The organism is Rathayibacter sp. RFBD1, assembly GCF_002932915.1.
GTDB lineage: Bacteria > Actinomycetota > Actinomycetes > Actinomycetales > Microbacteriaceae > Rathayibacter.
The window spans coordinates 1-56,234 of record NZ_PSWQ01000004.1 but is presented as its reverse complement, the minus strand read 5'-3'; the positions used below and the strand labels follow the sequence as shown (position 1 = coordinate 56,234).

Sequence of the window (56,234 nt, the reverse complement as noted above, 5' to 3'; positions counted from 1 at the left end):
AGTCGAGCAGCGTCATGTTCGTCGGCGCGAGGAGGAAGCCGCCGAGGCCGGGGCTGATCGCCTCGACGTTGGTCATCGAGCCGCCGATGGAGGCCTTGCCCGAGTCCTCCACGCCCCAGCCGGCGGGGGCGACGATCTTGATCTTGTTCCAGGAGTTGGCGTACGAGTACTCGTCGTCGACGCCCGAGACGAAGGTGGCGCGCTCGCGGAAGATGCCCGACTTGCCGGTCTTCTGGATCCACAGGTTGCGGAACTCGCAGTTGACCAGCGAGCGCAGCGACATCCCGTGGCCGCCGGAGGGCGTGCCCGTCATCTCGAAGTCGGCGAGGACGACGCCGGTGGCCTTGTTGTTGTTGGCGGGACCGGCCGCGTCGCCCGTCTGGCCGGAGACGGTGAAGATGTCGCGGGTCGAGCCCTCGATCTGGATGATCCTCGTCTGGCGCATGCCGGCGCCGACGATCTTCGGCCCGGCGTAGCCGTAGGGCGGCCCGTTCTCGGGCTGCACCGGGTAGCCGCGGTAGTCGACCGCGAGGCCCGTCACCCGGATCTCGCCGGCGGGGAGCGACACCTCGCCGCCCGGAGCGGTCATCGCCTTGTCGATGGCCGCCTGCACCGCGCGGGTGTTGTCGGCGCCGGCGCGGTCGTCCCAGCGGAACTCCTTGTCGAGCGGCGAGATCGGCCCCTCGGTGACGCTCAGGCGCTTCTTCTGCCCGGGAGCGTCGGCCGGGGGCGCGGCGGCGGCCGGAGTGGCGGCGCCGACGGCTCCTGCCGCGCCGGCGAGGGCGGCGGCGCCCCCGGCGAGGAAGAGGCGGCGCGAGTTGTCGGGCCCGCGCTGCGGATCGTGCTCGGGCTGCTGATCGGGCTTGTGCTGCCGATCGGGCCTCGGGGAGGCCGTGGTCTGGTTGTCTGGGTCTGCGGGATTCATCATCGTCGACGTTCCGCCCTCTCTCGCCCCGGATGGGCGTACGGCGATCCTTCGTCATCGGTAGCCTGAGGTCAAGACGTAATACCTATTACCAGGATGAAGCGGGGGTGTCCGGGTGCCGCGGATCACGCAGAAGGACATCGCGCGTCTCGCGGGAGTCAGCCAGACGACGGTGTCGTTCGTGCTCAACGACAAGGGCGAGCAGCTCGCCCGGGTCCCGGAGGCGACGCGGGCGCGGATCCTCAAGGCGATCCAGGAGACGGGGTACGTCGCCGACCCCATCGCGCGCCGCCTCAAGCAGGTCGGCACCGGCATGATCGGCGTCTACACCTACGAGAGCCTGTTCCCGCTCGACCGCGAGGACTTCTTCCATCCGTTCCTCGCCGGCATCGAGGAGGAGGCGCAGAACCGCGACATCGACCTCCTCCTGCTGACCAGCGGCCGCGTCGGCGGCCGCCGCGGCGGCCTGAGCGGCGGCACCACCCGGCTGCGCCTGGCCGACTCCTGCATCCTCCTCGGGCAGCACATGCCCCGTGAGGAGCTCGAGTTCCTCAACGCGAGCGGCTTCTCCTTCGTCAGCGTCGGCCGCCGCGACGACGCCGGCGGGCCCGTGCCCTACGTGGCCGCCGACTACGCGTCGATCGTCCGCGAGCTGATCTCCTGCGCGCGCGCCCTCGGCCACACCCGCTTCGCCTACGCCGGCCACGGCGAGGGCGTCGAGTCGTACACCGACCGCATGGCCGGCGCGCGGGCCGAGCTCGGCGACGGCTTCCTCCACCTCGTCCCGGGGCCGGAGGCGTCGCCGCGGGAGTGGATCCGCCGGATCGCCACCGAGGGCGTCACGGTCGTCCTCGCCGAGCAGGAGGAGCAGTTCGTCCTCCTGCAGGAGGCCGCCGAGGCCGAGGGGGTGGCGGTGCCGGGCGACCTGTCGCTGGTGTCGCTCTCCGGATCGGCCGACCGCACCGGCTGGCAGGCCGGCTTCGAGCTGCCCCGGCGCGACATGGGCCGCCGCGCGGTGCAGATCCTCATCGAGGGCGACCCTGCGCGACGGGAGCAGCAGCTCCTCCGCTGCACGCTCGTCGACGGCGCCTCCCTGGCCGCGGCCCCGGCCTGACCGGCCGGCCCTGAATGCTCAGCCCGAGTGGTGGCGCCCGATGGGCAGCACCAGCGGCGTCCGCGAGACCGGGTCCTCGATCACGCGCGACTCCATCCCGAACACCGCGCGCACCGTCTCCGGCGTCACCACCTCGGCGGGCGTGCCCGAGGCGTACAGGGCTCCGTCGCGCACGGCGACGAGGTGGTCGGCGTAGCGGGCGGCGAGGTTGAGGTCGTGCAGCACGATCACGATGGTCGTCCCGCGCGAGCGGTTGAGGTCGGTGAGCAGGTCGAGCACCTCGACCTGGTGCGACACGTCGAGGTAGGTCGTCGGCTCGTCCAGGAGGAGCACGTCGGTCCGCTGGGCGAGGGCCATCGCGATCCACACCCGCTGGCGCTGCCCGCCCGAGAGCTCGTCCACGGGGCGGTCGGCGAGCTCGAGCGTGCCGGTGTCGCGCAGCGCCTCCTCGACGATCGCGTCGTCGTCCGATCCGGAGCCGCGGCCGAACAGGCCCCGGTGCGGGTAGCGGCCCCGGGCGACCAGGTCCGAGACGGCGATCCCCTCCGGGGCGATCGGGGTCTGCGGCAGCAGCCCCACCTGCTGCGCGACCTGGCGCGTCGGGAGCCGGTGGATCGCGCGCCCGTCGAGCAGGACGCTCCCCGAGCGCGGGGTGATCAGCCGCGCCATCGCGCGCAGGAGCGTCGACTTGCCGCAGGCGTTCGCGCCGACGATCACCGTGATCCGGCCGGGCGGCACGGCGAGCGAGAGCCCGTCGACCACCACGCGCTCGTCGTAGGCGAGGGTGACCGCGTCGGCGGCGAGGGTGGGCGGGGCGTCGGTCACAGGGAGCCTCCGGAGCGGTTGCGGCGGGCGAGGAGCCAGAGCAGGAAGGGCGCGCCGAGGGCGCCGGTGACGACGCCGACCGGGAAGCGCGCGCCCGAGAACAGCGCGCCGACGACGTACTGGGCGAGCAGGTCGGCGGCGAGCACCACGACCGCGCCGACCAGGGCGGAGGGGATCAGCAGCGTGCGCGCGCTCGGCAGGATCCGCCGCGCGATCGGCCCCGAGACGAAGGCGACGAACGCGATCGGGCCGGTGGCGGCGGTCGCGACGGCCACGAGGCCGACTCCGACCGCGAGCAGGGCCAGCCGGCTGCGCCGCACGTCGAGCCCGAGCGCGGTCGCCGACTCGTCGCCGAGCTGCAGCACGCCGAGCCGGCCCGAGAGCAGCAGCGCCAGCGGCACCAGCACGAGCATCGTCAGCGCGAGCGGCGGGACGGAGGGCCAGGCGGCCGAGTTGAGGCTGCCGGTCAGCCAGCGCAGCGACTCCTGGACGTCCTCGAAGTCGGCGCGGGTCTGCACGTAGGCGATCACGCTCTGGAACATCGCCGCGACGCCGATGCCGATGAGGATCAGCCGCGCCCCGATCACTCCGCCGCCCTCGGCCAGTCCGGCGATGATCAGGGCGGTCGCGAGCCCGGCCGCGACCGCGATCACCGAGACCGCGCCGCCCGAGAGCCCGAAGAACGCGATCGCGACGACGGCCGCCGCGCTCGCCCCCGAGGTGATGCCGATGATGTCGGGGCTGGCGAGGGCGTTGCGCAGCATCGTCTGGAAGATCACGCCGCCCATCCCGAAGCCCACGCCCACCAGGACGGCCGTGATGGTGCGCGGCAGCCGCAGCGTGCCCACGGTGAAGGAGGCGCCCGGCACCGTCTCGCCGAGGATCACGCGGACGACCTGCGGCACCGAGTAGACCGTGCTGCCGACCGTGAGCGAGACGACGACGAGCGCCAGCACGAGCACCGCGAGGACCGCGCAGCCGATGACCGTGCGCCGACGGCGCAGCGTGCGGCCGGCCGCGATGCCGACCGCGGCGGGCGCCTCCGCGGTCCTCACAGCGCCCGCACCTTCGAGCGGCGCACGATCGCGATGAGCACCGGGGCGCCGATCAGCGCGGTCACGATGCCCACCTCGACGTCGCTCGGCCGGGCGACCACGCGTCCGACCACGTCGGCGACGAGCAGCAGCAGGGCGCCGAGCAGAGCGGAGGAGGGCAGCAGCCAGGCGTGCGCGGGGCCGGTGACGCGGCGGGCGAGGTGCGGGACGACCAGGCCGATGAATCCGATCGGTCCGGCGATCGCGGTCGCGGCGCCGCAGAGCAGCACGGCCGCGAGCCCCGCGACCAGGCGGATCCGCCCCACGCGCCGGCCGAGGCCGGTCGCCAGGTCGTCGCCGAGCGCCAGGGCGTCGAGCCCCCGCGCGCTGGACAGGGCCAGCACCGCGCCGACCGCGAGGAACGGGAGGACCTGCAGGATGCTCGCGGTCTCGGCGCCGCCGACTCCGCCGACCTGCCAGAAGCGGAAGCGGTTCAGCGTGGTCTCCTGCGTGAGCAGGACCGCGCTGATGAGGGAGGTGAGCGCGGCGGCGGTGGCGGCTCCGGCGAGGGCGAGCTTCAGCGGAGTGGCGCCCTCGCGGCCGAGCGACGCGACCGCGTAGACGAACGCCCCGGCGGCGGCGGCTCCGAGGAACGCGAGCCAGATGAACTGCGGCAGGCTCGTCGCGCCGACCCCGGCGATCCCGAGCACGACCGCGAGCGAGGCGCCGGAGTTGAGGCCGAGGATGCCCGGATCGGCGAGCGGGTTGCGGGTCAGGCCCTGCATCACGGCTCCGGCGAGCCCGAGCGCGGCGCCGACCAGGATCGCGAGGACCGTCCGCGGCACCCGCCCCTGCACCGCCGCGTCGACGATGGACGCCGGATCGGGCGAGGTCAGCGCCGGCCAGACCTCGCCGAGCGGGATCTCGCGGGAGCCGTACACGAGCGAGAGGACCGAGGCGACGGCCAGCGCGACGAGGGCGACCGCCAGCGCGGTCGCCCTCGTCTTCCGGGTGGGTGCGGTGCGGGTCACGACACCTTGTCGGCGGCCGCGGCGAGGCCTGCGGTGTACTCGTCGAGCACCCACGGGATGCTGAGCAGGTTCGGCGACGAGGTGGCCATGGCGGCGGACGAGCCGTCCTCCAGCACGTAGACGGAGCCGCGCTCGACGGCCGGGATCTTGGAGAGCAGCGGGTCGGCCTGCAGCGCGGCGAGGGTCGTGTCGTCGCCGTAGACGACGAGCACGTCGGCGTCGAGCTGGTCGGCGTTCTCGGAGCTGATGGTGCCGCTGAACGCCTCCGAGTCGCCGGAGAGCTCGGCGACGCTCGGGGCGACGTCGAGTCCGAGGTCCTCGACGAACTTCACGCGCGCGTCGTTCGGCGTGTAGTAGGTGAAGGTGCTCGCGTCGGTCGGGTCGTACCAGCCGTACATGAACGTGGTGCCCGCGAGCTGCGGGTAGGACGCGGTGGTCTGCGTGATGTCGCTCTCGATCTCGCCGACCTTCGCGACGGCCTCGTCCTCGAGGCCCAGCGCGGCGCCGTCGAGCTTCGCGGAGTCCTGCCAGGTCGTGCCCCAGGGCAGGCCCGGGTACGCGACGGTGGGGGCGATCTGGCTGAGGGTGTCGTAGTCCTGCCGGGTGATGCCGGAGTAGGCCGAGAGGATCACGGTCGGGCTGAGGTCCGAGATCGCCTCGAAGGGCACGCCGTCGGTCTCGTCGAACAGGGTCGGGGTCTCGGCGCCGGAGGCGTCGAGCGCCTCCTTCGTCCACACCAGCAGGCCGTCGCCGTCCTCGTCGCCGTAGGAGGCGCGGGTGAAGCCGACCGGGGTCACACCCAGCGCGAGCGCCACGTCCTGGTTGGTCCAGCTCGTCGCGACGACGCGGTCGGCCGACTCGACGGTGGTGCTGCCGAAGGCGTGGTCGACGGTGACGGGGAAGCCCTCGCCGCTCTCGGCGGCGCTGCTCTCGGACGTGCCCTCGGAGCCGGCGTCGGCTCCTCCCGAGCAGGCGGTGAGCAGCAGCGCGGCGAGGCCGAGCGAGGCGACGGCGGTCAGGCGGAGGGGGGTGCGAGTGGCGGGCACGGCGATCCTTCGAAGGGGGTGGTGTGGGTTGCGAAGGTTAACCTAACCTAACCGCCTGGACGGGGCCAGTGGCCGGTGGGATCAGCGGCGGTGGGACGCGACCAGGCGGCGCAGGTGCTCGCGGGGAGCGTCGACGATCCGGACGGGGTCGTCGAGCACGAGCGTCGTGCGCTCGGATCCGTACTCGGGCCAGCCGGCGTCGCCCGTCGCCGCGAAGGCGGCCCAGCGCGACGAGACCTCGTCGCTGAGGCGCTGCGGGGCGGGCCCGATCGTGCCACGGGCGTCGTCGAGGCTGCGGAAGAGGAAGGGCAGCTCGAGGGAGTGGGTCGCGCCGCGGGAGTCGTCGGCGCGCCAGGCGAACAGGGCGGCGCGCGTCGATCCGGTCGCTGCGGCCCGGGCGTCGAGCAGCCGCAGACTCGGCTGCCGGTAGATCTCGTCGGCGAGGCACGCCTCCAGGGCCTCGGCGTCCGAGGGGGTGCGGCCCAGGTCGGCCGCCAGAGCCTCTCGATAGGCCCCCGCGTCCCCTCCCGGAAGCAGGTCGGCGACGTGCCGGTCGAGCTGTGCGCGCAGCTCGACGGAGTCGGGAGCCCGGAGGTCGACGGAGCCCGAGCCCTCGTTGACGTTCGTCGTCACGACGAGATCCACTCCGCTCGAGGCTCCCGCCGCGACGGCGGACACCGGGTCGCGGGTCAGCAGGCGGCCGTCGAGGCCCGCCCGGAACACGGCGACGGTGTTCGGACCCGCGGCCGAGCGGCGGGCGAGCAGGCGGTCCTGCGCCTCGATCAGGCGAGGCCAGGGCAGGTCGAGGAGCCGCTCCGGCGGCGCGCCGAGCAGGTCGAGCAGCTCCGCCGTCGCCTCCTCGCCGTACTCGCGCGACCCGACGCGCTCGGGGTTCGCGCTCTGCAGCACCGCTCGCGCGAAGAGGCCCTCGGCGCGGGGCGCTGCGAGCAGCATCGCGGCCGACGTCGCGCCGGCGGACTGGCCGGCCAGCGTGATCCGACCGGGGTCTCCTCCGAACGCCGCGATCTCGTCGCGGACCCACTCGAGCGCGGCGACGGTGTCGTGCAGGCCCGCGTTCGCGGAGTCGCGGTACTCGTGGCCGAGGAGGTGGTCCACGGTGAGGAATCCGAGCGCGCCGAGCCGGTGGCCGAGCGCCACGACGACGGTGCCGGTCCGGGCGGCGAGCCGTGCTCCGTCGCAGAAGGGCTCGGAGGGGGAGCCGGCGACGTGCAGCCCTCCGTGGATCCAGACGATCACCGGGCAGGCCTCGGCTGCCTCCGGCGTCCAGACGTTCACGGTCAGGCAGCCGGTCTCGCTTCCACCCGACGTCTGCGGAGCGCGCGGTCCGGGCTCCAGCGCCTCGCGCCGTCCGCTCCAGGCCTCGAGCGGCGGAGCCGGGAGGAAGCGCCGGGGGTCGCCCGCGTAGGGCACCCCGAGGAACGCGTGCGCCGCTCCGTCCGGCGTCTCGACGGTCCGCCCGAGCAGCCGGCCGGCGGAGACGACGGCCTCAGCCATCGCGCCCTCCGGGCTGCAGGAGCACCGGCCCGTGCCCGGGCGAGAGGGTGCTCTGCAGCACGAGGGAGGACGCTCCGACGGCGGCCGCGTCGCGCGGGTTGCTCGAGAGCTCGACCTCGATCGGGTGGGCCCGGCGGGCGAAGCGGCGCTCGTCGAGGCGGGCGCGGATCGCGCGGGTGTGGATCGATCCGGCGATGGCGACTCCGGGGCCGGTGAGGACCAGCTCGTCGAGGTCGAACAGGTTGGCCAGGATCAGAGCGCCGTCGGCCAGGTACCCGGCCGCGCGCTCGATCAGGGCGAGGGCCGCCGGATGGCCGTTGATCGCCGCCAGGCTGAGCACGTCGAAGTCGCGGGCGTGCTCCTCGGCGCGGAAGGCGAGGTCGAGGTCGGCGAACGCGGCGCGGTCGGAGCGCGCCTCCTCCACGACCACCGTCGGCGAGGCGTACCGCTCGAGGCAGCCGACGTTGCCGCAGAAGCACTCGCGCCCGCCCGGCACGATCGTGACGTGGCCGATCTCGACCGCGTTCGAGCTCGCCCCGCGCAGCAGTGCGCCGTCGAGGACGACGCCGGCCCCGATGCCGGTGCCGACGTAGATGCTCCCGAAGGTGCGGTGCCGCGAGACGCCGCGGCTCCAGAACTCGCCGATCGCGGCGGCGGCGGCGTCGTTGTCGAGCAGGATCGGCGCGCCCAGACCGGCGCCGAGCTCCTGGCGGAGCGGGTGGTCGCGCCAGTGGTGCAGCGTCGGCGGGCCGAGGACGCGGCCCGCGGCCTGGTCGATCGGGCCGGGAGCGACGACCGCCACGCCCGCGATCGAGCCGCGGTCGATCCCGGTCCCGCGGATGAAGTCGTCGTAGGCCCGGACCAGGCGCGCGGTGACCTCCTCCGGGGAGGCGAACGCGGCGCCGTCGATCTGCTGGCGTGCGATCACGCCTCCGCCCGTGTCGGTCGCGACCAGGGTGATCGACTCGAAGCCGAGCTGCAGGCCGATGGCGATCCTCGCCCGCGCGTTGATCTCGAGCAGCTGCCGCGGCTTGCCCCCGGTCGAGGTCGAGCCGGTCTGGCGGACGATGCCGTCGGTGAGGAGCTTGCGCACGATCATCGAGATGGCGGGCTGGGTGAGGCCGGTCGCGGCGGTCAGCTCGACGCGGCTGATCGGCCCGGAGGAGCGGATCAGGTCCACGACGAGGGCGCGGCTCCCGGGGGCCGCGGGTGTCGATTCGCGCCGTGCCATGCCGTCACCTCCCGTTCCGCTCGTCAGCGTACGGGACGGCTCCGCCGCCGATCGGCCCCCTACTCTGGACGGGCGACGAAGGGCGGTGGCGATGACGCGGACGAGACCGATCGGCCTGGCCCTGGTGCGGGCGACCGAGATCATGGGCGCGGAGCCGTACTTCCACGAGTTCATCGCCGGTGTCGAGCGGGCGGTCCGCCCTTCGGGCTACTCGGTGCTCCTCAACGTCCTGCCCGACGCCGACGCCGAGCTCGCGACCTATCGGCGGTGGAGCGAGGACGGCGAGGTGAGCGGCGTGATCCTGGTCGACCTCGAGGACGGGGATCCGCGGCCGGAGTTCGTGCGCGGCCTCGGCCTCCCCGCCGTCGTGATCGGCCCGCCGAGCGCCGCCGTCGGCTTCCGCGCGGTGTGGACGGACGACGACAACGCGATGCGCGCGGCCGTCGACTTCCTCGCCGGTCAGGGCCACTCCCGGCTCGGCCGCGTCGCCGGACCCGCGGAGCTGCTGCACACGCGCATCCGCGAGGAGACGTTCGCGCAGGAGTGCGCGCGGCACGGAGTGTCCGGACCGACGGCCGGGGGCGACTACTCGCGGGCCTCCGGGGCCCGTGCTCTGGCGGCCCTGCTCGACGGCGACGAGCGGCCGACGGCGGTCGTCTTCGACAGCGACCTGATGGCGCTCGGCGGACTCGACGAGGCCCGCGATCGCGGTCTCGCCGTCCCGGGTGAGCTCTCGCTCCTCGCCTGGGACGACTCCGCGCAGTGCCAGCTCAGCGAGCCCCCGCTCTCGGCGGTCTCGCACGACGTGCAGGTCATCGGGATGCTCGCAGGTCGGGAGCTCCTGGCCGGCATCGCGGGTGGCGAGAGCCGTGCGATCAGCAGCCCCGCCGTCGTGATCGTCCCGCGCGGATCCACGGGCGCGCCGGCGGCCTGAGCATCTCCGACCGCCGGTCGACGGCCGTCGCCACGCCCCGCGTGCTCACACTGGCGTCTCGATTCGTTACATAAATTATTTACTTTTGATATTGACCTCGACGGGGAGGACAGGGGAGTCTGTCCGAGGACCGGCCGACGAGGGCGGGGCGACGAGCCCCGATCCCGAGAGCGGAACGACGCGAGCCGGTCCTCCACCCCGGTCGAAGGAGCCCTGGAACACATATGACCCGTGCCGCAGCACCGCCCGCCCCGAGGCGCTCCCGCCTCCGCTCGGCCCTCGCCGGCGGAGCGATCGCCGCCGTCGTCGCCTCGACCCTCGTCGCGACCGCGTCCTCCTCCCAGGCCGCCCAGGCCGCGCCGGCCGACTGGACCAGCGCCAACACCGCGTTCGTCCAGCGCGACGGCAGCGCCCTCACCCTCGACGGCGAGCGCTTCCGTGCCAGCGGGACGAACATCTACTGGCTCGGCCTCGACGAGAACGTCGGCGGGATCGACTACCCGACCTACTTCCGCATCAAGGACGCCCTCGACACGGCGGCCGGGCTCGGTGTCACCGTCGTGCGCTCGCACATGATGACGTCGACCAGCCAGGACGACGCCGACCCGCTCGCGCTGATGCCGCGGCTCGGCGAGTACAACGAGGAGGCGTTCCGCACCATCGACTTCGCGGTCGCCTACGCGGGCACCCTCGGCATCCGCCTGGTGCTGCCGCTCACCGACCAGTGGGAGTACTACCACGGCGGTCACCGCGACTTCACGACTCCGCTCGGCCTCGAGTCGGACGACTTCTACACCGATCCGGCCGCGATCGCGGCATACCAGGACTACGTCGACCACGTGCTCCACCACACGAACACGATCACCGGGACGCGCTTCGTCGACGACCCGACGATCATGGCGTGGGAGCTGGGCAACGAGCTCGAGGGCATGACCCGCGAGTGGATCGACGCCCAGGTCGCGCACCTGAAGGAGAAGGCCCCGGAGCAGCTCGTCGCCGCCGGCCGCCGCTTCGACATCGATCCCGACACCCTCGCGTCGCCGGACCTCGACATCGTCGACGTCCACTACTACCCGCCGACCGCCGAGCGGGTCTCGGCCGACGCGCGGACCGTCGCGGACGCGGGCAAGGTCTACATCGCGGGGGAGTACGCCTCGACGGCCGCCTCCGCCACGCTGCTCGACGCGGCCGCGGCCGACCGGAACGTCTCGGGCATGTTCTTCTGGTCGCTGTTCGGGAACAACGACCGCGGGGGCTTCGTCCCGCACGACGACGGATTCACCCTCCACTACCCGGGCGATTCGGCGCGGGAGCGGGAGAGCGTGGACGCGGTCGAGCGCTACAGCGCGGCCGTCGGCAGCACACCCGGCCGGCACGAGCTCGGCGCCCCGCTCGTCACGGCCCTCGACCAGGTGTACGGCATCACCACCGTCTCGTGGCGCGGGACCGCGGGAGCGCAGGGCTATCTCGTGCAGCGCTCGGTCGACGGCGGTGCCTGGAGCGACGTGACAGACGGCGCCGTCTCCGCCTCCGCCTCCCCGGTCACCGACTACGACTCGCCCGACGGAGCGCGCTACCGCGTGGTCGCGGTCGGCGAGGGCGATCGCCCCGGCCCCGCCTCCGACCCCGTGGCCGCGCCCGAGGCCGGCACGGTGCTCGTCGACCCGCTGCAGACCTGGACCCTCAGCTCGGCACACGAGAACGCGCGGCTCGAGCCGACGCCGGCCGGCGGAGTCGTCGCCGCGACGGGCGCTGCGAGCATCACCTGGCAGCGTGACGGCGTGACCGCCGCCGAGTTCCTCCTCTCGGACCCCTCGGCCGCGACCGTCTCGACGAGCACCGACGGGACGACCTGGACTCCGGCCGCGACCACGGTCGACGGCGGCGCCCTCCGGGCGGTCGGCCTCGACGGCGACGCCGTCCGCCTCTCCTGGAGCGGCAGCGCCACCCTCGAGCGCGCCACCGTCACGAGCGCGGCGGAGGCGGTGGCCCTCGCCGACCCGCTCGACGACTTCTCGAAGGTGTCGGCCCGCACGGGCAGCCTCGCGATCGACTCCGGCTCGCCCGCGCAGTTCGGCGGAGACGTCTCCCGCGTCAAACGCGAGAGCACCGATCCGGCGAGCCTCACCTGGAGCTTCGACGACATCAGCGGCGCCGACGTGACGGCCTGGTACTGGCCCGACCAGCCGGTCGCCCCGCTCACCGTGGAGGGCTCGGCCGACGGCGCGACGTGGGCGCCGATCGCGGTCGACACCCGCGGCGGCACCGGGAACTGGAAGCAGTACACGCTGTCGGTGCGCGGCCTCTCCGGCGTGAACCAGCTGCGCGTCTCGTGGCCGCAGGGCCCGGGCGAGGCGTGGACGCCGCAGATCGGCTCCGTGAACCTCTTCTCGCCGAACGCCGCTCCGCTCGGCGCCCCGGCCGCCCCCGCGCTCGTCGCGCCGGCCGCCGGCGCCGACGGGATCACCGCGACCCCCGCGTTCTCGTGGGAGCCCGCCGCCGACGCCGCGTTCTACCGCTTCACCCTCTCGGCATCGGAGGACCTCTCCGACCCGATCGTGGAGACGACCGGGCTCACCGCGACCACCGTCCGCCCGGACGTCGACCTCGCCCCCGAGACGCGCTACTCCTGGCGGGTGACCGCCGTGAACGGCGTCGGCTCCACCGTGTCCGAGGCCCGCTCGTTCGAGACCTCGGCCGTGCCGACGGAGCCCGTCGTGGTCGACGACTTCGAGGGCTACGCCGACGACGCGGCGGTCCGCGAGGCCTACGTCCGGAACAGCGGGGGCGGCACCATCGCGCCGACGCTGGTGCCCTCCGGCGCCGGCAGCGCCGCGCGCTTCGACTACGACACGGGCACGGCCGGCTACGCGGGCGTCGTGAAGACGTTCGATGCTCCGCAGAACTGGTGGGGCTACTCCGGGCTGACCCTCGACGTGGACGCCGCGGCCCCGTTCTCGGTGCAGTTCGTCGCGAACGGCGCCTACTGGGAGGCCTCCGTCACCCCGGCGACGGAGGGGCCGACCGTCGTCCCCTTCTCAGCCTTCGCTCCGCCGTCGTGGGCCCCGGAGGCCGATCTCGACCTGACCTCGGTGACCCAGTACGCCCTCTACGTGAACGGATCGGGGACCGGAGTCCTCACCGTCGACGACGTGGCGACGGTGGTCGCCGCCGGGCCCGCCCCGACGCCGACGCCGACCGCTCCGCCCACGACGACGCCGACCACCCCGCCGACGACGACGCCCACCGCACCGCCGACGACTCCCACCGCGCCGCCGACGGCCGGACCCTCGCCCCACCCCCACGTGCCGTCGTGGCTGGAGTCGCTGGTGCGCCAGTACCTCCCGACGATCCGGCACTGGTGGCAGGCCCGTCACTGACCTCCGTCCCGCACCCACTGCACTCACCGTCGCACCGCGACGCCCTACCGAGGAGAACACCCGTGCAACGACCCACCAGAAACCGCAGGACCACGCTGATCGGCATCGTCGCCGTCGCCGTCACGTCCTCCCTCGCGCTCGCCGGCTGCTCCGGCGGATCGGCGGGGAACGACTCCGGCGAGCCGGCCGGCGAGATCACTGTGCTGACCAACCGCACCGACCTGGTCGACACGACCTTCGCCGACTACGCGACGACGTTCGAGGGGAAGTACCCCGGGACGACCGTGAAGTTCGAGGCCCTGACCGACTACGAGGGCGACACCAAGATCCGCCTGAACTCGAAGGACTACGGCGACGTGCTGCTCATCCCGAGCTCCAACGTCACCAAGGACGACTACTCCGACTACTTCGAGCCGCTGGGCTCGACGGAGGAGCTGTCGAAGACCTACCGCTTCACCAACGAGGGCTCGTTCGACGGCACCGCCTACGGAGTCTCGACCTTCGGCTCGGCCATGGGCTACGTGTTCAACCGCGACGTCTGGACCGCGGCGGGCATCACCGACCCGCCCGCCACGGAGGAGGAGTACCTCGCCGACCTCGAGAAGATCAAGGCCGACGGCGTCGTTCCCTATTACACGAACTACAAGGACGGGTGGCCCCTCGCGACGATCGAGGGCAACCTCGGCACGGTGCAGGGGGCGGACGTCCGCACCGAGATGATCGCGGACGACGCGCCCTGGACCGAGGGCAACGACCAGTACAACATCGACGGCCTGCTCTACGACACGGTCGCGCAGGGCCTCAGCGAGGCGGACCCGACCACCACGAACTGGGAGGAGTCGAAGGACCTCCTCGCGAGCGGGGAGATCGGCTCGATGGTGCTCGGCTCCTGGGCCGTCTCGCAGATGCAGGACGCGGCCGAGAAGGCCGGGAAGTCCCGCGACGTCATCGGCTTCTGGCCGATGCCGTGGGCGCAGGACGGGACCTTCACCTCGGTGACCGCCTCGGACAAGTTCCTCGCGATCAACAAGAACTCGGACAACAAGGCCACCGCCCGCGCGTGGATCGACTGGTTCACGAACGAGTCCGGCTACGCCGAGAGCCAGGGCGCGATCAGCCCCGTGATCAGCGACCCCGCTCCCGACACCCTCGCGGACTTCGACGCGCTCGGCGTGCAGTACCTCGAGCTCGCCCCGGACCCGGTCGGCAAGGAGGCGGTCATCAACGACATCGCCAACGAGGCCGAGATCGACCTGTTCGGCAACGCCTACCGCCAGGAGCTGATCGACGCCGCGCGCGGTGCGGGCGCCGGCGACAAGGAGTCGCTGTTCGCCGACCTCAACTCGCGCTGGGCCGCGGCCCGCGCCGACGTCGCCGAGTAGTCCCCGCGGGCGGCCGCCTCCCGCGGCCGCCCGCCCCCTCCCTCCGGAGCTCCACGGCTCCCGCACCCCCGAACGACGGAAGGATCGACCATGGCGATCACCGACGCTCCGCCCATCGAGGTCGGAGCGAGCAAGCGGATCCGGCCCCGCCGCCGGCAGCGCCTCACCGGCAGGCGCATCACCCCCTGGCTCTTCCTGGCGGTCCCGCTGGCGTTCCTGGTCGTGCTGACGTACATCCCGGTCGCGAACATGTTCTGGTACAGCGTCACCGACTGGGACGGCCTGGACCCCGACAAGACCTTCGTCGGCCTCGAGAACTACGTCGAGATCTTCACCCGGCCCGAGATCTTCCGCGTCTTCTTCGTCAGCCTGTTCTACCTCGCCGGCGCGATCGCGCAGCTCGGCCTCGCCCTCTTCTTCGCGACGCTGCTGAGCTTCCGCACCCGGTTCCGCAACTTCTTCAAGGGCGTCATCTTCTTCCCCTACCTGATCAACGGCGTCGCCATCGGGCTGATGTTCCTCTACTTCTTCCGTCCGGACGGCACGCTCGACGCGGTGCTCGGCGTCTTCGGCGTGCAGGACACCCCGCAGTGGCTCGGCGACCCCTCCGTCGTCAACGTGTCCCTCGCGGCCACCTCGGTCTGGCGCTACATGGGGCTGAATTTCGTGCTGTTCCTCGGTGCGATCCAGTCGGTCCCGGAGGAGCAGTACGAGGCGGCGGATCTCGACGGCGCGAGCGCGTTCGACAAGTTCCGCTACATCATCGTGCCGAGCATCCGGCGCATCCTCGGGCTGTCCTTCATCCTCGCGATCGCCGGGGCGCTCTCGGCCTTCGAGATGCCCTACATCATGACCGGCGGCGCGAACGGGTCCGAGACCTTCGTGATCCAGACCGTCGACACCGCCTTCCGCTACTCCAAGGTCGGCCTCGCGTCGGCGATGGCCGTGGTGCTGCTGGCGATCGTGCTGATCATCACGGCCGTGCAGCGGCGCGTGTTCCCCGACGAGAAGGCGAGCCAGGAATGACCAGCACCCAGCAGCGCCCCCCGGCGGTCACCGGTCTCCCGGTGACGCGGCAGGCGGCCGTGAAGGAGCGGCGCACCCGCCGGTCGGCGGGATCCGTCCTCGGCTCGATCGGGAAGTACGGCTCGCTGATCGTGGCCTGCCTCTTCGCTCTCGTGCCGATCGTCACGATCGTGATGCTCGCGTTCAAGACCTCGGCGGAGTACCGGGGCACCGGACCGCTCACGCCGCCCTCGAACTGGTTCAACCTCGAGAACTTCGCCATCGCCTTCACGCAGGGCGGGATGGTCACCGGGTTCCTCAACACCGGGATCATCCTCGTCGTCTCGATCGTGGGCACCGTGCTGATCGGCACGATGGCTGCCTACGCGATCGACCGGTTCCGCTTCCGCGGGCGGAGCATGGTGACCGGGCTCTTCCTGCTCGCGACGCTGGTCCCGTCCGTCACCACGCAGGTGGCGACGTTCCAGGTGATCAACGCCCTCGACCTCTTCAACACCCGCTGGTCGGCGATCCTGCTGTTCACGGGCACCGACATCGTCGCGATCTACATCTTCCTGCAGTTCATGCAGTCGATCCCGGTCTCGCTGGACGAGGCCGCGATGCTCGACGGAGCGAGCCGCTTCACCGTGTACTGGCGGATCGTGCTCCCGCTGCTGAAGCCCGCGATCGCGACCGTGGTGATCATCAAGGGGATCGCGGTCTACAACGAGTTCTACATCCCCTTCCTCTACATGCCCTCCCGCGACCTCGGCGTGATCTCGACCTCCCTCTTCCGCTTCATGGGCCCGTTCGGGGCCCAGTGGGAGGTCATCGCGGCGGGCACGATCCTGGTGATCGTGCCGACCCTCGTCGCCTTCCTCTTCCTCCAGCGCTTCATCTACAACGGACTGACCTCAGGAGCCACGAAGTGACCCACACCATCGACACCGACAGCCGGGCGACCACCGCGGCCACCCGCCGCCTGCACGAGGGCTGGAGCGTCCGCGCGACCCGCGGGCCCGTCCCCGCCGAGCTCGTCGCCGCCGTCGTCCCCGCGGTCGTGCCCGGCCTGGTGCACACCGACCTGCTCGCCGCGGGTCTGATCCCCGACCCCTATCTCGACCAGAACGAGAAGAAGGTCACCTGGATCGGCGAGACGGACTGGGAGTACTCCTCCTCGTTCGACTGGGCCCCCGACGGCCGCGACGTGCACGAGCTCGTCTTCGAGGGCCTGGACACGGTGGCCGTCGTCACGCTGAACGGGCGCGAGATCGCCCGCACCCGCAACCAGCACCGCACCTACCGGATCCGCGTGGACGAGGCTCTGCAGGATGGGGCGAACGAGCTGGTCGTCGCCTTCGCCTCGCCCGTCGCCGAGGCCGACCGAGCGAGCCTCGAGATCGGCTACCGGCCGCACACCTACTCCCACCCCTTCAACGCCCTGCGGAAGGCCGCCTGCAACTTCGGCTGGGACTGGGGGCTAGACGCCGCCTCCGCCGGCATCTGGAAGCCGGTGACCCTCCATGCCTGGAGCGGTGCGCGCCTCGCCTCGGTGCGCCCCGTGGTCACGGTCGACGGGACGACCGGCCGCGTCGAGCTGCACGTGGGGCTCGACCGGGCCTCGGACGCCGAGGTGGAGGTGCGCGCCTCCGTCGCCGGCGCGGAGGCCGTGGCGAGCGTCCCCGGTGGCGAGCGCACCGCGGTCCTCCACCTCGAGGCGGCCGAGGTGGCCCTGTGGTGGCCGCGGGGCTTCGGCGGGCAGCCGCTCCACGACCTCGAGGTCGCGCTCCTGCAGGGCGGAGCCGTCATCGACGAGCGCTCCCAGCGGATCGGCTTCCGGACCCTGGAGGTGCAGCTCGACCGCGACGACGAGGGCACCTCGTTCCGCTTCGTCGTCAACGGCGAGCCCGTCTGGATCCGCGGAGCCAACTGGATCCCGGACGACGCCTTCATCACCCGGGTCGACCGCGAGCGCCTCGCCCGCAGGATGGACCAGGCCGAGTCCGCGAACCTCAACCTCCTCCGCATCTGGGGCGGCGGCTACTTCGAGTCCGACGACTTCTACGACCTCTGCGACGAGCGCGGCATCCTCGTCTGGCAGGACTTCCTCTTCGCCTGCGCGGCCTACGCGGAGGAGGAGCCGCTCCGCAGCGAGGTCGAGGCGGAGGTCCGCGACAACGTCACGCGGATCATGCCGCACCCGAGCCTCGCGCTCTGGAACGGCAACAACGAGAACATCTGGGGCTTCGAGGAGTGGGGCTGGGAGAAGCGCCTCCAGGGCCGCACCTGGGGCCTGGGCTACTACCTCGATCTGCTCCCGCGCCTGGTCGCCGAGCTCGACCCGGCGCGCTCGTACACGCCCGGGAGCCCCTGGTCGGGCGACCCGCAGATCTTCGCGAACGACCTCGACCACGGCTCCGTGCACCTCTGGGAGCTGTGGAACCGCGTCGACTACCCCGCCTACCGGGACGCCCACGCGCGATTCGTCGCCGAGTTCGGCTGGCAGGGGCCGGCGTCGTGGTCGACCATCCAGCGCTCGATCTCGGACTCGCCGCTGACTCCCGAGTCGCCCGGGATGATCCACCACCAGAAGGCGACCGACGGCAACGACAAGCTGACCGACGGTCTCGTCGCTCACCTCCCGCTGCCCGACGACACGGAGGACTGGCACTGGGCGATGTCGCTCAACCAGGCGCTCGCGGTGACGCTCGCGATCGAGCACCAGCGCTCCGAGAGCCCGCGCTGCATGGGCTCGATCGTCTGGCAGCTCAACGACTGCTGGCCGGTCACCTCGTGGGCCGCGGTGGACGGCGACGGCACCGCCAAGCCGCTCCTCTACGCGCTCAAGCACGTCTTCGAGGACCGTCTGCTCACCGTGCAGCCGCGCGGGGAGGGGCTCGCCGTGGTCGCCGTGGGCGACTCCCCCGAGGAGTGGGCCGGCGAGTGCGTCGTGCGCCGCCTGGCGTTCGACGGGACGGTGCTGGCGGAGGAGCGGCAGGAGCTCGCGGTCGGGGCGCGCTCGGTGCGCACCCTGCCGATCGGGTCCGGCGTGGCGACGCCCGAGGACGCCGCCGCCGAGCTGCTCGTCGTCGACTTCGCCGGGACGCGCGCGTTCTGGTTCTTCGCCGAGTACCGCGACTCCGCCCTGGAGGCCGCGCGCCTGCGCACGAGCGCCGCCCCCGTCGAGGGCGGAGTGCAGGTGACCGTCACCGCCGAGAACCTCGTGCGCGACGTCACCCTCCTGGTCGACAAGGTGGACCCGTCCGCCGTCGTCGACGACCAGCTGGTCACGCTGCTGCCGGGCGAGAGCATCGTCTTCACGGTGCGCGGCTCCGGTCTCGACACCGAGGCGCTGGTGTCGCCGAGCGTGCTGCGCACGGCCAACCAGCTCGTCGCCGACTGGGCCTGATCCGCGGTGAGCACGCAGCCCGCCCTGGCCGTCGACGTCGGCGGCACGAAGATCGAGACCGCCCTCGTCGACGCCGGGGGCGGGCTCGTGCCCGGCACGCGGCACCGGCGCGCGACCGGCCCCGCCCTGACTCCTGAGGAGTTCGAGCGGGCGCTCGCGGAGTGCGTCGCCGCCTCGACGGCCGGGGCGGACGTCGTCGGCGTCGGCGCCGGATCCGCGGGGCCGATCGACCTCGACGGCGGCCGGATCCGACCGAAGAACCTCCCGCTGCTCCACGGCGTCCCGCTCCGGGAGGCGCTCGAGCGGCTCGTGCCCGGTCGGCCGGTCGAGCTGCGCCTCGACGGGACCTGCATCGCCCTCGCCGAGCACTGGTACGGGGCCAACCGGGGCGCCGTCTCCTCGGTGAGCCTCGTCGTGTCGACCGGGATCGGCGGCGGGATCGTCCTCGACGGCCGGGTGCTGGCGGGCCGCTCCGGCAACGCCGGCCACCTGGGCCAGGTGCACGTCGCCGACGCCGACCCCGAGGAGGGGAGCGACGGGACGCTCGAGAGCATCGCCTCCGGACCGAGCACCGTCGCCTGGGCCCGGCGCCGGGGCTTCGCCGGGAGCACCGGGGAGGAGCTCGGGCGCGCGGCCGCGGACGGCGACGCCGTGGCCCTGTCCGCGGTCCGCCGCTCCGCCGAGGCCGTCGGCACGGCGATCGCGGGCGCGGCGACCCTGCTCGACGTGCACGACTTCGCCGTCGGCGGCGGTTTCGCGGGCGTGACCCGCGACTACCTCCACCTCGTGCAGGCGAGCGCCCGGGAGCACGCTGTCCTGGACTACGCCCGCGGTCTCGACGTCCGCCCGTCCGGGCTCGGCGGGGAGGGGCCTCTGATCGGCGCGGCCGCCCTGATCCTCCGATCGACGGCGGCGGCGCGCGAGCCCGCCCTCGTGCCGTGAGCGGCATCTCCTCCGAGCATCCGCTCCGCTCGGCCCTGCGCCCGTTGCGGCACCGGGTCGTCGGGGCGGCGCTCGCCTACGTCGTCAAGGACAGCCCGCTGTGGATCCTGCCGCTCGTCACCGCCGCCGTGGTCGACGCCCTCGTCGACGGCCGGTCGCCATCGGCGCTCGTCGTGCCGGCCGCGGCCGCCGCGGCGACGATCCTCGCGAACATCGGGGCGAACGCGGTCTACGTGCGGCTCTCCTCGTCCGCCGTCCGCGCGCTGGGCCTGCGGCTGCGGGAGGCGCTCGCCGAGCGGCTGCAGAGCCTCTCGCTCGACTACCACTCGCGAGGCAGCGCCTCCATCGCCCAGACGAAGGTGGTGCGCGACGTCGAGAACCTCGAGCTGATGCTGCAGCAGGCCTTCGGGCCGGTGCTGACAGCGCTGGTGGTGCTCGTCGGAGCCGGAGTGGCGACGGGCACGAGGGTGCCGCAGTTCCTGCTGGTGTTCGCGCTGACCGTCCCGCTCGCGGCCGCACTCGTGCTCTGGCTCCGTCGGCGGACAGCGGCCGGCAACGAGGCGTTCCGGCGCCACGTCGAGACGATGTCCGGCACCGTCGGCGAGATGTCCGCGCTCCTCGAGGTCACCCGCGCCCACGGCCTCGAGAAGGTCTCGGTCCAGCGGGTGGTGGAGGCCGCCCGCCGCGTCGAGCGGGCGGGCGTCGCCCTCGACCGCCTGAACGGGCGCTTCGGGGCGCTGTCGTGGAGCAGCTACCAGCTCATCACGCTCGGCTCGCTCTTCGGCGCATCCGTCATCGCGATGACGGGCGTCCTGCCGGTGACGGTCGGCGAGGTCGTGCTGCTGAGCTCCTACTTCGCGCTGCTCACCGGGACGATCACGGCGGCGTTCCAGACTGCTCCGCTGGTCACCCGCGGCCTCGAGTCGCGCCGCTCGATAGCCGAGGTCCTGGCAGACCCCGACGTGGAGCACAACGAGGGCGAGCCGGTCGTCGACGCCCTCGCCGGAGGAGTCGAGCTCGACCGGGTGAGCGTCGACTACGGCGACCGGCGCGTGCTGCACGACGTGTCGCTCCGGATCGCCCCGGGGGAGACCGTGGCCTTCGTCGGCCCCTCCGGCTCGGGGAAGTCGACGCTGACCCGGGTGGTCCTCGGATTCGTCCGCCCCTCGCAGGGCCGCGTGCTGCTCGACGGCCGTGACATCGCCGCCCTCGACATGCGCACGGCCCGCCGCTTCGTCTCGGTCGTGCCGCAGGAGTCGGTGCTCTTCCGCGGCAGCATCCGCGACAACGTGCTCTACGGGACAGCGGACGCCGACGACCACCGGCTCGAGGCGGCGCTGCGGGCGGCGAACGCGGAGTTCGTCCTCGAGCTGCCCGACGGCTGGGACACGGTCGTGGGGGAGCGGGGCGCCCTGCTGTCGGGAGGCCAGCGCCAGCGCCTCGCGATCGCGCGGGCCCTGATCCGCGACCCCCGTCTGCTCGTGCTCGACGAGGCGACCGCCGCACTCGATCCGCGCACCGAGCGCGAGGTCCGGCTCGCCCTCGACCGGCTGCGCGAGGGGCGCACGACGCTGATCGTCGCCCACCGCCTGAGCACCGTCCGCACGGCCGACCGGATCGTGGTGCTCAGCGAGGGGCGCGTCGTGGAGCAGGGGACGCACGATGAGCTGCTCGCGACGGGCGGCGCGTACGCCGCGCTGCACGCGACGGCCTGAGCGGGCCGCGGCCGCATCGATCCGTCGTCTGCGGCCCGTGCCCGCCGCGGGGACGGGCCGCTGCTGACGGATCGATCGCGGGTGCGGCCCAGCGGGAGCATCGTTAGCGTGGAGGTCCGCGCCGATCGCCGGCGCCGAGGGGAGCCCCATGGATCCGACCGTCGAGATCGACGCCCGGGCGGAGGCCCTGCGCGCCGACCCCGAGAGCTTCGCCGCGATGGACGCGCTCTGGCGCAGCGTCTACGCCCTGCCGATGTGGTGCTTCATCGCGCGGGGGCCGGACGACGCGCCCACCCCCTTCGTCGGCGGCCTGGAGTCGGGGCCGATGGTCTTCGCCTTCACCACGGGGGAGCGCGCCCGCGCCGGGGCGCTGCACGCCGGCCTCTCCGACGAGGACGCGTCGCGCGTGCTGAAGGTGCCGATGCCGGCCGCGCTCGAGTGGATCGCGGCTATGGGGTCCTCCGGAGTCGCGGGAGTGGTCTTCGACCTGCCCCGCTTCGGGTACTTCGCGCCTCTCCAGAACCTGCTGCCGATGCGCGACTTCATGGCGGCGAACCCGCCGGCCTGAGCCCCGCCCCGTCGAGACCAGCGGATCCGCCGATACCAGCTGATCCGCCGGTTGTCGCCGCCCCGAACTGGTCACTGGACGACACCCGAGGATGGTGGGCCGGAGGCGCGCCCGTCCTCCGAGGACGAGGCCGGGAGACGCCGATGGGGAAGCTGCACTACGACGGATCGGTCGAGATCGACGTCGAGGACCGGGTGCTCGCCCACCTGCAGATCGTCCTCACCGCGAAGCTGCGCCGGGGGGAGTCGTGCCTGCTCACCTGGCGCGACGAGAACGGGATGAGCGACGGCCGCAGCGCGATCTGGCTGCACCCCTCGCACACGCTCCGCTACACCTACGCCGGCGGCCGCATGCCCCGCATCAACCCCGCCTGGATCGCGGCGCTCACCGATCTCGCGAACTCCGCCGGCGGCCTCCGCTTCGTCCCCGAGCCGCCGGAGCCCGTGCGTCCCCCCGGCGGAAGCGCTCGCCGGTGACCGGCGGCCGGCCCCGTTCCCGGTCTCTGGCTCAGCAGCCGGAGTCGGCGGCGTCCGCGTCGAGCGCCGCCGCGGTGCCGAGCGCGATCAGCGACTGATCCGTCGCGACCGCGACCCTCGGGAAGCCGAGCGCTCGCAGCAGCCCGGCGCGCTCGCGGTCGCCCGCGTAGGCCCCGGCGCCCTTGCCCGCGCGCCGGGCCGCCGCGGCGATCCTCGGCAGCGGGTCGTCCGGACCGTCGGCGGCGAGCAGGTCGGACAGGTCCCGGCCGAGGCCGATCGCGAGGTCGAACGGGCCGACGAAGACTCCGCTCACGCCCGGCACCGCGAGAATCCGATCGACGGCGTCGAGACCGGCCTGCGTCTCGATCATGACCCAGAGCGCGGTGCGCGCCTCGGCGGCCGACGGGGGAGCGGCGCCCCAGAGATCGGACATCGGCCCCCAGCTGCGGCGGCCGAGCGGCGGGTAGTGCGCGGCGCGGACGGCCGCGAGCGCCTCCTCGACCGTCTCGATCATCGGGACGACGACGACGTCCGCTCCGGCGTCGAGCGCCCTGCCGATCAGCGCGTCGGAGAGCCCCGCGACCCGGACGCCGACGGGCGGCCTCCCGCTCACGGCGCCGAGTGCGCGAAGGGAGGCGAGGACCGCGGCGTCGTCGAACGCGCCGTGCTGCGCGTCCAGGCACAGCCACGCCGGCCCGCCGCGCGCGATCTGCGCGACCGTCAGCGGCTCCCCGAGCCGGCACCACACCCCGTCGGCCCGACCGTCTCCGAGAACCCGTTCCGCATCCACGGGTCCGATCCTCGCGCACGCGGGGCCGCCTAGGCGAGGACCGCCAGCACCGTCGACAGGATCCCGAGGACGACGCCCGCCCCGAGCAGGATCAGGCCGGTCAGGCGCAGCGCCCGCACCGCGTCGCTCCACCGGTGCAGGCGGATGCGGTGCGGATCCTCCTCGCGGTAGTGCACCTCCCGCTGGTCCGACCGTGTCGGCGTCAGCGGGTCCCCGGCGGACAGCGGACGCGATCGCACCTCGCCGGCCCGGGTCACCCAGTGCAGCGCGAGGGGCGGACCCTCCTCGAGGTAGGCGGTCGTCGTCAGCCAGCGTCCGTCGATCAGCGCCGCGACGAACGCGGCGAGCAGGAACAGCACGCCGAGGGGGAGGGTGACAAGCGAGAGGGCCTCGGAGATCGTCTCCAGCATGCAGCGTCCCTCCGACCGGATCCGGTGCTGAGCGTACCGAGTCGGCGGCCGGCGCGTCCGCAGTGGGACGCGCGCCGCCGCCGAGCCCGCGGGCCTCAGCCCCAGGCGACCTCGAGGTCGACGACGAACGTCACTCCGAAGCGGTCGCGCAGCATCCCGTAGAGGGGCGACCAGGCCGCCGGGGCCAGGGGCACGACGACCGCCGCCCCCTCCGAGAGGCCGTCCCAGAGGCGGTGCAGCTCGTCGGCGTCGGAGCCGCGCAGCGACACGAACACCGGGATCGTGCCCGGGTCGTAAGCCGTGTGCGCGGGGACGTCGTACGCCATGACGCGGAAGCCGGCCTCGGAGACGACCTGGCCCCACATCAGCTGGTCGGCCTCGTCGGGCGAGGTGACAGCGTTCGCGTCCGCGTAGGACATCGCGTCGACCCGGCCTCCCGTGACCGAGGCGTAGAACTCCAGCGCCTCGCGGGCCTGTCCGCGGAAGTTGAGGTGGGTCGTCGTGGTGATGCTCATCGTGCGCTCCTCGCAGTCGTGCCGGGTCGATCACCCGGTGCCCCGACGCTCCCAGGAGAAGAGGACGGGAACGGTCCTCTTCTCGGAATACCCTCGGGACGTGCCCACGACGACCGAGCGGCTCCTCCTGCTCCTCTCCCTCCTGCAGACCCGCCGCGACTGGCCGGGCGGAGTGCTCGCCGAGCGCCTGGGGATCGCGCCGCGCACGGTGCGTCGCGACGTCGACCGACTCCGCACGATGGGCTACCGGATCGACGCGGCGAAGGGCCCCGACGGCGGGTACCGGCTCGAGGCCGGCGCCGAGCTCCCGCCGCTGCTCTTCGACGACGAGCAGGTGCTCGCCCTCACCGCCGCCCTGCGCGCGCCGATCGCGGGGCTCGAGGAGGCGTCGGCCCGTGCGCTGGCGACGGTGCGGCAGGTCCTGCCCGCCCGGCTCCGGCCCCGAGCTGATGCGCTGCGCTTCACGGTCGCGGCGGCGCCGGCCCCCGCAGTCCCTCCGGAGCGGCTGGTCGCGGTCGCGGCGGCCGTCCGGGCCTCGGAGGTGCTCCGCTTCGCGTACGCGGAGGCGGTGCGCCGCGTCGAGCCCCACCACCTGGTCGCGCGTCAGGGCCGCTGGTACCTCATCGGCTTCGACCTCGACCGCGACGACTGGCGGGTGTTCCGCGTCGACCGGCTCGAGCCGCGCTCGCCCCGCGGGGCTCGCTTCCGCCGCCGGGTGCTGCCGGGCGGGAGTCCCGCCGAGTTCCTGGAGGCGCGGTTCCGCGGCGGAGCGCCCGGGGAGGGGTGGCCGTGCCGCGGCTCGGTGGTGCTGGAGGCGCCCGCCGCCGAGGTCCTGCCCTACGCGGGCGACGGGGAGGTGGAGGACCTCGGCGACGCGGGCTGCCGACTCGCCCTCGGCGCCTGGTCGTGGCAGGCGCTCGCCGCGTCGTTCGGCCGGTTCGACGCTCCGATGGCCGGGGCCGAGCCGCCCGAGCTGGCCGCCGCGTTCCGCGTGCTCGCGGAGCGGTACGCCGCGGCGGGAGCCTGACCGGACCGCGGCGGCCGTCCGGCACCGCTACTTCACCGAGTACCGGGCGCTCCCCGTGCTGCCGTCCGCCGTCGTGACCGTCAGCGTCCAGCAGGTGCCCCGCTTCGCGGGCACCGTCCACGCCTTCACGTAGCGGTTCGTCGCGGTGTCGTAGCGGAGGCGTCCGGTCAGGGTGGTCGTCGGCGCTCCGGTGAGGACGGCGCCGGCGGTGCAGGAGGTCTGCTTCTGCGTGACGCTGCGCACGTCGGCGAGGGCGGAGTGGCGGAACGTTCCCGCGGAGGACGTCGAGGTCACCTGGAACGTCATGCCGGTCGCGGCTCCGGCGGCCACGCTCTTCACCGAGGTGCTGAGCCCGCCGATCGTCCACGGGGTCACGGTGTAGGACGCGGTGAGGGTCGAGACGTTGCCCGCCCGGTCGGTCGCGGTCGCCCGGTACACGTGCGGACCGACGGAGCGGCCGCCGCCCGTGATCACGCAGGCGCCGGTGAGGCCCGAGAGCGCGTCGTCCGCGAGGCAGCGCGGCTCCGGGAGCACCGTGCCGAAGGGGTAGGACCCCTCGGGCCTCGACGTGAACGAGAGCTGCGGCTTCGTGGTGTCGATGGCGATGCCGCTGCGGGTCGTCGTGGCGCGGTTGCCCGCGTTGTCGACGGCGGTGCCGGTGACGCTCTGGCCGGGGCCCTCGCGCAGGATCCGCGCGGGGGTGCAGCTGCGGATCCCGGAGCCGCTGCCGTCGGCGCAGGAGAAGCCGACGGAGACGGGGGAGCGGAACCAGCCCGCGGCGTTCGGAGCCGTCGGCGTGGTCGTCGCGGCGATGGTGGGGACGCCGGTGTCGACGATCCGGTAGGTCGCGGTGGCGGTCGTGGTCAGTCCTCCGGGGTCGGTCCAGGTGCAGGTCGCCGTGCGGGTGCCGAGGCCGTTCACGAGCGTGCCGGTGACGACGGCCTCTTCGCTGAACGTTCCGCTCTCCGCATCCGTGATCGCGCAGGCGGCCCTCGGCTCCGAGCCCTTCTCGTAGGAGGCGCCGTCGGTGGCGGAGGCGACCGTCACGACGGGCGGGGTGTTCGCGGGGACCACGGTGACCGTGTGCGGCACGCCGGCCGTGGTGCCGTACGCGTCCCGCGCGCTCACCGTGAAGGTGGAGTCGCCTGCGGTGGTCGGCCTGCCCGAGACGACGCCCTCCGGCGAGAGGGCCACCCCCGCGGGAAGGGCGCCGGACGAGACCTCGAAGGTCGCAGCCGGGCCGGACGCCGTGAAGGTCGCGGAGTAGCGGGTCCCGGTCTTGACGAGCGTCTCGGCGGTGTCGGCGGTGAGGGTCGGCAGCGGGCCGATCGCGAAGGCGTGGTTGAAGCCGACCGCGATGCCGGTGGCGCCGGTGATCCCGGCCGGGACGTCCAGCTCCGTGTCGCCGTCGGGGTGCAGGGAGACGACGGTCCCGTCGGACGTCAGCAGGACGCTGAAGCCGATGCCGGCGGCGATCGCGGTGATGCCGCCGAGATCGGCCGGGACCTGCGGCAAGCCGGAGTCGGCGGGGTCTCCCCAGGTGACGACGGTGCCGTCCCGCTTCAGGGCGAGGCTGTGGGAGTAGCTGACCGACACGGCGACGACGTCGCGGAGGCCTGCCGGGGCGGTGTACGCGCCCCTGTCGTCGCCGCCCCACGCCACGACGGTCCCGTCGGCGCGCAGCGCGAGGCTGTTCCAGCCGCCCGCGGCGATCGCGACCACTCCGGAGAGACCCGCCGGCACGTCGGTCGCTCCGAACCGATCCGAGCCCCAGGCCGCCACGGTCCCGTCGCCCCGCAGAGCGAGGGTGTGGTAGCTGCCCGCGGCGACGGCGGTCACGCCGCCGAGTCCGGCCGGGACGTCGGTCTGGCCCTGACGGTCGTCGCCCCACGCGACGACCGTCCCCTCCATCGTGAGGGCGATGCTGTGGAGGTACCCGGTCGTGATCGCCGTCACCTCGCCGAGCCCGGCCGGCACGTCCCGCTCGCCCTCCAGATCCGCTCCCCAGGCCTCGACGGTGCCGTCGGTGTGGAGCGCGAGGGTGTGGCTGTAGCTGCTCGCGACGTCCGTGAGGTCGGACATGCCCGCCGGCACGTCCCACTCCCCGTTGAGGTAGCGCCCCCAGGCGGCGACGCCGTTGAGGAGGTGGTCGTTCCCGACCGGCACCGGGTCCGGCTCGGCGGAGGCGAGGGGAGCCGCGGTGCCGGCGAGCAGGGCGACGGTCGCGGTCAGAGCGAGCAGAGTGCGGCGCAGGCCCGCGGCGGTGCTGGCGGGGCGCGGAGAAGCGGGGTCGGTCACGGGCTCACGCTAGGGGCCGGCTCTCCTCCGCGGCGGGGGCGGGGGCGCCCTGTAGCGGACATGTCCTCTAGAGGGCGGAGCGCCGCTCCTCCAGGGCGGAGCCCCGCTCCTCCAGGGCGGAGCCCCGCTCCTCCAGGGCGGAGCGCCGCTTCTCCAGGGCGGAGCCTGGCCCCTCGGGGCCCGCGGCGGAAGGGCTTGCCCGGATCCGCGGCCGGCGATTGGCTGGAGGGCAGGAGAGAGAGGTGTCACCATGACGCAGACCTTCCCCGCCTGGTTGCGGGATCAGCAGAAGAGGGACGACGAGGTCGGCCGCTTCGCGCAGGCCTTCGGCGGTCGCGACGACCTGCCCGAGCACGGCGGCCGCGCGATCTACGACGGCTACTTCGCCAGCGAGCCCGAGTCGGCGCAGGCCGATCTGGACCGCGCCTGGATGGAGTTCGAGGCGCACCCCGAGCCGTCCGCCACGTCCGACGAGCCGGAGGGACTCCGATGAGCGACCAGACCCCGAGCCCCGTCGAGGACCCGGACGACCAGTCCGACAAGCCGTCGCAGGCCGAGGGCGAGGACGAGCGCGACACCCCGCACGAGGTCCTGCCCGCCGAGGGCAAGCCCTCGAAGGCCGAGGGCTGAGCCGACGCACTGAGCCGACGCACTGAGCCGACGCACTCCCCGGAGGGGCGCATCCTGCAGAGGGTGCGCCCCTCCGTCGCGTCAGCGCCCGGTGACCGCCAGCAGCTCGTGCGCCGCGGCGCTGTCCGGGTAGCGGGAGAGCACGCGCTCCAGATCGCGCCGAGCCGGAGCCGTGCGCCCGTCCGAGAGGAGCGTGCTCGCGCGCTCGAGCAGCGCCTCCGCCCGCAGCTCCACGGGACGCGCGCTGGTGACGGTCGGGCGCACCACGCGGTCGAACGCCTCGAGGGCGCCCTCGATCAGGCCGAGCTCGCGTAGAGCGACGCCGCGGCGGATGAGCACCGCGGCGGAGGCGGCGTCCACGTTCTCGACGGGTGCCGAGAACTCGGCCACGTCGCTCCAGCGTCGGCGGGCGGAGTAGAGGGAGGCGAGCGTCGACGCCGCGAGGGTCGACGGCTCCAGGGTCTCGACCGCCACGACCGCCGCGGCCGGATCCGTGGGTGCCGCCAGCTCGGCGTAGAGCAGGCGCAGCGCCGGGGCGTCGAGCGGCACCTCCACGTCGAGGCCGCCGCTCAGCGGCAGGCGGACGGTCAGCGCGATCCCGTAGCGGCGGAGGAAGGAGTCGGCCGACGGGTCGTAGCGGATGCGCACCAGCCAGCCGGTGAGCCGCAGAGCGCGGTCGTCGTCTGCGGAGTGCAGGGCGTCGCGGACGAGCTCGACGACGGCCGCGAGGCGCGAGCCCTCGGGGGAGCCGGTGGTCGCCTCGTGCAGGTCCTCCGCCGGCGCCCCGGCGCGCACGAGCCGGAGCAGGGGCGCCTCCCACGCCGGAGCGAGGGCGGAGGGGCGCACGAGACCCGGCCCGCCGGGCATGCCGAGCCAGCCGGACAGCCGGGAGCGGTGGTCCTCGGGGGAGAGCGGGTCCCCGGCCGCCCGGAGCCGGGGGCGTGTGAGGGCGCGGAGCTCACCGCTCCGTCGGAAGCCGACTGCCACGGCCGATCCCCCTCCGCGTGCGACGGCGGCTGAGGACCGTCGATCCGCCGAGTCTACGGCGTCGCGCCCCGCCGTCACCCCCGAACGGGGAGCGACGCGCTGGCGGCGATCCCCCGCCTCCCGTCGTCGCCCCCCGGCGCTGTCAGGCGCCGATCGAGCCCGCCGTGCGCAGCGGCATCACGTCGGGCTTCTCGGCGGTGCTCGCGATCGTCACGACCGCCTTCTCCTCGTTCGAGCGGAGCACGGCGTCCATGATCTCGAGCACGTGCAGGGCCACGCGGCCGGAGGCGCGGTGCGGGCGGTCCTCCGCGATCGCCTCCGCGAGGTCGGCCAGTCCCACTCCGCGACCGGTGTCGATCACGCCGGCGGAGTCGGGGACGACCCGCCAGTCCTCGTCGCGGACGGCGACCTCGACCGGGTCCGAGAACATGTTCGGATCCGGGACCGAGATGGTGCCCTCGGTGCCGTAGACCTCGAACTTCGGGGCCCGGCTGCGCCAGACCTCGAAGCTCACGGTGACGGTCGTGGCGACTCCGCTCGCGTGCTCGAGCAGCGCGGTGATGTGCGTGTCGATCGTCACCTCGATCGGCGTGCCCGCCTTCGGCCCGGTCTCGATCGTGCGCGGGCGGTCGGAGCGGGTGGCCAGGCCCGTGACGCGGACGACCGGCCCGAAGAAGTGCACGAGCGCCGTCAGGTAGTACGGGCCCATGTCCAGCAGCGGGCCGCCGCCGGGCTGGTAGTAGAACTCGGGCGCCGGGTGCCAGCGCTCGTGGCCGGGAGCGGCCCAGTGCACCTGCGCGGCGATCGGGGTGCCGATCGCGCCGGAGTCGAGGGTGAGGCGCGCGGTCTGCACGCCGGTCCCGAGCACCGTGTCCGGGGCGCTCGCGAAGCGCAGGCCCAGCTCGTCCGCGAGGTCGAGCATCGGCGCGGCCTCGGCCGGGTTCAGCCCGAGCGGCTTCTCGGCGAAGACGTGCTTGCCCGCCTTCAGGGCGCGGGTGCCGATCTCGACGTGCGCCGCCGGGATCGTGAGGTTCAGCACCGCGTCGATCTCCGGGTCGTCGATCAGCGCGTCGACGGTGAGGGCGCGGACGCCCTGCTCGTCGGCGACCTGCTGCGCCCGCTCCTGGTTCAGGTCGGCGACCGCGACGAGGCGGAGGCCGGGGAAGGTCGGGAGGTTCGCGAGGTACTGCTCGCTGATCTTCCCGACGCCGATGATGCCGACTCTCAGCGGGACGCCCACAGCATTCCCCTCTCGATGATCGTGCGGACGTTGTCGTCCTGGAGGATCTCGACGCGGTGGCCCGGCGTCGAGACGAAGATGCGGCCCTCGCCCCAGAGGCGGGTCCAGATCGCGGGGGAGGTGATGGGGCGCTTCCACGGGTCCCACGGGCGGACGGCCTGCGTGGTCGTGGCGAGCACGTCGTTGTAGTCGTCGTGCAGCACCCAGTACTGCTCCGTGACCAGCTCGAAGTCGGAGATGCCCTGCGTGATCGGGTGGTCGGCGGCGAGGGCCGTCATCTCGATCGTGTGCGGCATGTAGTTGTCCGACTGCTCGCCGGTGCGCTCGTCCGGGTGCTTGCCGGGGTGCGAGGCGAACTGGCCGCCGATCAGCTGCAGGTAGTCGGAGTTGTCGCGGTAGGAGTCGGCGATCCCGCCGTGCCAGCCGGCGAGGCCTGTGCCGCGCTCGACCGCCGCGCGGAGGCCCAGGAACTCCTCCCACTGGATGGAGGTCATCGTGTTCGACTGCACGATCAGGTCGACCGTCCGCATGTACGCCTCGTCGGCGTACACGGCGGTCGACTCCTCGACGCGCACGTCGTAGCCGTTGTCGCGGAGGAACGGCAGGAACAGCTCGGTCGCCTCGACCGGTTGGTGGCCGTCCCAGCCCCCTCGGACGACGAGGGCCGTCTTGCCGGGAGTGGTCGGGGAGTGGTCGGTCATCGTCGTCCTCACGTGCGGGCGGATCGCTCCGCGGTTCGTCATCGAACAGGACTTGCGCAACTTCTGCGCGGGAGCCCCGGCGTCCGACCATCATGCACCGCGGTTCCCGGCGGGAGCAAGCCGTCCGCGCGCCGGTCCAGTTGCGAAAGTCGGTATCCGCTACGGTGAGCACATGCCCGACCACGACGACGTCTCCGGAGCGACCACCCGCCCGACCATGGCGCTCATCGCCGAGCGCGCCGGGACCAGCGTCCCCACCGTCTCGAAGGTGCTCAACGGCGGCACCGACGTCTCGGAGGCGACCCGTCTGCGCGTGATGGAGGCGGCGCACGCGCTCGGCTACCGCCGCCGTCCGCGTCTGCGCCCACCGGTCGAGGATCCGCACTCCGCCCAGATCGTCGACGTCGTCGTCGGCCACATCGGCGGCACCTGGATCGGCCCGGTCCTCGAGGGGATCGAGGCCGAGGCCTCCGCCGCCGGGGTCGACCTGGTGCTCACCCGCGCCCGCGACGACGGCGCCTGGATCAGCCGCCTCCTCCGCCGCCCCTCGCTCGGCGCCATCGTGGTGCTGGTCAACGTCTCGGCCGCGCAGCTGCACCTGCTGACCACCGCCGAGCTGCCCGTCGTCGTCGTCGACCCCAGCACGCGGCCGCCGGCCGACGTCGCGAGCGTCGGCGCGACCAACTGGGACGGGGGCCGCATGGCCGCCGAGCACCTGCTCGACGCCGGCCACACCCGCTTCGGCGTCCTCGGCGGCACCCGCACCCAGCTCTACAGCAGCGCCCGGATCGACGGCTTCACCACCGCGCTCCGCGCCGCCGGAGTCGAGGATCCGCGCGTCGCCTACTGCGACTGGGACCGCGAGCTGGCCCGCGAGGCCGCCGGGCTGATGCTCGCCGAGCCGGACGCGCCGACCGCCTTCTTCGCCTGCTCCGACGTGATGGCGCTCGGCGTCTACGAGGCCGCCGACGACGCCGACCTCCGCATCCCCCGCGACCTCAGCGTCATCGGCTTCGACGACGTCGAGGAGTCGGCCTGGGCGACCCCGCCGATGACCACGATCCAGCAGCCCATCGGCGAGATGGGCGCCATCGCCTTCCGGATGCTGCACCAGGCGCACCGGTCGGCGACCCCGCTCGCCTCGGGAGCCTCGGCCACCCGCATGGAGCTCGAGACGCGGCTGATCCGCCGCGCCTCCGTCGCGCCCGTGCGCGTCTAGCGCCGCCCGCTCGCCCTCCCACCCCGCCCCCCTCGGGATCGATGCGTCACGATCGGTCCCCATCCGGCGCCCGTGACGACCGTTCGTGACGCATCGACCCCGGTGGGCGCCGCGGTCGGTGGCGACCCGGGTCGCACCGCCTATGCTGCCCGGATGCGCAGCGCGACCGGGGGGATGGTGGTCGCGTCGTTCGTCTCGCGGATCCTCGGGTTCGTCCGGCTGGCGCTCCTGATCGTGGCGGTCGGCGGCACGAGCGCGTCGGTCGGCGGGCAGGTGTTCGAGGTCGCGAACTCCGCGCCCACCTACCTGTACGGGCTCATCGCGGGCGGGGTGCTCGGCGCGGTGCTCGTGCCGCAGATGGTCCGGGCGCGGGCCGACGGACCGGAGGGCGTGCGGACCCTCGAGCGGCTGCTCACCGTGTGCCTCGGCGGAGCGGCGCTCCTCACGGCCGCCTGCACGCTCGCGGCGCCGCTGATCGTCGGGCTCTACGCCGGGGGCTGGTCGGCCGACTGGGCTCTGCTCGCCACCCAGATGGCCTACTGGTGCCTGCCGCAGATCTTCTTCTACATCGTCTTCGCCGTCTTCTCGCAGCTGCTCAACTCCGCCGAGAAGTACGGGCCGGGCGCGTGGGCGCCCGCCTGCGCGAACGTGATCTCGGTGCTCGGGATCGCGGTGTTCCTCCTGATCCACCCCGAGGCGGCGTCGACGCCCGCCGACGAGTGGACGCCGGAGATGGTGGCGCTCCTGTGCGGCACTGCCACTGCGGCGATCGTGGTGCAGGGGGTGATCGCGGTCGCGTTCTCGCGGTCCGTCGGCGTCCGCCTGCGGCCGCGCTTCGGCGTCGCCGGGCTCGGCGGAGTGTCGCGGGACGCGGTCTGGGTGTTCCTCGGCGCCCTCGTCGCAGAGGTGTCGTACATCGTCGTCTCGAACGCGGCGACGGCGGCCGGCCAGGCCATGAACCGCGCCGGCGTCGACGGGCCGAGCCTCAACTCCTTCTCGAGCGCGCAGCTGCTGCTCCTGCTGCCGCACGGCATCCTGGTCGTCTCCGTCGCCACGGCGATGTTCACGCCGCTCAGCCGGGACCTGCACCGCGGCGATCGGGCGGCCGCGGCGGTGAACCTCCGACGGACCGAGGACGCGGTGCTCGCCGTCACTCTGCTCGCGACGCTCCTGTTCGTCGCGGCGGCGCCACTGCTCACGCAGCTCGTCTTCGGCACACCGGTGATCGGCGGAGTCCTGCAGCTGCTCGCCCTGAGCCTGGTCGGCTTCAGCCAGACCTACGTCCTCAACCGGGCGATGTTCGCGCTGGGTCGGGCCCGCGACTCGCTGGCGACCCAGGTCGTCTCGGCCGTCGGCGTCGCGGCGGGGGCGCTCGTCGGCGGGCTCCTCCTGCCTGCCGAACTCGTCGTGCCGGCGATCGCGGGCGGCACCGCCCTCGGGACCACGGCCGCGTGGGCCCTCGCCCACTGGCTGGTCCGGCGCCGGATCGGCGTCGTGCCGCAGCCGACCCGGGACCGCCGCGCCGCTCTCGTCGCGGCGCTGGTCGCAGCCTGCGCGTCGGTGCCGCTCGGCCTGCTGCTCGCCGTGCCCGCCGACCGCCTCGCGGCCGGCGCCGTGCTGCTGCCGGTCGGACTCGCGATCACCGCCCTGTTCGTGGTCGTGCACCGGGTCGTCGGCGGGCGCTGGCTCTGGTCGCTGGTGCTCGCGCCGCTCTGAGGGGCTGCGCGTGCGGTCCCGCGGCCCCCGCCCTCAGTGCCCCGCGCCGAGGTTCCCGGCGAGGCGGCCGTGCATCCGGGTGGAGGCGTCGTTCATGCCCTCGATCACGGCGCGGGTGCCGTGGCGCTCGTACTTGGTGGTGACGGCGTCCAGCGCGGCGACGGTCGAGGCGTCCCAGATGTGGGAGCCGGAGAGGTCGATCACGACGTGCGCGGGGTCCTCCGCGTAGGAGAACTGCGTGGTCAGGTCGTTGCTGGAGGCGAAGAACAGCTCGCCGGTCACCGTGTAGTGGGCCGTCGATCCGTCGGCCGAGAGGGTGCGCTCGACGGTGGCGAAGTGGGCGACCCGGCGGGCGAAGACGACCATGGCGGCGAGGACGCCGACGACGACTCCGATCGCCAGGTTGTGGGTGAGGACGACCACGACGACCGTGGCGATCATGACGACCGTCTCGCCGACGGGCATCCGCTTCAGGGTCGACGGGCGGATGCTGTGCCAGTCGAACGTCGCCACCGACACCATCACCATCACCGCGACCAGCGCGGCCATCGGGATGATCGCGACGAGGTCGCCGAGCGCGACGACGAGGATCAGGAGGAACACGCCGGCGAGGAAGGTCGAGATGCGGGTGCGGGCGCCGGACGCCTTCACGTTGATCATCGTCTGGCCGATCATCGCGCAGCCGCCCATGCCGCCGAACAGGCCGGAGAGCACGTTCGCGGCGCCCTGCCCGAGCGACTCGCGGGTCTTGCGGGAGGGGGTGTCGGTGATGTCGTCGACGAGCTTCGCGGTCATCAGCGACTCGAGGAGTCCGACGAGCGCCATCGCGACGGCGTACGGCGCGATGGTCGTGAAGGTCTCCCAGGTCAGCGGTACGTTCGGCAGGAACAGTTCGGGGAGGCTGCGGGGCAGCTCGCCCTGATCGCCCACGGTGGGGACGGCGACCGCCGTGACGACGACCGCCGCGGTGATGAGGACGATGGCGACGAGAGGCGCCGGAACGGCCTTCGTCAGGCGCGGCATCACGACCATGATCACGATGCCGACGGCGACCAGCGGGTAGACCAGCCAGGGCACGCCGATCAGGTTGGGGATCTGCGCCGAGAAGATCAGGATCGCCAGCGCGTTCACGAATCCGACCATCACGCTGCGGGGGATGAAGCGCATGAGCTTCGCCACTCCGAGCAGCCCGAGCACGATCTGGAGCACGCCCGCGAGGATCACCGTCGCGATGAAGTAGTCCATCCCGTAGTCGCGGGCGACGGGCGCGATCACGAGGGCGACGGCGCCGGTGGCGGCGGTGATCATCGCGGGGCGGCCGCCGAGGAAGGCGATCGACACGGCCATCACGAACGACGAGAAGAGGCCGACCCGCGGATCCACGCCCGCGATGATCGAGAACGAGATCGCCTCGGGGATGAGCGCGAGCGCGACCACGAGGCCGGCGAGGACCTCGCGGGTCAGGATGCGGGGGGTGCGCAGCGCCGTCATCACGGTGGGCTCGGCGTGCGGGCGGGCAGGGGTCTTCGAGGCGAGGGCCATCGCGGCGGCTCCAGGGAGTGGGAGGGGTGCTCGACGAGGAGCGCGGAGGGCTGCGGCATCGGGTCGGCGGAAGCGGGCGGGGATGCCAAGCTTGCAGAGGCGTGTCAGCAGCACGGGCAACCCTACCCTCACGTAAGGGTAGATCTGAAGGGGTGAGCAGGATCGGCACCATGCACATCGGCGAGCTCGCCGAGCGGACCGGCCTCTCGCTCCGGACCCTGCGCCACTACGACGAGATCGGCCTCGTGAAGGCGTCCGGCCGCACCGAGGGCGGCTTCCGCCTCTACACGTCCACCGACTACGACCGCCTGATCCTCATCCGCCGCATGAAGCCGCTCGGCTTCTCGCTGGAGGAGATGGCCGCGCTGCTCCGCGTGATCGACACCCTCGAGGCCGAGGGCGACGACGCGCCGGCCGAGGTCCGCGCGCAGCTCGACGCCTTCGTCGCGCAGGCCCGCGAGCGCCGCGAGGCGCTGAGCGCCCAGCTCGCGATGGCGGACGAGTTCGTCGATCTGCTCACCAGCCGCTGAGCCCGGCCGCCTGCGCGATCGATGCGTCGCGAACGGCTCCCACGCGGCTCCGATGACGACCTTTCGCGACGCATCGGATCCCGGGAGCGCGGGAGAGCCGCTCAGGTCGCGCTCGCGTCGGGCAGCTGCTCCGGGCAGTCGCCGCCCGGCTCGGTGGCGAGCTCGAAGTGCCAGATCTCGTTCGCGTAGATCTGGCAGAGCCCGTAGTCGGTGCCGTGCTGCGCGAGCCAGCTGTCCGCGTCCGTGTAGCCGATGTCGACCGCGCCGCCGGTGAGGTGGGCGGAGGAGGTGACGGATGCGACGCGGCGGCCCGCCTCCTCCGCGCCGTACTCGCGGACGGCGTCGTCGACCAGCGCCTGCTGGTAGCGCTCGCTGCGCCAGCCGCTGGTCACCACGAAGGGCACGTCGTCGGCGGCCGCGTCCGTGGCGGCGGCCTGGACGGCCGCGCGCAGGGCGGGGTCGAGGCGGGCGATCGCCGGGAGGTCGTCGGCGAAGGGCGAGACCGACTCGCCCTCCTCGATGTAGCCGTCCTCGTCGCCGAGGGGGTCGGAGAAGAGCTCGGCCGCCGCGGGCGCGCTGCCGCGCCGCTCGCTCAGGAGGGCCCACGACGCCGCTCCGAGGAGGGCGGCGAGCAGGACGACGGCCAGGGAGGCGGCGATCACGGCGGAGCCGGCGCGGCGAGGGCGGTGGGGGGAGACGAAGGTGGAGCGCATGCAGCGAGCACACCAGGGGAGGGGTGACGGGAGCGTCAGGGCCGAGCAGACGCCGACCATACGCCGGGAGGGGGGAACCGCACCGTCACCGTGAGCCCGCCCTCGTCGCGGGCGTCGAGGCGCAGCTCGCCGTCGTGCACCTGGACGATCCGGGCGGCGAGCGCGAGCCCGAGCCCGGCGCCGCGCGGGCCCGCCCCGCCCGCGGTGCGTCCGGCGCCGCGCACGAAGGGCTCGGTCATCGTGGCGAGCAGCGCGTCGGGCACCACCGGTCCGGTGTTGACGACCGCGACCTCGACCGCTCCGTCGGGGGCCGTCCGCGTCGCGACGACCACCCGGCCGCCCTCCGGCACGTTGTGGCGGACGCCGTTCAGCACGAGATTGCCGAGCAGCTGCCGCACCAGCACCGGATGCCCGTCGAACGAGCCCTCGCCCAGCTCGTCGACCACGACGATCCCGGAGGCCTCGGCCAGCGGGCGCAGCTCGTCGACGACGTCGGAGGCGGTCTCGGCGATGTCGACGGGCTCCCGGAGGAGCGGCTCGGACGAGTCGAGGGCCGCCAGGGCGAGCAGCGCCTCCACGATCTCGGTGCCCCGCCGGTTCGTCTCGTCGAGGCGCCGGAGCGTCTCGCCCGGGTCGCCGCTCCCGGGGTCGGCGAGGGCCGCGTCGAGGATGCTGCGCGCGATCGCCTGCGGGGTCCGCAGCTCGTGCGAGGCGTTCGCCGCGAACCTCCGCTGCTCCGCGAAGGAGCGCTCCAGTCGCTCGAGCATCGAGTCGAAGGCGTCGGCGAGCAGGCCGAACTCGTCGGGTCGGCCCCCGAGCCCGACCCGCCGGTCGAGCGAGCCGGCGGCCACCTCCCGGGCGACCGCGCTGATCCTCGCCAGCGGGCGCAGGATCCGCCCGGCGAGGAACCAGCCGCCGATCAGCCCCACCACCGTTAGAGCGAGGAGCACCTGCCACACCCGCGGGAGGAGTGCCTCGATCAGGTCCGTGCGGCTCGGCACGAAGGGGCCGCCCGCGTCGATCTGCTCATCGGGCACGAAGCGGAGGACGTAGAACAGCAGGGCGATGAGCGCTCCGCCCGCGACGAGGAGGAACCCCGCGTAGCTGAGGGTGAGGCGGAGGCGGACGCTCACGGTGCCGGGGCGCCGGGGTCGACCATCCCGTAGCCGACGCCCGGCTCGGTGCGGACGACCCAGGGGTCGCCGAGCCGCTTGCGCAGCGAGGAGATCGTGATGCGGACGGCGTTGGTGAACGGATCGGCGTTCGCGTCCCAGGCCCGCTCGAGCAGCGTCTCGGCGCTCACGATCCCGCCGCGCGCGGCCATCAGGACCTCGAGCACGGCGAACTCCTTGCGCGTCAGCGCCACGTAGCGGTCGCCGCGGTAGACCTCGCGGCGGAACGGATCGAGCCGGAGCCCGGCGAACTCCAGCACCGGGGGCGCGCCCTCGGCCGGCCGGCGCGCGACGGCCCGCAGGCGCATCACGACCTCGCGGAGGGCGAAGGGCTTGGTGATGTAGTCGTCCGCCCCGAGCTCGAAGCCGCGCACCTTCTCGTCGAGCCGGTCCGCCGCGGTCACCATCAGCACCCGCACCGGCAGCGCGTCCGCGACGATCCGCCGCAGCACCTCGTCGCCGGGGATGCCGGGCAGGTCGCGGTCGAGCAGCACGGCGTCGTAGTCGGTGACCGCCAGCTGCTCGAGGGCGGTCTCGCCGTCGGGGGCGATGTCGGCGGCGATCGCCTCGAGGCGCAGCCCGTCGCGCACCGCCTCGGCGAGATAGGGCTCGTCCTCGACGATCAGCACGCGCATGCCGTCATGCTACGGACCGGGGCGTATGGCGGGCGTCTGGTGTGCCGGGCTCCGCTCCGCGGCTCTCAGCCGCGCGGACCGCGGGCCAGCAGGGCGTGCAGCAGCGGCAGCGCCGACGCGATCATCAGCACGGTCCCGAAGCCGCTGTCGTCCGGGCGCACGACGGCGCCCGCGATCAGCAGGCCCGCGAACAGCACGGCCGAGATCACGCGGCGGACGGTGCCCTCGAGCCGGTTCAGCCGGCGCTCGATGGTGGGGACGGTGACCGCGAGCTCGCCGTCGTCGAGGGTCGTGACGAGCTCGTCGAGCCGGCGCGGCAGGCGCCAGATCAGGCCGAGCGTGTCGACGGCCTGCTTGCCGACGTCCTGCACGACGGAGCCGCGCTCCTCGCGGATCAGCTGCTGCGCGTAGGGCTCGACCGAGTCCCACAGGTTGAAGGCCGGGTCGAGCGCGCTGCAGACGCCCGAGGTCAGCGACATCGCGCGGATGACGAGCAGGAAGTTCTCGGGGAGCTGGAACGGCAGCGCGCGCACGACGTCGCCGAACTGCACGGCGAAGTCGCGGAACTCGCGCGGATCCACCTCCCGCAGCTCGGCGAAGCCCATGCCGCCGAAGCGGGCGAAGAGCTGCGTGAGCGCCCGCTCCAGCTCACGGGAGTCGGCCGAGGGGAGGAGGACGCCGACCGCGCGGGCCGCGTCGACGAGCCCCTTGCCGTCGCGGGAGGCGGCGGCGATCAGCATCCGGCGCAGGCCCGCACGGGTGCTCGGCGGCACCTCGCCCATCATCCCGAAGTCGATGAAGGTGAGGCGCCAGGGCAGCTCGCCCCCGGGGGTCGGCGTGACGAAGACGTTGCCGGGGTGCGGATCCGCGTGGAAGTAGCCGTTGGTGAAGAGCTGGTCGAACATCACGGCCGCGAAGACCGGAGCGACCTCCCGCGGATCGATCCCGGCGGCCAGCAGCGCGGCGTGGTCCGTGATCTTGATCGCGGTGACGTCCTCGAGCGTGAGGACCTTGCGGGTCGAGCGCTCCCAAACCACGTCCGGGACGGCCACCCGGGCGTCGCCCGCGAAGTCGGCGGCGAAGCGGACGGAGTTGGCCGCCTCCTGCAGGTAGTCGATCTCCTCGAGGCTGGTGACCGCGAACTCCTCGACGAGCGCCGGGGCGTCGACGCGGTCCGAGACCAGGCGCACGTGGCTGAGCCAGCCGCCGACGCGGCGCAGAGCCGCGAGGTCGACCTCGACGATCTGGTCGATCCCCGGCCGCTGCACCTTCATGATGGCGGCGGAGTAGCCGGTGTCCTCGGCGTCGACGGGGGAGAGCCGGGCGCGGTGAGCCTGCCCGAGAGAGGCGGCGGCGACGGGCGACTCGTCGACTCCGGCGTACGCGCGCTCGAGCGGAAGCCCGAGCTCGGACTCGGCCAGCGCCCGGATCCGCGGGAACGGGACGGGCGGGACCTCGTCCTGCAGCCCCTCCAGCTCGCGGGTGATCTCGGGCGGCAGCACGTCCAGGCGCGACGACATGAACTGGCCGACCTTGATCATCAGGCCGCCGAGATCGACCGCGAGCACGTGGAAGCTGCGGGCGAAGCGGCGCATCCGGCCGGGCCGGGTGCGGAGCGCGACGCGGGTGAGCCCCACCCGCGGCAGGAGCAGGTCGAAGAACCAGGTGACCGCGAGATGCCACGCGGCGAAGCGGAGGATCCGGCGGTAGCGCCGCCGGTCCTCCCGCTCTCGGTGGCCCGGGGCGGCAGGACCCGGGCTGACCGAGGCCACCCGGGTCAGTCCTGCGCGAGGATCGCGTACAGGCGGCGGCGCACGTCCTCGAGTTCGGCGACGGCCTTGCGGATCTGCTCGGGGGTGCCCGAGCGTCCGACCTGGGCCGCGGCCTGGGCGAGCTCGAGGCCCGCCTTGGGCAGAGCGCCGAAGTCGACGTGGTCGGAGTCGTTCCACGGGGTCGAGGTGCCGTGCTCGGCGACCGTCGCGCGGCCGGCGTCGGTCAGCGTGTAGGTCTTGCGGCCGTTCTGCTCGTCGGCCGTGATGAGGCCCTCGTCCGCGAGGAGCTGGAGGGTCGGGTAGACCGAGCCGGGGCTCGGCTTCCAGTCGCCTCCGCTGCGCTCCTCGATCTCGCGGATGATCTGGTAGCCGTGCATGGGCTGCTCGGCGAGGAGCGCGAGCACCGCGGTGCGCACGTCCCCGCGGCCGACCCGGGAGCCGACGCGCTTCTCCATGCGGGAGCGGGCCTGCTCCATCGCGCGCCAGATGCTCTCGATGGGCGTGCCGGTGCCGAACGCGCCGGTCGATGACGATCCGTTCATGATGACCTCCTGTTTCTCCGAACGATACTCAGCGATATGGGTGGCGACTGTGAACGACTGCCGCGTCGGCTCAGAGCTTCGCGAGCTTCGCCCGGGCGACGAGGAACAGCCCGTACATGACCAGTCCCGCGCTGACGAGGGTCAGGGCGATCGTGCCGTACGGAGGGACGTCGAGGAAGCGGATGGCCCCGTCGAGCCCGGTCGCCTGGCGGGCGTCGCCGGTCAGCGCCGCGACCACGAAGATCCCGCCGGCCAGGCCCAGAGCGAGCCCCTTCGTGATGTAGCCGGTCGCGCCGAGGATCAGCACGGCGGTCCCCGTCGGGCCCTCGGGGATGCGGACGAGCTTGCGGAAGCCGCGTCGGATCCCGATCGCGACGAAGCCGATCCCGCTGCCCAGCACGATCCCGCCGACGATCACGAGGATCACGACGCCGACCGTGCTCGTCAGCAGCTCGGTGTTGATGCGGCGGATCGTGGCCGAGGAGCTCGTCGAGCCGCCGAGCGCGAAGACGAGCGTGGTGCCCGCGAGCGTGAGCGAGGCGAAGCCCTTGCCCGACTCGACGATCCGGCGGCCCAGGCGGGCGGCGAGGCCGGCTGCGGAGGAGCGCCCGCCGAGGGAGAGCTGCCAGAGGCCGAGCGCGACGAGCCCGACCAGCGCGGCCCAGACCACCACGAGCCCGACGGGGGAGTCCGCCATGCGCCCGATCGCCCCGGACGCGTCCGCCTCCCGCGAGGTCTCGTCGCTCACTGCGACGCGCAGGGCGAGGCCGCCGATCAGGAGGTGGATCAGTCCGTTCACGGCGAAGCCCGTGCGGGCGAGGCGCCGGAAGCGCCGGGTCCGGACTCCGGCGCGCGGCGACGGCACGCTCGCTGTGGACATCGCGCAACCCTCTCATCCCCGGCGGCCCCGGCGCCTCCTGACCCGCCGACGCGCGCTTGGCAACCCTCTCCCCGGCCGGGTGCCCGAGTCGTCGGATGGAGGTGCGGTGCAGATCGCGCCGCAGCAGGACGAGAGAAGGAACCCCATGCGTGCACGCCGACGTCGCGCGGGCGGTCGCCGAGGGCCGAGGCGGGGCGGACGTCCCGGACCGGTCCCGAGCGGGGGAGGGCGGCGACGGTGACCGGAGCGACGCTCCTCGTCCGCCGTCCGTCGAGCCCGGCCTCGCGGGTGCTGGTGCTCCACGCGACCGCGGTCGAGCTGGAGCTGCTGGTGGACGCGCTGCTCGGGCTCGCCGAGGAGACGCCGTGCCTGGACGTGCGGGTGGCGGCGAGGTCGCGGGCGGCGCTCCTGCTGGCGACCGTCGATCCGGAGGCGGTGCTGCCGCTGGCCGAGGCGCGGCGGGTCCGCGTCGGGCTCCGCCGCGAGCGCGAGGAGCTGGAGCGCGGCGGGGTCGGGTGCCGGCACGTCGTCGAGGCGCGGGTCGGCCGTCGGTAGGTCCGGAGCGGGTCCGATCGGCCGCCGGCCTCGCGACGAAGTCCTGACGGAGGTCGTCCACCGCCGATGTGCGCCGCGCCGTCCCGCCCCCGTCAGCAGCAGCCGCAGGCCTCGGAGTCCTCCCTCGTCAGCGCGGCGATCGGCGTCGTGCAGGTCTCGCCGCGCCAGGCCTCCAGGCCCTCGCGGACGGCGACCGCGGCGATCACGAGGCCGGCGACGGGGTCGGCCCACGTCCATCCGAGCGTGCTGTTCAGCAGCAGGCCCACCAGGACGGCGGCGGAGAGGTACGAGCAGAGGAGCGTCTGCTTCGAGTCCGCGACGGCCGAGGCCGAGCCGAGCTCGCGGCCGGTCCGGCGCTCGAGCAGGGAGAACGCGGGCATCACCAGCAGGCTGACGGCGGCCAGCACGATGCCGACGGGGGAGTGCTGGGCCTCCGAGAATCCGAGCAGCGCCCGGACCGAGTCGACGGCGACGAACGCAGCCAGGCCGAGGAACGAGACGGCGATCACCCGCAGCGCGGTGCGCTCGCGCGCCTCCGGATCGCGGCCCGAGAACTGCCAGGCGACGGCCGCGGCGGAGAGCACTTCCACCACGGAGTCGAGGCCGAAGGCGACGAGCGCGGTGGACGACGCGACCGTCCCGGCGGCGAGGGCCACGATCGCCTCCACCACGTTGTAGCCGATCGTCGCGCCGACGATCCAGCGGATGCGCCTCTGCAGCACGCGGCGGCGGGCGGGGAGGAGCGGAGCGCGCAGGGCGGTCATGCGCAGCGGCAGTCGTCGCCGGAGCAGCACTCCGGATCGACGACCAGGGCCAGGCGGAGCAGGTGGTCGAGCGCCCCGGCGATCCGGGTCTCGGCCAGCCGGTACCAGGTGTACCGGCCGTCCTTCACGGCCTCCACCAGCCCGCATCCGCGGAGGCATGCGAGCTGATTCGACATCACCTGCCGCGAGACCCCGAGCGCGTCCGCGAGGTCGGAGGGGACGGCCGGAGCCTCGCGCAGCGCGAGCAGGATCCGGGACCGGGTCTCGTCCGCCAGGGCGGATCCGAGGCGCGCGAGAGCAGCGGAGTGGGTGAGGGTCGCGGAGGCGGGCACGGGAGCGACGGTACACGCGATGCTGTATCGAGCGCGAGGGCGGTGGTCTCTTCTCGAACGTGCGAGCCCCCCCCTCCTGCTCCCCCCGTCGGGTGGGCGGACGGGCCGCACTGCCGCGGATCCCCGGGGCCGGCCTCCACGGCGCGGCCCGAGCGGCCCGCGCGCCGTGCCAGGATCCCCTTGATCACGGCGCCCGTCCGCCGCTCCGCCGCTCGGTCTCCTGGAAGGGCCACGGACCCGCCTTGCTCGATGCCACGACCCTCCGCGTCGCCTTCGGGGTCACCGCCCTCACCCTCTTCCTGCTGTTCGCGCTGGTCACCTACCGGTCGACGCGCTCGTCCTTCAGCTTCTGGTGGTGCACGGCGCTCGCGCTGTTCATGGGCGGCTCGCTCGCCTACCTCCGCGACGGCACGGCCGACCAGGTGTGGGCGAATCCGCTCGGGAACGGGCTCATCGTGGCCGGCGCCGCCGCGGTCTGGGCGGCGAGCCGCTCCCTCCGCGGCAGGCCGACGCCGTGGTGGCTGGTGGTCGCTCCGACCGTGGTGGTGACGGGCGTGTCCAGCCTCGACTCGCCCGCCGTCAACGACTGGTCGGGAGGGCCGCTCTACCTCGCCTCGATGGCGCTCCTCATCGGCCTGTCGACCCGCGAGATCGCGCTGCTCGGCGCCGGACGCTCGCGCACGCGCTGGCCGCTGCTGCTCAGCTCCGGCGCCCTCTCCCTCTACTACGCGCTCCGGTTCGCCGTGTTCCTGGCCGCGGGGCTGCGCAGCGAGCTGTTCGCGACCTGGTTCGGGACCCCGACCACCACGCTGATCACGCTGGTGCTGCTGGTCGTGGTGTCGTTCAGCATGGCCTCGCTCAGCGGCGAGCAGGTCGCGCAGATGCTCACCGCCGGCGCCGCCCGCTCGCGGCAGGAGCTCGCCGACGGCGAGAGGGTGCAGCGGCGGCTCGAGCCCCGCTCGGTCCCGGATCTCCCGGGCTACGACGTCGCCGGCGCCTGCGTGCCGAGCGGGACGGTGAGCGGCGACTTCTTCGACTGGCGCTGCACGCCCGACGGGCTCGCGGTCACCGTCGCCGACGTGATGGGCAAGGGGGTCGGCGCCGCGATGATCGCGGCCACGGTCCGCGCCGCCCTGCGCGTCACTCCTCCCGCTCTCGGCCCCGCGGCGACGATGGCGCTCATCGACCGGGTCGTCGAGCCGGATCTGTCGGCGAACGACGCGTTCGTCACGCTCCTCCACCTGCGGCTCAGCGCCTCGACCGGCGACATCGCGCTCGTCGACGCCGGCCACGGACTCGGGATCGTCTGCCGCACCGACGGCTCGCGCGAGCGCATCCCCTCCGCCCATCTGCCGCTCGGCCTCCTCGGCACGCAGGAGTGGCAGCCGACCGGCCTCCGGCTCGACCCCGGCGACCTGCTGCTGATCTGCAGCGACGGCGTGCTGGACCTCTTCGACGGCTCCCTCGCCGCCCTCGACCGGGTGGCCGACGCGGCCGTCGCCGCCCCCGCGACCGCCGCCGCCGCGGTCGCCGGCGTCACCCGTTTGGCGGCCGAGGGGCTGCTGGCGGACGACGTGACCGTGGTCGCGATCCGGCGGACCTCGGGGAGCTGACCCGGCCTCAGCCCCGCCCCGCCTGCAGCCGGAGCCCGGCCAGCAGCAGGTCGAGGCCGGAGCGGAACACGTCGAGGTCGTCGTGCGTCGCCATGACGTCGGCCGCGTGGTGGCCGAAGGGGAACTCCTCCGGATCGAGGGCGCGCCAGCGGTCGGCCAGGTGCTCGAGGAACTCGCCTCTCTCCATCCCGCTCTCGAGGAACTCGCGGGGCGGCGGCTGCGCCAGGTCGGCCGCGACTCCGACGACGTAGCTGACGATGGACGACACGGCGTGGAACCGCTGCCGGGGCGTCAGGTCGAGAGCCATGAGCTGCTGCCCGAGGCGCTCGTACATCGCCATCGAGTTGGGCTGCACCCCGGTCGTGCGGAGCATGTAGAGGCCGAACCAGGGTCGGCGGACGCACTCGTCGAAGAGGGCCAGTGCGACGGCGCGGACGTTGTCGATCGGGTCCGGCCCGTAGGTGAGCGGCTCGCTGTCGGCGAGGACCCGACCCATGACCTCGTCGGTCGCCCGCTCCAGCAGCTCGTCGCGGCTGCCGACGTACCAGTAGATGCTCGCCACGCCGCCGCCGAGTCGGGCCGCGAGCGCGCGGAACGTGAGGGCCGACTCCCCGGACTCGTCGAGGATCGCGATCGCCTCGGCCAGCACGGTGTCGAGCGAGTGCGACGCTCGGCGGCGGCCCCGGGCGGGGGAGGGCGCGGCAGCGGTCTCCGTCGGGCGATCTGCAGGCATGGCTTGCATCTTACCGAACGGCGTTCCATACTATCGAACGCCGTACGAGAGTCGAACGGCGTTCGATAGGAAGGCGCCTCGATGTCCGCTCCGACGACCACCTCCGCCGAGTCCCGCGCTCACACCTCCCTCCGCTCCGCGGCACTCCCGCTCGCCGCTCTCTGCCTCGCGTTCTTCGTCGAGATGGTCGACAACACGCTGCTCTCGATCGCCCTCCCGACGATCGGACGCTCACTCGACGGGTCGACCGCCGGACTGCAGTGGGTGACCGGTGCCTACTCCCTGACCTTCGGCGGGCTGCTGCTGACAGCCGGGTCCGCCGCCGACCGGTTCGGCCGCCGCCGCGTGCTCCTCACCGGCCTCGCCGCGTTCGGGCTGATCAGCCTCGCCGTCGTCCTCGTCACCGACATCGGCCAGCTGATCGCCCTCCGCGCGGCGCTCGGCTGCGCCGCGGCCGCCATGGCGCCCGTCACGATGTCGCTGGTGTTCCGGCTCTTCGACGACGAGAGGCTCCGCATGCGGTCGATCACGATCGTGATGATCGTCGGGATGTCCGGCATGGTCCTCGGCCCCCTCCTCGGCGGCTCGATCCTCAGCACCGTCAGCTGGCAGTGGCTGCTCGTCGTCAACGCCCCGATCGCGCTGCTGGTCTGGATCGGCTTGCGCCTCGGAGTCCCCGCGGATCAGCGCGCCGACCTCACCTCCGGTCGGCTCGACCTGCCGGGGACCGCCCTCACCGTCGCCGCGGTGGGGCTCGGCTGCTACACACTCACCAGCGGAGTCGAGAACGGCTGGCTGTCGCTCCTCACGATCGCCTGCGCCGCGGGCACCGTCGCCGCCGTCGCGGGATTCGTCGTCCGCGAGCGCCGCGCCGTCTCGCCCATGATCGACCTCGCGATCTTCCGCGCCGGCCCCGCGCGGGGAGCGGCGCTCACGCAGCTCGGCGCCTCGGTCGCCTTCGCGAGCGTCCTGTTCGGCCTGATCCTGCACTTCCAGTACGCCTACGGCTGGAGTCCGGTGCGCGCCGGCCTCGCGAACCTGCCCGTCATCGTCACGATGCTCGCCGCCACTCCGATCACCGAGCGCCTCGCCGCGAAGCTGGGGCACCGCGCGGCCTGCCTGATCGGCACCGGGCTCCTGGTCGGCGCGCTGCTCGGGATGTCCTGGGCGGTGGACCGGGGCTACCTCGCGATCGCCGTGATGATGGTCGTGATGACGGTGGGCCTGCGGACGATCATGACCATCTGCGCCGTCGCCCTCGTCGAGGCGATGCCCGCGAACCGCACCTCGATCGGTGCGGCGCTCAACGACACGGCCCAGGAGATCGGCACCAGCATCGGCACGGCCGTCGTCGGAACGCTGATCGCCGCACTGGTGGCGACCACCCTCCCGGCGGGCGCGTGGAGCGCGGACCTCGTCCGGAGCTTCTTCGCGGGTGAGCGGGTCGCTTTCCTGGTCGTGGCGGTCCTCGTCGGCGTGATCGCGACGATCGGCTCGCTGTCCCTCAGCGACTCCCGCTCCACCGAGGAGCCGGCGGCGGCCTAGTCCGTCGGGTCGCGCCGGGCGTCCTCGAGGTCGGCGATGTCCGTGTACTCGAGGAAGTCCAGCGGCGGGATGTCCGTCATCTCCTCGCTCCAGGAGGGGCGGGCCGGCTGCATGCGGCGCGTCTCGAGCTCGATGTGGGCGATGACCTCCGCGTCGTCCGGATCCTCCACCTCGCTGCTGTCGATCGGCAGCGACCAGAGCTGGCTCGCCGGCCCGATCAGCAGGTGGGCGTAGGCGCGGCCGCCGCCCTCGGTCAGGACAGGCACCGAGACGACGTCCGACTTGTTGACGTCCGCGAGGGCCCGGGCGTACCGGAGGACCGCCTTGCAGGTCAGGTCGCCGACGAGGAGGTGGCCGCTGGAGTAGTGCAGTTTCCGCATGCGTCCAGCCTCCGCGCGCCGCCCGCGGGCCCTCAAGAGGGTTGCCGCGGGGAGGCGGCGCCCCTAATGGGCCGGGAGGTCCCGTCCGATCGGGATCATCGCTCGGGGTGTCCGGCGCTCTCGCGGAGCTCGCGGCCGTCGGCGACGTCCTCGGCGTGCTTCTCCGCCTTCTTGTCGCTCTGCCGGGTGTCGCGGGGCGGGAGCTGGATGTGCTCCTCCGCCGGGATGCCCGCCTGCAGCTGGCGGCCTCGCTCGAGCTCGGCGTCGAACTCGGCCCCGAAGAGCAGGGCGAGGTTCGTGATCCAGAGCCAGAGGAGGAAGACGATCACACCGCCCAGGGCGCCGTAGGTCTTGTTGTAGTTGCTGAAGTTGGCGACGTAGAACGCGAAGCCGGCCGACGCCAGCGCCCAGACGACGAGGGCGAGGATCGAGCCCATGCTGGTCCAGCGGAACTTCGGCTGCCGCACGTTCGGAGACCAGTGGTAGAGGACCGCGACGATCACGACCATGATCGCGATCAGAACCGGCCACTTGGCGATGCTCCACACGGTCAGGGCGACCTCGCCGAGGCCGACGGCGTCGCCGATGGTCTGCGCGACGGGTCCGCTGAGCACGAGGATCAGCCCGGCGATCACGAGCAGGAGGACCGTCACGAGGGTGACGGCGAGCATCGTGGGGCGCAGCTTCCAGATCGGGCGGCCCTCGTCGATCTCGTAGACGCGGTTCATGCCGCGCCCGAAGGCGCCGACGTAGCCGGAGGCGGACCAGAGGGCGCCGAGGACACCGGTGACGAACGCCAGGCCGGCGGCGGGGCTGGAGGTGAGCTCCTGGATCGGGCCGCGGACCGTGTCGAGGACGTCGGCCGAGACGAACCCGCCGGCGATCTCGAGCACGGTGTCGGTCGTGGTCTCGGCCTGCCCGAAGAGGCCGAGGATGGAGACGATCGCGAGCAGCCCGGGGAACAGCGCGAGGACGGCGTAGTAGGTCAGCCCCGCCGCGATGTCCGTGCACTGGTCGGCGCCGAACTCGCGGAGCGTCTTCTTGAGGACGTAGCCCCACGAGCGCTTGGTGACGTCCGTCGGTCCGTCGGGCTTGCGGGAGTCGTCGGGGTCGGGCGCGGTGCGGTCGCGCTCGGTGCTGGTCTGGGCCACGGTCGTCCTCCATCTCGAGCGTCTGCGGATCGTCGGGGACGGAAGGACCGCCTGCGATCGCTCCGAGCCCCGACGACGCCGTGCTCGCCACCGACCGTAGGAGCGCCGGACGCTCAGGGCAGGACGGTTGACAGCCGCCCGTCGAGTCCGGTGGGGGAGGTGTCCCGCGGTGGAGCCCGCGCTCAGAGCTGCGCGAGCAGCCTCTCGCACGCCTGCTCGCAGCGGCGGCAGGCCTCGGCGCAGATCCGGCAGTGCTCGTGCATCCCGGCGTGCTGCTCGCAGTCGTCGGCGCAGGCGCGGCAGGCCAGGAGGCAGGCCTCGACGAGGGCGCGGACGGCCGCGGATCCGACGACGCCGCGGCGGGAGAGCACGGCGCCGGTCGCGGCGCACACGTCGGCGCAGGCGAGGTCGGTGCGGATGCAGTGGACCAGCTCGGCGACCGACTCCTCGCCGAGGCACGCGTCGGCGCAGGCGGTGCAGGTGAGTGCGCAGGCGCCGCACGCGTCGATGCACTCGGCCAGGACCTCCGGATCGACGCCGCGCAGCTCCTCGGGGTGGCTCCGGATCATGTCGCTCGTGCTGCTCATGGCGCGTCCTCTCGTCGTGACCCCGGCGGGTCGATCGGTCCGGGCGACGCTACGGGCCCGCCCGCCGCCGGGCGAGGGCCTGGCCAGGCACCGCGGCCGGTGATAGCCGGGCCGTCAGCCCCTCACGACGAAGGCGTCGTGGATCAGGTTGCCCCCGGTCGCCGCCGGATTCCGTGTGCTGCCGCGGGTGATCGTGACGGTGTGGGTGCCGGCGGGCAGGGTCCCGCTGGTCCAGACGGTCTGGGCGGAGCGGGTGGTGGCGCTGTAGCGGTCGACCGAGGCCACGAGGACGCCGTCGAGGCGGACCTCGTCGATCCCGGACGTGCTGGACCGGCGGCTCACCCACGAGACTCCGGTGCCGGTGAAGCGGAGGGTCGCCGAGGCGCCCCCCGTCGACGAGAAGGAGACGCCGCCGCCGCTGTCCGCGGAGGAGGAGGTCGTGGACCAGGTGCCCGTGACGGCGACGGCCGGCGAGCCGTTCTGGTGGGTGCCGGCTCCGACGGCGGCGAGCGGCGTCGCGGTGGCGGTCGGCGTGGAGGTCGGCGCTGCGGTCGCGGTCGGCGTGGTCGTCGGCACAGGGGTGGCGGCGCTCTTCGCGAGCACGATGGACGCCGTCGCTCCCTTCAGCCCGCTCGGCCGGAACGTGATCGTCGTCGCGGTGCTCGTCCTGCTCGTCACGCTCAGGGCGGCGCTCGAGGACACCGTGCCCGCGGTCGGCCGCGCGAGCGTCACGGTGAGCGCGCTCGTCGAGACCTGCGTCGGGTCGACGGTCGAGACGGTCACCGTGTCCGCGTCCTCCCGGATCGAGACCAGTCCGGCGCCGGTGATGCTCGCGACCCGGGTGCCTCCGACGAGCACGGGGCTCGTGGTCCCGGCCTTCCACGACACGGCGCTCACGGTGCCGGTCGAGCGGTCGCGGGCGGCGCTCAGCTGGGAGGTGTTGCTGAGCACGGTCACGTCCGGGTCCACCGCGTACGCGGCGGTCGCCGCCTCGGAGGCGCCGGGGAGGACCGTGTACGCGTACGAGGCACCGGTCGGGTTCGTGCCGTGGCTCGTCGTGAGGGAGTAGTAGTGGCCGGTCACCGGCGCCGTCGGACCGGCGGTGCTCACGGCGCTCCAGGCTCCGGTGCGGGTCCGTCCCTGCGCGGTCAGGGCGATCGGCGCCGGGAAGACGTAGCCCACCGACTCCGCGGAGCCGGTGATCGAGGCCCAGCGGGCGGTGCTCGTGGCGGTCGCCTCCGCACCACGGAGGACGCCGTCCACGCGGAGCCTCGCATCGGGAGCGAGGTCGCGGCGGTCGTCGATCACCGTCTCCGCGCGCCGGCGCGCCCCGTCCCAGCCGGTCCCGGACATGTCGGTCGCCGTGATCCCGGAGCCGAGCGCGAGGATCTCGTCGTCGAAGGTGAACCAGGCCTTCTTCGCGACCAGGCTCACCGACGCCGCGTCGAAGTCGAGCGCCGCGATCCCCGTCCGCCGCGACGGGCTCTCGAGGCTCCCGGTGAAGGTCGTCGTCGGGCGGGACGACGCGCCCTCGCCCGCGCTCCGGACGATCGTGTCCTCGGTGGTGCCGGGCATCCGGTACGGATTCGCCGTGGCCCAGTAGCCGTCGTCGTACTGGCGCCCGCTGCCCAGGTGGAGCGAGGTCGCGCCGTCGCCGGTGTACCAGCCGCTGCGGTTCTCGCCGTTGAGCGACTCGTAGCGCGCGATCCGCGTGCTCGACAGGCCGACGGCGAAGCCCGAGGTCGCCGTGGTCCGCGTGAAGCGGTCCATCCCGGCGAAGGCCCGGACGCCCGAGCCGATCGGGGTCGCGATCAGGCCCGTGTCGGCGAGGACGAGCCGCGCGCGCACGACGTCGCTGACGGATCCGGCCGTCTCGATGCTCACGGGGCTGCCGGCGTTGCAGGCCAGCCAGCTCTTCGCCAGCGCGTTCGTCCGTGTCCTGGCCGAGGGAGGGGCGCTGTCGGCGAGGCGCAGCACCGCCGCCTGCAGCTGGACGCCGACGTCGCCGTCCTCCGACTCCGCCCGCGCGGTCTCGCGGCCGCGGACCGTCGACATCACGGCGCCGCACCAGGTGACGGGGGCGAAGGAGGAGGCGAGCCGGTCGTACACGCCGAGCCCCTCCGGGCTCGTGATCTCCCAGCGGGAGCCGTCGAGCAGCGCGTACAGGTCGTCGAGGGTGTCGAGCATCGAGAGCCCGTACCCGCCGCTGTAGGCGAAGACGCTGTGCTGCACGAAGGAGCCGTCGGCGTGGAAGCCGTCGCCGGACGCCACCGTCCGCAGCGCCGGGTCGATGCCGGCGGCCGCCTCCGCGATCTTCGTCGGCTGCTTCAGCAGCACCGCCCGCCCGGCGATGACCGCCGCCGTCCAGATGCGGTTGGCGCCGGTCCGGGTGACGGTGTCGGCGAAGCGCGTCGAGGCCGACAGGTAGGCCTGCACCTGCGCCGCCGAGAGGTCGGGGTAGAGGAGGGCGGTGATGCTGTTCAGCTCGAGCGGGATGCCGATCTGCTGCTCCCACCAGCGGGAGGTGCCGGTGGTCGAGCGGTTGTAGCGGTTCGCCGAGAGCCAGTCGGCGGTCGTGACGACGTCGCGGAGGAGCGCCGGGTCGCCGCTGAGGGCGGTGCCGGGGGTCTTCAGCGCGGTCGCGAGGACGGTGACCCGCTTGTAGGCGGCCCACACCTCCACCGCCGAGGTGCCCGTGACCAGGTCGGGCCAGGGCTCGCCGCCGTCGGTCTCGAGCGTCGACCAGTAGCCCTCGGCCTCGGCGACGAGGCGGCCCTTCGCCGCGGCGAGGCCGCCGACGCTCGCGCTGCCCGGGATCGTGCCCGTCAGGTCGGCGACGAGGCCGAGGCGCATCGCGTCGTACTCGTCGCCCGCCGAGTCGACGGCGGACGCGGTCGGCGCGGCGGCGAGCGGGAGGATCAGGGCGGTCACCAGCAGGAGCGCCGCAGCGAGCGGGCTCCCGCGCCGGGGCGCGTCGGATCGAGAGGGTCGGTTCGTCTCCGCGCGCGTTCGGCGGAGGGGACGCGGCTGGGTGGGCACGGGCGCTCCTGAGGCGACGCCCACGAGCCTGCGGGCTTCGGGTGCTCGCGGGTCGCCGGGGGAGCGTCGGGTGAAGAGTAGGGGTCCGCTCCGTCCGGCGGCAAGAGACGGAGGCGAGGACGGCCGGGATCGGCCACCGCCGACGCTCCCGACCGCGCGATCTGCGACAGCCGTACCCCGTGAGGGGTACAGAGGCGCCGAAGGTCCCCCACCCGTCAAGCGGGGCGATACGGTCGGAGGTGCGTGTGCGCTCCGGGGAGTCCCGGCGCGGCGCGCAGGGGGAAGGGGGCACGGATGATCGAGGCCGAGCAGGATCCGCGGCTGGTGGCGCTCGAGGCGCTCGAGATGATGGGGTCGGCTCCGGAGGAGCGCTTCGACCGGATCACGCGGATGGCCGAGGAGCTGTTCCGCGTGCCCGTGGCCGAGATCCACTTCCTCGACGACACCACGCTGTTCACGAAGTCCCCGCAGCGTCCGGACGCCGTGCTCGCCTACCCGCGCGCCGGCACCTTCTGCGACGCGACGCTCGAGAAGCGCACCACCTTCGTCGTGCCGGACCTCGGTGCCGACGAGGCGTGGGTCGGGCACGAGCACGTCGCGGGGTACCCGCACGTCCGCTTCTACGCCGGGCGGCCGCTGTCGGTCGAGGGCGACCTGCAGCTGGGCACCCTCTGCCTCATCGACTTCGTGCCCCGGAGCCTCACCCCGGACGAGCGGCAGCTGCTCGAGGAGTTCGGCGAGTGGGTCGAGCGGGAGCTGCGCGACACGGCGGAGCGCGACCGCGCCGCCGACATGCAGACGCAGATGGCTCCCTCCTCCCTCCACCACCCCGCCGGCTACGAGCTCTCGGGGCTCTCGCTGCCGCGGTGGACGATCACCGGCGACTTCTACAGCTGGCGTGGCGACGACGAGACGGTCGACCTGACCCTCGTGGACGTGATGGGCAAGGGGACGGCAGCGGCGATCGTGGCCGCGTCGATCCGCTCCGCGTTCCGGGCGCGCCTGGGCGGCGACCCCGACGCGGTCGTCAGCGCGGTGAGCGCCCAGCTGCACGACGACTTCACGGCCACCGAGACCTTCGCGACCCTCTTCCACGGGCGCCTCGACACCGCGTCCGGCCGGATCGACTTCGTCGACGCGGGCCACGGGCTCACCGTCCTCCTCCGCGCCGACGGCTCGTTCCAGCGGCTCGCGGCACTGGGCCTCCCGCTGGGCATCGCGGAGGACGGCGGCTGGATCACCCAGACCGTGGAGCTCGCGGTCGGCGACTCGCTCCTGGCCTTCACCGACGGCGTCCTCGACCTCTACGACGGGACGCTGCAGTCCCTGGCGCGCGCGGTCGACCTCGCCCGCGACTCCGCCGACACCGCCGCGTTCCTGCAGGCGCTGAGGGCGCTCGCCGCCTCCGGCTCCGCGTCCGACGACATCACCGCCCTCGTGCTGACCCGCACGGGCGCCGACCGCTCCGCCGAGAAGGACCCCGCATGACGTTCACGACCGAGACGATCGCCCCCGACATCGCCGTGCTGCGGGGGGAGGGGCGGCTCAACGCGGCCTCGGCTCCGGAGCTGCGCTCGGCCGTCCGCCGGGCGATCGACGAGGGCAGCCCCCGCATCGTCGTCGAGCTCAGCGCGGTGACGTTCATGGACTCCTCCGGCCTCGGCGCCCTGGTCGGCGCTCTCAAGACCGCGCGGCAGGCGGGCGGCGACCTGCGGATCGCGGCGCCCAGCGAGCAGGTCGTGATGGTGCTGCAGCTGTCCAACCTCGACCGGGTGCTCACCCTCTTCGACACGGCCGGCGACGCGTACCGTGACTGAGCGCAGCGTCGGGTTCCGCACGCCCCCGGACGACACCGAGGTCGTCCACGAGATGCTCGCCGAGCTCTGGGGCGAGCGCCCGGACCTGCCGACCCGCGACCGCATGGCCGTCGAGACGGCGCTGGTCGAGCTGGTCGACAACGTCATCCAGCACGCGACGTCGACGACGACGATCGTCTGCCGCCTCGTCGTGCGCGTCGAGGGAGACGCGATCCACGCGGAGCTGGTCGACACGGCCGATCCTCCGGACATCGGCACGGGGCCGCGGGAGATGCCGGACGTCTTCGCCGAGTCGGGCCGCGGGCTCGCCCTCATCCAGGCTCTGACGACCACGTTCGAGCACGAGCGCTCCGAGGGGCGCAACGTCTGGACCCTGACCCGGGCGCTGGACTCCTAGCGACTGGCGCGGATCAGCGGATCGTGTGCGCGGTGATGACCGCGGCGGCACGCGCCAGGTCGTCCGCCATGCCGTTCAGCCCGGGGGAGGCCTTCAGCACCTCCGCGCTGACCTCGTCGTAGCGCTCGTCCACCTGCGCGAGCAGCTGCTCCCCGGAGGCGGTGAGGCGCAGCAGGACGCTGCGGCGGTCCTGCGGGTTGGCGAGCCGGTCGACGTGGCCGGCGGTCGCCAGCCGGTCGAGGAGCGCGGTCACGGCGCCCGTCGAGAGGGAGAGCTCGAGACCCAGCCACTTTGGCGTGAGGTCGGGCGACTCGCCGAGCACCTCGAGCGCGGTGAGCTCCGAGATGCCCACGCCCACGCCCGCGGCGATGCTCGCGCGGAGGTGCCGCTGCGCGTTCTCGAGCAGTCGGAGCGACTGCCGCAGCTGCACGGCGGGCGCGTCCTGGTCGACGTCGCGCGGGGTCGGTCTCTCGGTGGTCATTCGTCCTTCTCGGGGTAGGGCTGGGGTCATCGTACGGGTCGCCCTCGGGGGTCCCGGCCTGTCACCCGGACAGGGGGTGAAAGAACGATTGCAATGTATCTTTGCCATCAAGTAACTTAGCGGTCAATCGAGTTCGGCGGAACACCAGCCGGACCCTCCCCCTTCAGCATCAGCCCGCCCCACCCGATCAGGAGTCCTGCCATGTCGACCCACACCGCCAAGTCCAAGCGCGTCCGCTTCGCTCCCCTCGCCATCGCGACGAGCATCGCCGCCGCCGCTCTCCTCTCCGTCTCGATGTCCGGCACCCTGTCCGGCTTCGTCGCGAGCATCTCCAACACCGGCAACACCGCCGCCTCCGGCTCGCTCGTCATGGAGGAGAAGTCGACCGGTGCCAGCCCCATCACCTGCCTCAGCACCGACGGCGGCTCGATCAGCACCAACACCGCGACCTGCGCGACCATCAACAAGTTCGGCGGATCGACCACGATGGTCCCCGGCCAGACCGTCACCACCGCGATCACGCTGAAGAACACCGGCACCGTCAACGCCAACACCTTCACGCTGACCCCCGGCGCCACCTGCTCGCAGAGCAACAACGTCGCGGCCGGCGCCTCCGGCTCCGCCACCGACTTCTGCGGCAAGCTCAACGTCGTGATCACCTCCGGCGGGACCACCGTCTTCACCGGCACCGCCGCGACCCTCGCCGGCTCCGCCGTCAAGACCCTCAACACCGCCCCGGTCACCCCCGGCACCTCCACCCCCTTCTCCATCGCCGTGACCCTCGACTCGTCGGCCACCAACGCCTACCAGGGCCTGTCCGCCTCGCTCCCGCTCACCTGGACCTTCGCGAGCTGATCCCCTCTCCACCCGGCCCGGAGCGCCCCCGCGCGACGGGCCGGGTGGAGAGGGGATCAGCTCGCGAAGGTCCAGGTGAGCGGGAGCGAGGCGGACAGGCCCTGGTAGGCGTTGGTGGCCGACGAGTCGAGGGT

Annotated in this window: 53 protein-coding genes (1 of these 53 running past the window's edge); 24 read left to right on the top strand and 29 right to left on the bottom strand. The window is 73.4% G+C overall.

Translation table 11 applies throughout. The features are described 5' to 3' along the window. A protein-coding gene (locus C5D50_RS02415) for a hypothetical protein (protein ID WP_104282613.1) crosses the window boundary here: on the bottom strand, window positions 1-928 show its 5' portion. The gene continues 593 nt to the left of window position 1, outside the view; only the first 928 of its 1,521 coding nucleotides appear in the window; its start codon is at window positions 926-928; the stop codon falls past the left edge of the window. A gap of 112 nt (window positions 929-1,040) precedes the next feature. Between C5D50_RS02415 and C5D50_RS02410 the strand changes: the two genes are divergently transcribed. Beyond that, on the top strand, window positions 1,041-2,039 hold the full coding sequence (locus tag C5D50_RS02410; protein WP_104282612.1) for a LacI family DNA-binding transcriptional regulator: 999 nt from the start codon (window positions 1,041-1,043) through the stop codon (window positions 2,037-2,039). Window positions 2,040-2,057: 18 nt separating this feature from the next. Here C5D50_RS02410 and C5D50_RS02405 read toward each other — a convergent pair whose 3' ends face one another. The 6 genes from C5D50_RS02405 to C5D50_RS02380 all read right to left on the bottom strand — a co-directional run bounded on the left by C5D50_RS02405 (window position 2,058) and on the right by C5D50_RS02380 (window position 8,721). After that, window positions 2,058-2,864, bottom strand: a complete 807-nt coding sequence (locus C5D50_RS02405) for an ABC transporter ATP-binding protein (protein ID WP_104224308.1) — start codon at window positions 2,862-2,864, stop codon at window positions 2,058-2,060. Continuing rightward, a complete protein-coding gene (locus tag C5D50_RS02400; protein ID WP_104282611.1) occupies window positions 2,861-3,919 on the bottom strand; it encodes an iron chelate uptake ABC transporter family permease subunit in 1,059 nt (352 codons plus the stop codon). The genes C5D50_RS02405 and C5D50_RS02400 overlap by 4 nt, the downstream gene beginning before the upstream one ends. After that, entirely contained in the window at window positions 3,916-4,929 is a 1,014-nt protein-coding gene (locus tag C5D50_RS02395; RefSeq protein WP_104224306.1) for an iron ABC transporter permease, read from the bottom strand. The genes C5D50_RS02400 and C5D50_RS02395 overlap by 4 nt, the downstream gene beginning before the upstream one ends. Then, on the bottom strand, window positions 4,926-5,975 hold the full coding sequence (locus C5D50_RS02390) for an iron-siderophore ABC transporter substrate-binding protein (RefSeq protein WP_104329680.1): 1,050 nt from the start codon (window positions 5,973-5,975) through the stop codon (window positions 4,926-4,928). The genes C5D50_RS02395 and C5D50_RS02390 overlap by 4 nt, the downstream gene beginning before the upstream one ends. An 81-nt stretch (window positions 5,976-6,056) precedes the next feature. Beyond that, window positions 6,057-7,490, bottom strand: coding sequence for a carboxylesterase/lipase family protein (locus C5D50_RS02385; RefSeq protein WP_104247754.1), 1,434 nt, complete (start codon window positions 7,488-7,490; stop codon window positions 6,057-6,059). Then, complete coding sequence (locus C5D50_RS02380) at window positions 7,483-8,721, bottom strand: ROK family transcriptional regulator (RefSeq protein WP_104282610.1); 1,239 nt, start codon at window positions 8,719-8,721, stop codon at window positions 7,483-7,485. Before C5D50_RS02380 ends, C5D50_RS02385 begins: the two co-directional genes overlap by 8 nt. A 91-nt stretch (window positions 8,722-8,812) precedes the next feature. Here C5D50_RS02380 and C5D50_RS02375 point away from each other — a divergent pair, with 91 nt between their 5' ends. From C5D50_RS02375 to C5D50_RS02330, 10 genes are all read left to right on the top strand, one after another. After that, on the top strand, window positions 8,813-9,655 hold the full coding sequence (locus C5D50_RS02375) for a LacI family DNA-binding transcriptional regulator (RefSeq protein ID WP_208543581.1): 843 nt from the start codon (window positions 8,813-8,815) through the stop codon (window positions 9,653-9,655). 224 nt (window positions 9,656-9,879) lie between these two features. Then, window positions 9,880-13,035 (top strand): carbohydrate binding domain-containing protein, encoded by a 3,156-nt coding sequence (locus C5D50_RS02370; protein WP_104282609.1) that lies wholly within the window; start codon window positions 9,880-9,882, stop codon window positions 13,033-13,035. Window positions 13,036-13,097: 62 nt separating this feature from the next. Beyond that, a complete protein-coding gene (locus tag C5D50_RS02365; protein WP_104234024.1) occupies window positions 13,098-14,417 on the top strand; it encodes an ABC transporter substrate-binding protein in 1,320 nt (439 codons plus the stop codon). A gap of 90 nt (window positions 14,418-14,507) precedes the next feature. Beyond that, entirely contained in the window at window positions 14,508-15,443 is a 936-nt protein-coding gene (locus C5D50_RS02360) for a carbohydrate ABC transporter permease (RefSeq protein ID WP_104234025.1), read from the top strand. Next, window positions 15,440-16,354, top strand: coding sequence for a carbohydrate ABC transporter permease (locus tag C5D50_RS02355; protein ID WP_104282607.1), 915 nt, complete (start codon window positions 15,440-15,442; stop codon window positions 16,352-16,354). Before C5D50_RS02360 ends, C5D50_RS02355 begins: the two co-directional genes overlap by 4 nt. Further along, window positions 16,351-18,831, top strand: a complete 2,481-nt coding sequence (locus C5D50_RS02350; protein WP_258069533.1) for a glycoside hydrolase family 2 protein — start codon at window positions 16,351-16,353, stop codon at window positions 18,829-18,831. The genes C5D50_RS02355 and C5D50_RS02350 overlap by 4 nt, the downstream gene beginning before the upstream one ends. A gap of 6 nt (window positions 18,832-18,837) precedes the next feature. Further along, window positions 18,838-19,773, top strand: a complete 936-nt coding sequence (locus C5D50_RS02345; protein WP_104238483.1) for an ROK family protein — start codon at window positions 18,838-18,840, stop codon at window positions 19,771-19,773. Continuing rightward, window positions 19,770-21,488 carry an ABC transporter ATP-binding protein gene (locus tag C5D50_RS02340; RefSeq protein WP_104282606.1) on the top strand — a complete coding sequence of 573 codons (1,719 nt, stop codon included), beginning with the start codon at window positions 19,770-19,772 and terminating at the stop codon, window positions 21,486-21,488. The genes C5D50_RS02345 and C5D50_RS02340 overlap by 4 nt, the downstream gene beginning before the upstream one ends. Before the next feature lie 148 nt (window positions 21,489-21,636). Next, window positions 21,637-22,056 (top strand): hypothetical protein, encoded by a 420-nt coding sequence (locus tag C5D50_RS02335; protein ID WP_104282605.1) that lies wholly within the window; start codon window positions 21,637-21,639, stop codon window positions 22,054-22,056. 143 nt (window positions 22,057-22,199) lie between these two features. Next, the gene (locus C5D50_RS02330; protein ID WP_104282604.1) at window positions 22,200-22,532 is read left to right on the top strand and encodes an ATP-dependent DNA ligase; all 333 of its coding nucleotides are present in this window, start codon (window positions 22,200-22,202) and stop codon (window positions 22,530-22,532) included. A gap of 31 nt (window positions 22,533-22,563) precedes the next feature. Here C5D50_RS02330 and C5D50_RS16460 read toward each other — a convergent pair whose 3' ends face one another. From C5D50_RS16460 to C5D50_RS02320, 3 genes are all read right to left on the bottom strand, one after another. Further along, the gene (locus C5D50_RS16460; protein WP_159940053.1) at window positions 22,564-23,322 is read right to left on the bottom strand and encodes an HpcH/HpaI aldolase/citrate lyase family protein; all 759 of its coding nucleotides are present in this window, start codon (window positions 23,320-23,322) and stop codon (window positions 22,564-22,566) included. A gap of 29 nt (window positions 23,323-23,351) precedes the next feature. After that, complete coding sequence (locus C5D50_RS16455; RefSeq protein ID WP_159940051.1) at window positions 23,352-23,732, bottom strand: hypothetical protein; 381 nt, start codon at window positions 23,730-23,732, stop codon at window positions 23,352-23,354. 95 nt (window positions 23,733-23,827) lie between these two features. Continuing rightward, window positions 23,828-24,247, bottom strand: coding sequence for a VOC family protein (locus C5D50_RS02320; RefSeq protein ID WP_104251003.1), 420 nt, complete (start codon window positions 24,245-24,247; stop codon window positions 23,828-23,830). Between the two features lie 100 nt (window positions 24,248-24,347). Here C5D50_RS02320 and C5D50_RS02315 point away from each other — a divergent pair, with 100 nt between their 5' ends. Next, on the top strand, window positions 24,348-25,274 hold the full coding sequence (locus tag C5D50_RS02315; protein ID WP_258069532.1) for a YafY family protein: 927 nt from the start codon (window positions 24,348-24,350) through the stop codon (window positions 25,272-25,274). A gap of 27 nt (window positions 25,275-25,301) precedes the next feature. On the opposite strand, the gene C5D50_RS02310 is transcribed toward C5D50_RS02315, so the two are convergent. Further along, the gene (locus C5D50_RS02310; RefSeq protein ID WP_104282601.1) at window positions 25,302-27,572 is read right to left on the bottom strand and encodes a PxKF domain-containing protein; all 2,271 of its coding nucleotides are present in this window, start codon (window positions 27,570-27,572) and stop codon (window positions 25,302-25,304) included. A 250-nt stretch (window positions 27,573-27,822) separates the two neighbouring features. Between C5D50_RS02310 and C5D50_RS02305 the strand changes: the two genes are divergently transcribed. Beyond that, the gene (locus C5D50_RS02305; protein WP_104227148.1) at window positions 27,823-28,065 is read left to right on the top strand and encodes a hypothetical protein; all 243 of its coding nucleotides are present in this window, start codon (window positions 27,823-27,825) and stop codon (window positions 28,063-28,065) included. Continuing rightward, complete coding sequence (locus C5D50_RS16450) at window positions 28,062-28,202, top strand: hypothetical protein (protein ID WP_159940045.1); 141 nt, start codon at window positions 28,062-28,064, stop codon at window positions 28,200-28,202. Before C5D50_RS02305 ends, C5D50_RS16450 begins: the two co-directional genes overlap by 4 nt. A gap of 81 nt (window positions 28,203-28,283) precedes the next feature. Here the strand turns inward: C5D50_RS16450 and C5D50_RS02300 are convergent, their stop codons facing one another. From C5D50_RS02300 to C5D50_RS02290, 3 genes are all read right to left on the bottom strand, one after another. Next, a complete protein-coding gene (locus C5D50_RS02300) occupies window positions 28,284-29,189 on the bottom strand; it encodes a tol-pal system YbgF family protein (RefSeq protein ID WP_104282600.1) in 906 nt (301 codons plus the stop codon). A gap of 142 nt (window positions 29,190-29,331) precedes the next feature. Then, on the bottom strand, window positions 29,332-30,429 hold the full coding sequence (locus C5D50_RS02295) for a Gfo/Idh/MocA family protein (protein ID WP_104255953.1): 1,098 nt from the start codon (window positions 30,427-30,429) through the stop codon (window positions 29,332-29,334). Next, window positions 30,414-31,130, bottom strand: a complete 717-nt coding sequence (locus C5D50_RS02290; RefSeq protein ID WP_104224320.1) for a ThuA domain-containing protein — start codon at window positions 31,128-31,130, stop codon at window positions 30,414-30,416. Before C5D50_RS02290 ends, C5D50_RS02295 begins: the two co-directional genes overlap by 16 nt. A gap of 172 nt (window positions 31,131-31,302) precedes the next feature. On the opposite strand from C5D50_RS02290, the gene C5D50_RS02285 reads away from it, so the two are divergent. Beyond that, window positions 31,303-32,349, top strand: a complete 1,047-nt coding sequence (locus C5D50_RS02285) for a LacI family DNA-binding transcriptional regulator (protein WP_104282599.1) — start codon at window positions 31,303-31,305, stop codon at window positions 32,347-32,349. Between the two features lie 153 nt (window positions 32,350-32,502). Further along, window positions 32,503-34,065 carry a murein biosynthesis integral membrane protein MurJ gene (murJ, locus tag C5D50_RS02280; protein WP_104255955.1) on the top strand — a complete coding sequence of 521 codons (1,563 nt, stop codon included), beginning with the start codon at window positions 32,503-32,505 and terminating at the stop codon, window positions 34,063-34,065. A gap of 33 nt (window positions 34,066-34,098) precedes the next feature. On the opposite strand, the gene C5D50_RS02275 is transcribed toward murJ, so the two are convergent. Beyond that, the gene (locus C5D50_RS02275; protein WP_104227143.1) at window positions 34,099-35,607 is read right to left on the bottom strand and encodes a SulP family inorganic anion transporter; all 1,509 of its coding nucleotides are present in this window, start codon (window positions 35,605-35,607) and stop codon (window positions 34,099-34,101) included. A gap of 170 nt (window positions 35,608-35,777) precedes the next feature. On the opposite strand from C5D50_RS02275, the gene C5D50_RS02270 reads away from it, so the two are divergent. Further along, window positions 35,778-36,137, top strand: coding sequence for a MerR family DNA-binding transcriptional regulator (locus tag C5D50_RS02270; protein WP_104282598.1), 360 nt, complete (start codon window positions 35,778-35,780; stop codon window positions 36,135-36,137). Between the two features lie 101 nt (window positions 36,138-36,238). On the opposite strand, the gene C5D50_RS02265 is transcribed toward C5D50_RS02270, so the two are convergent. From C5D50_RS02265 to C5D50_RS02240, 6 genes are all read right to left on the bottom strand, one after another. Continuing rightward, a complete protein-coding gene (locus tag C5D50_RS02265) occupies window positions 36,239-36,850 on the bottom strand; it encodes a D-alanyl-D-alanine carboxypeptidase family protein (RefSeq protein ID WP_104282597.1) in 612 nt (203 codons plus the stop codon). A gap of 35 nt (window positions 36,851-36,885) precedes the next feature. Continuing rightward, window positions 36,886-37,983 carry a HAMP domain-containing sensor histidine kinase gene (locus C5D50_RS02260; RefSeq protein ID WP_104282596.1) on the bottom strand — a complete coding sequence of 366 codons (1,098 nt, stop codon included), beginning with the start codon at window positions 37,981-37,983 and terminating at the stop codon, window positions 36,886-36,888. Then, complete coding sequence (locus C5D50_RS02255; protein ID WP_104282595.1) at window positions 37,980-38,657, bottom strand: response regulator transcription factor; 678 nt, start codon at window positions 38,655-38,657, stop codon at window positions 37,980-37,982. The genes C5D50_RS02260 and C5D50_RS02255 overlap by 4 nt, the downstream gene beginning before the upstream one ends. A 65-nt stretch (window positions 38,658-38,722) precedes the next feature. Continuing rightward, window positions 38,723-40,429: an AarF/ABC1/UbiB kinase family protein gene (locus C5D50_RS02250; RefSeq protein WP_104267906.1), complete on the bottom strand. Its 1,707-nt coding sequence runs from the start codon at window positions 40,427-40,429 to the stop codon at window positions 38,723-38,725. Window positions 40,430-40,434: 5 nt separating this feature from the next. Beyond that, window positions 40,435-40,971 carry a PadR family transcriptional regulator gene (locus tag C5D50_RS02245; RefSeq protein WP_104224292.1) on the bottom strand — a complete coding sequence of 179 codons (537 nt, stop codon included), beginning with the start codon at window positions 40,969-40,971 and terminating at the stop codon, window positions 40,435-40,437. 70 nt (window positions 40,972-41,041) lie between these two features. Next, window positions 41,042-41,851, bottom strand: a complete 810-nt coding sequence (locus C5D50_RS02240; RefSeq protein ID WP_104282594.1) for a DUF1206 domain-containing protein — start codon at window positions 41,849-41,851, stop codon at window positions 41,042-41,044. 237 nt (window positions 41,852-42,088) lie between these two features. Between C5D50_RS02240 and C5D50_RS02235 the strand changes: the two genes are divergently transcribed. After that, entirely contained in the window at window positions 42,089-42,406 is a 318-nt protein-coding gene (locus C5D50_RS02235) for a hypothetical protein (protein ID WP_104282593.1), read from the top strand. Between the two features lie 92 nt (window positions 42,407-42,498). Here the strand turns inward: C5D50_RS02235 and C5D50_RS02230 are convergent, their stop codons facing one another. Together C5D50_RS02230 and C5D50_RS02225 are read right to left on the bottom strand one after the other, a co-directional pair. Further along, window positions 42,499-43,170, bottom strand: a complete 672-nt coding sequence (locus C5D50_RS02230) for a cation diffusion facilitator family transporter (protein ID WP_104282592.1) — start codon at window positions 43,168-43,170, stop codon at window positions 42,499-42,501. Further along, entirely contained in the window at window positions 43,167-43,502 is a 336-nt protein-coding gene (locus C5D50_RS02225; protein WP_104282591.1) for a helix-turn-helix transcriptional regulator, read from the bottom strand. Before C5D50_RS02225 ends, C5D50_RS02230 begins: the two co-directional genes overlap by 4 nt. A gap of 242 nt (window positions 43,503-43,744) precedes the next feature. Between C5D50_RS02225 and C5D50_RS02220 the strand changes: the two genes are divergently transcribed. Further along, entirely contained in the window at window positions 43,745-45,115 is a 1,371-nt protein-coding gene (locus C5D50_RS02220) for a PP2C family protein-serine/threonine phosphatase (protein WP_104282590.1), read from the top strand. Window positions 45,116-45,122: 7 nt separating this feature from the next. Here C5D50_RS02220 and C5D50_RS02215 read toward each other — a convergent pair whose 3' ends face one another. Then, the gene (locus C5D50_RS02215; RefSeq protein WP_219814684.1) at window positions 45,123-45,848 is read right to left on the bottom strand and encodes a TetR/AcrR family transcriptional regulator; all 726 of its coding nucleotides are present in this window, start codon (window positions 45,846-45,848) and stop codon (window positions 45,123-45,125) included. 81 nt (window positions 45,849-45,929) lie between these two features. On the opposite strand from C5D50_RS02215, the gene C5D50_RS02210 reads away from it, so the two are divergent. Further along, window positions 45,930-47,393, top strand: coding sequence for an MFS transporter (locus C5D50_RS02210; RefSeq protein WP_104282588.1), 1,464 nt, complete (start codon window positions 45,930-45,932; stop codon window positions 47,391-47,393). On the opposite strand, the gene C5D50_RS02205 is transcribed toward C5D50_RS02210, so the two are convergent. From C5D50_RS02205 to C5D50_RS02190, 4 genes are all read right to left on the bottom strand, one after another. After that, window positions 47,390-47,773: a hypothetical protein gene (locus tag C5D50_RS02205; protein ID WP_104282587.1), complete on the bottom strand. Its 384-nt coding sequence runs from the start codon at window positions 47,771-47,773 to the stop codon at window positions 47,390-47,392. The two genes, C5D50_RS02210 and C5D50_RS02205, sit on opposite strands and share 4 nt — an antisense overlap. Before the next feature lie 95 nt (window positions 47,774-47,868). Then, window positions 47,869-48,924 (bottom strand): YihY/virulence factor BrkB family protein, encoded by a 1,056-nt coding sequence (locus C5D50_RS02200; RefSeq protein WP_104282586.1) that lies wholly within the window; start codon window positions 48,922-48,924, stop codon window positions 47,869-47,871. Between the two features lie 182 nt (window positions 48,925-49,106). Beyond that, the gene (locus tag C5D50_RS02195; protein ID WP_104255963.1) at window positions 49,107-49,511 is read right to left on the bottom strand and encodes a four-helix bundle copper-binding protein; all 405 of its coding nucleotides are present in this window, start codon (window positions 49,509-49,511) and stop codon (window positions 49,107-49,109) included. Window positions 49,512-49,625: 114 nt separating this feature from the next. Next, the gene (locus tag C5D50_RS02190; protein ID WP_104282585.1) at window positions 49,626-52,442 is read right to left on the bottom strand and encodes a polysaccharide lyase 8 family protein; all 2,817 of its coding nucleotides are present in this window, start codon (window positions 52,440-52,442) and stop codon (window positions 49,626-49,628) included. Between the two features lie 402 nt (window positions 52,443-52,844). Here C5D50_RS02190 and C5D50_RS02185 point away from each other — a divergent pair, with 402 nt between their 5' ends. Genes C5D50_RS02185 through C5D50_RS02175 form a run of 3 tightly spaced genes read left to right on the top strand, consistent with a single transcriptional unit; the run spans window position 52,845 to window position 54,764 of the window. Beyond that, window positions 52,845-54,038, top strand: coding sequence for a PP2C family protein-serine/threonine phosphatase (locus tag C5D50_RS02185; protein ID WP_104282584.1), 1,194 nt, complete (start codon window positions 52,845-52,847; stop codon window positions 54,036-54,038). Continuing rightward, on the top strand, window positions 54,035-54,367 hold the full coding sequence (locus C5D50_RS02180; RefSeq protein ID WP_104224279.1) for an STAS domain-containing protein: 333 nt from the start codon (window positions 54,035-54,037) through the stop codon (window positions 54,365-54,367). Before C5D50_RS02185 ends, C5D50_RS02180 begins: the two co-directional genes overlap by 4 nt. Beyond that, window positions 54,360-54,764 carry an ATP-binding protein gene (locus C5D50_RS02175; protein WP_104256700.1) on the top strand — a complete coding sequence of 135 codons (405 nt, stop codon included), beginning with the start codon at window positions 54,360-54,362 and terminating at the stop codon, window positions 54,762-54,764. Before C5D50_RS02180 ends, C5D50_RS02175 begins: the two co-directional genes overlap by 8 nt. Before the next feature lie 13 nt (window positions 54,765-54,777). On the opposite strand, the gene C5D50_RS02170 is transcribed toward C5D50_RS02175, so the two are convergent. Beyond that, entirely contained in the window at window positions 54,778-55,245 is a 468-nt protein-coding gene (locus C5D50_RS02170) for a MarR family transcriptional regulator (protein WP_104224277.1), read from the bottom strand. A 201-nt stretch (window positions 55,246-55,446) separates the two neighbouring features. On the opposite strand from C5D50_RS02170, the gene C5D50_RS02165 reads away from it, so the two are divergent. Continuing rightward, on the top strand, window positions 55,447-56,100 hold the full coding sequence (locus C5D50_RS02165; RefSeq protein ID WP_104224276.1) for a hypothetical protein: 654 nt from the start codon (window positions 55,447-55,449) through the stop codon (window positions 56,098-56,100). Window positions 56,101-56,234: the final 134 nt, after the last annotated feature.

Excerpts from the sequence above, each read along its gene's own strand:
- C5D50_RS02370 (WP_104282609.1), top strand. The coding sequence starts at position 9,880 with ATGACCCGTGCCGCAGCACCGCCCGCCCCGAGGCGCTCCCGCCTCCGC.
- C5D50_RS02355 (WP_104282607.1), top strand. The coding sequence starts at position 15,440 with ATGACCAGCACCCAGCAGCGCCCCCCGGCGGTCACCGGTCTCCCGGTG.
- C5D50_RS02185 (WP_104282584.1), top strand. The coding sequence starts at position 52,845 with ATGATCGAGGCCGAGCAGGATCCGCGGCTGGTGGCGCTCGAGGCGCTC.
- C5D50_RS02380 (WP_104282610.1), bottom strand. The coding sequence starts at position 8,721 with ATGGCACGGCGCGAATCGACACCCGCGGCCCCCGGGAGCCGCGCCCTC.
- C5D50_RS02330 (WP_104282604.1), top strand. The coding sequence starts at position 22,200 with ATGGGGAAGCTGCACTACGACGGATCGGTCGAGATCGACGTCGAGGAC.
- C5D50_RS02275 (WP_104227143.1), bottom strand. The coding sequence starts at position 35,607 with ATGGCCCTCGCCTCGAAGACCCCTGCCCGCCCGCACGCCGAGCCCACC.
- C5D50_RS02165 (WP_104224276.1), top strand. The coding sequence starts at position 55,447 with ATGTCGACCCACACCGCCAAGTCCAAGCGCGTCCGCTTCGCTCCCCTC.
- C5D50_RS02215 (WP_219814684.1), bottom strand. The coding sequence starts at position 45,848 with ATGCCTGCAGATCGCCCGACGGAGACCGCTGCCGCGCCCTCCCCCGCC.
- C5D50_RS02335 (WP_104282605.1), top strand. The coding sequence starts at position 21,637 with ATGGATCCGACCGTCGAGATCGACGCCCGGGCGGAGGCCCTGCGCGCC.
- C5D50_RS02360 (WP_104234025.1), top strand. The coding sequence starts at position 14,508 with ATGGCGATCACCGACGCTCCGCCCATCGAGGTCGGAGCGAGCAAGCGG.
- C5D50_RS02375 (WP_208543581.1), top strand. The coding sequence starts at position 8,813 with ATGACGCGGACGAGACCGATCGGCCTGGCCCTGGTGCGGGCGACCGAG.
- murJ (WP_104255955.1), top strand. The coding sequence starts at position 32,503 with ATGCGCAGCGCGACCGGGGGGATGGTGGTCGCGTCGTTCGTCTCGCGG.
- C5D50_RS02305 (WP_104227148.1), top strand. The coding sequence starts at position 27,823 with ATGACGCAGACCTTCCCCGCCTGGTTGCGGGATCAGCAGAAGAGGGAC.
- C5D50_RS02285 (WP_104282599.1), top strand. The coding sequence starts at position 31,303 with ATGCCCGACCACGACGACGTCTCCGGAGCGACCACCCGCCCGACCATG.
- C5D50_RS02180 (WP_104224279.1), top strand. The coding sequence starts at position 54,035 with ATGACGTTCACGACCGAGACGATCGCCCCCGACATCGCCGTGCTGCGG.
- C5D50_RS16450 (WP_159940045.1), top strand. The coding sequence starts at position 28,062 with ATGAGCGACCAGACCCCGAGCCCCGTCGAGGACCCGGACGACCAGTCC.
- C5D50_RS02255 (WP_104282595.1), bottom strand. The coding sequence starts at position 38,657 with ATGCGCGTGCTGATCGTCGAGGACGAGCCCTATCTCGCCGAGGCGGTG.
- C5D50_RS02290 (WP_104224320.1), bottom strand. The coding sequence starts at position 31,130 with ATGACCGACCACTCCCCGACCACTCCCGGCAAGACGGCCCTCGTCGTC.
- C5D50_RS02385 (WP_104247754.1), bottom strand. The coding sequence starts at position 7,490 with ATGGCTGAGGCCGTCGTCTCCGCCGGCCGGCTGCTCGGGCGGACCGTC.
- C5D50_RS02170 (WP_104224277.1), bottom strand. The coding sequence starts at position 55,245 with ATGACCACCGAGAGACCGACCCCGCGCGACGTCGACCAGGACGCGCCC.
- C5D50_RS16455 (WP_159940051.1), bottom strand. The coding sequence starts at position 23,732 with ATGCTGGAGACGATCTCCGAGGCCCTCTCGCTTGTCACCCTCCCCCTC.
- C5D50_RS02210 (WP_104282588.1), top strand. The coding sequence starts at position 45,930 with ATGTCCGCTCCGACGACCACCTCCGCCGAGTCCCGCGCTCACACCTCC.
- C5D50_RS02205 (WP_104282587.1), bottom strand. The coding sequence starts at position 47,773 with ATGCGGAAACTGCACTACTCCAGCGGCCACCTCCTCGTCGGCGACCTG.
- C5D50_RS02320 (WP_104251003.1), bottom strand. The coding sequence starts at position 24,247 with ATGAGCATCACCACGACGACCCACCTCAACTTCCGCGGACAGGCCCGC.
- C5D50_RS02270 (WP_104282598.1), top strand. The coding sequence starts at position 35,778 with ATGCACATCGGCGAGCTCGCCGAGCGGACCGGCCTCTCGCTCCGGACC.
- C5D50_RS02195 (WP_104255963.1), bottom strand. The coding sequence starts at position 49,511 with ATGAGCAGCACGAGCGACATGATCCGGAGCCACCCCGAGGAGCTGCGC.
- C5D50_RS02230 (WP_104282592.1), bottom strand. The coding sequence starts at position 43,170 with ATGACCGCCCTGCGCGCTCCGCTCCTCCCCGCCCGCCGCCGCGTGCTG.
- C5D50_RS02245 (WP_104224292.1), bottom strand. The coding sequence starts at position 40,971 with ATGAACGGATCGTCATCGACCGGCGCGTTCGGCACCGGCACGCCCATC.
- C5D50_RS02265 (WP_104282597.1), bottom strand. The coding sequence starts at position 36,850 with ATGCGCTCCACCTTCGTCTCCCCCCACCGCCCTCGCCGCGCCGGCTCC.
- C5D50_RS02240 (WP_104282594.1), bottom strand. The coding sequence starts at position 41,851 with ATGTCCACAGCGAGCGTGCCGTCGCCGCGCGCCGGAGTCCGGACCCGG.